At 37.4% G+C, this 57,671-nt stretch carries 47 protein-coding genes (1 of these 47 running past the window's edge); 17 read left to right on the forward strand and 30 right to left on the reverse strand.

Annotated features, from left to right (window positions below; translation table 11 throughout):
- Nucleotides 1–543: 543 nt before the first annotated feature.
- The 9 genes from J4Q03_RS17585 to J4Q03_RS17625 all read right to left on the reverse strand — a co-directional run bounded on the left by J4Q03_RS17585 (nucleotide 544) and on the right by J4Q03_RS17625 (nucleotide 11,425).
- Nucleotides 544–1,527, reverse strand: coding sequence for a hypothetical protein (locus tag J4Q03_RS17585; protein ID WP_426049426.1), 984 nt, complete (start codon nucleotides 1,525–1,527; stop codon nucleotides 544–546).
- The gene (locus J4Q03_RS17590) at nucleotides 1,520–3,109 is read right to left on the reverse strand and encodes a hypothetical protein (RefSeq protein ID WP_426049427.1); all 1,590 of its coding nucleotides are present in this window, start codon (nucleotides 3,107–3,109) and stop codon (nucleotides 1,520–1,522) included. Before J4Q03_RS17590 ends, J4Q03_RS17585 begins: the two co-directional genes overlap by 8 nt.
- A 144-nt stretch (nucleotides 3,110–3,253) precedes the next feature.
- The gene (locus tag J4Q03_RS17595) at nucleotides 3,254–4,123 is read right to left on the reverse strand and encodes a hypothetical protein (protein ID WP_426049428.1); all 870 of its coding nucleotides are present in this window, start codon (nucleotides 4,121–4,123) and stop codon (nucleotides 3,254–3,256) included.
- 17 nt (nucleotides 4,124–4,140) lie between these two features.
- Entirely contained in the window at nucleotides 4,141–4,623 is a 483-nt protein-coding gene (locus J4Q03_RS17600; RefSeq protein WP_426049429.1) for a hypothetical protein, read from the reverse strand.
- The gene (locus J4Q03_RS17605) at nucleotides 4,620–6,284 is read right to left on the reverse strand and encodes a hypothetical protein (RefSeq protein WP_426049430.1); all 1,665 of its coding nucleotides are present in this window, start codon (nucleotides 6,282–6,284) and stop codon (nucleotides 4,620–4,622) included. Before J4Q03_RS17605 ends, J4Q03_RS17600 begins: the two co-directional genes overlap by 4 nt.
- Before the next feature lie 73 nt (nucleotides 6,285–6,357).
- Nucleotides 6,358–7,176: a hypothetical protein gene (locus J4Q03_RS17610; protein ID WP_426049431.1), complete on the reverse strand. Its 819-nt coding sequence runs from the start codon at nucleotides 7,174–7,176 to the stop codon at nucleotides 6,358–6,360.
- 355 nt (nucleotides 7,177–7,531) lie between these two features.
- On the reverse strand, nucleotides 7,532–8,242 hold the full coding sequence (locus J4Q03_RS17615; protein ID WP_426049432.1) for a hypothetical protein: 711 nt from the start codon (nucleotides 8,240–8,242) through the stop codon (nucleotides 7,532–7,534).
- Nucleotides 8,239–9,450, reverse strand: a complete 1,212-nt coding sequence (locus J4Q03_RS17620) for a PAAR-like protein (RefSeq protein ID WP_426049433.1) — start codon at nucleotides 9,448–9,450, stop codon at nucleotides 8,239–8,241. The genes J4Q03_RS17615 and J4Q03_RS17620 overlap by 4 nt, the downstream gene beginning before the upstream one ends.
- 91 nt (nucleotides 9,451–9,541) lie before the next feature.
- Nucleotides 9,542–11,425 carry a type VI secretion system Vgr family protein gene (locus tag J4Q03_RS17625; RefSeq protein ID WP_426049434.1) on the reverse strand — a complete coding sequence of 628 codons (1,884 nt, stop codon included), beginning with the start codon at nucleotides 11,423–11,425 and terminating at the stop codon, nucleotides 9,542–9,544.
- A 391-nt stretch (nucleotides 11,426–11,816) separates the two neighbouring features.
- Between J4Q03_RS17625 and J4Q03_RS17630 the strand changes: the two genes are divergently transcribed.
- Nucleotides 11,817–12,245, forward strand: a complete 429-nt coding sequence (locus tag J4Q03_RS17630) for a DUF3592 domain-containing protein (protein WP_426049435.1) — start codon at nucleotides 11,817–11,819, stop codon at nucleotides 12,243–12,245.
- A gap of 91 nt (nucleotides 12,246–12,336) precedes the next feature.
- On the opposite strand, the gene J4Q03_RS17635 is transcribed toward J4Q03_RS17630, so the two are convergent.
- Both J4Q03_RS17635 and J4Q03_RS17640 read right to left on the reverse strand, forming a co-directional pair.
- A complete protein-coding gene (locus J4Q03_RS17635; protein ID WP_426049436.1) occupies nucleotides 12,337–13,455 on the reverse strand; it encodes an L-dopachrome tautomerase-related protein in 1,119 nt (372 codons plus the stop codon).
- A gap of 208 nt (nucleotides 13,456–13,663) precedes the next feature.
- Nucleotides 13,664–14,227 (reverse strand): Crp/Fnr family transcriptional regulator, encoded by a 564-nt coding sequence (locus tag J4Q03_RS17640; protein WP_426049437.1) that lies wholly within the window; start codon nucleotides 14,225–14,227, stop codon nucleotides 13,664–13,666.
- 377 nt (nucleotides 14,228–14,604) lie between these two features.
- Between J4Q03_RS17640 and J4Q03_RS17645 the strand changes: the two genes are divergently transcribed.
- Nucleotides 14,605–15,693 carry a hypothetical protein gene (locus J4Q03_RS17645; protein WP_426049438.1) on the forward strand — a complete coding sequence of 363 codons (1,089 nt, stop codon included), beginning with the start codon at nucleotides 14,605–14,607 and terminating at the stop codon, nucleotides 15,691–15,693.
- A 183-nt stretch (nucleotides 15,694–15,876) separates the two neighbouring features.
- Here the strand turns inward: J4Q03_RS17645 and J4Q03_RS17650 are convergent, their stop codons facing one another.
- The 6 genes from J4Q03_RS17650 to J4Q03_RS17675 form a co-directional block, all read right to left on the reverse strand.
- Nucleotides 15,877–16,545 carry a phosphonatase-like hydrolase gene (locus tag J4Q03_RS17650; RefSeq protein WP_426049439.1) on the reverse strand — a complete coding sequence of 223 codons (669 nt, stop codon included), beginning with the start codon at nucleotides 16,543–16,545 and terminating at the stop codon, nucleotides 15,877–15,879.
- A gap of 2 nt (nucleotides 16,546–16,547) precedes the next feature.
- Nucleotides 16,548–17,702: a TIGR03364 family FAD-dependent oxidoreductase gene (locus J4Q03_RS17655; RefSeq protein WP_426049440.1), complete on the reverse strand. Its 1,155-nt coding sequence runs from the start codon at nucleotides 17,700–17,702 to the stop codon at nucleotides 16,548–16,550.
- A gap of 10 nt (nucleotides 17,703–17,712) precedes the next feature.
- Entirely contained in the window at nucleotides 17,713–19,029 is a 1,317-nt protein-coding gene (locus J4Q03_RS17660) for a DUF5690 family protein (RefSeq protein WP_426049441.1), read from the reverse strand.
- 4 nt (nucleotides 19,030–19,033) lie between these two features.
- On the reverse strand, nucleotides 19,034–21,859 hold the full coding sequence (locus J4Q03_RS17665) for a TonB-dependent receptor (protein ID WP_426049442.1): 2,826 nt from the start codon (nucleotides 21,857–21,859) through the stop codon (nucleotides 19,034–19,036).
- A 319-nt stretch (nucleotides 21,860–22,178) separates the two neighbouring features.
- Nucleotides 22,179–22,754, reverse strand: a complete 576-nt coding sequence (locus tag J4Q03_RS17670; RefSeq protein ID WP_426049443.1) for a helix-turn-helix domain-containing protein — start codon at nucleotides 22,752–22,754, stop codon at nucleotides 22,179–22,181.
- A gap of 133 nt (nucleotides 22,755–22,887) precedes the next feature.
- The gene (locus J4Q03_RS17675; protein WP_426049444.1) at nucleotides 22,888–23,550 is read right to left on the reverse strand and encodes an NAD(P)H-dependent oxidoreductase; all 663 of its coding nucleotides are present in this window, start codon (nucleotides 23,548–23,550) and stop codon (nucleotides 22,888–22,890) included.
- Nucleotides 23,551–23,669: 119 nt separating this feature from the next.
- Here J4Q03_RS17675 and J4Q03_RS17680 point away from each other — a divergent pair, with 119 nt between their 5' ends.
- Nucleotides 23,670–24,050, forward strand: coding sequence for a winged helix-turn-helix transcriptional regulator (locus J4Q03_RS17680; RefSeq protein ID WP_426049445.1), 381 nt, complete (start codon nucleotides 23,670–23,672; stop codon nucleotides 24,048–24,050).
- A 3-nt stretch (nucleotides 24,051–24,053) separates the two neighbouring features.
- Here J4Q03_RS17680 and J4Q03_RS17685 read toward each other — a convergent pair whose 3' ends face one another.
- Both J4Q03_RS17685 and J4Q03_RS17690 read right to left on the reverse strand, forming a co-directional pair.
- Nucleotides 24,054–24,491 (reverse strand): RidA family protein, encoded by a 438-nt coding sequence (locus J4Q03_RS17685; RefSeq protein WP_426049446.1) that lies wholly within the window; start codon nucleotides 24,489–24,491, stop codon nucleotides 24,054–24,056.
- 257 nt (nucleotides 24,492–24,748) lie between these two features.
- Nucleotides 24,749–25,069, reverse strand: coding sequence for a hypothetical protein (locus J4Q03_RS17690; protein WP_426049447.1), 321 nt, complete (start codon nucleotides 25,067–25,069; stop codon nucleotides 24,749–24,751).
- A 158-nt stretch (nucleotides 25,070–25,227) separates the two neighbouring features.
- Between J4Q03_RS17690 and J4Q03_RS17695 the strand changes: the two genes are divergently transcribed.
- From J4Q03_RS17695 to J4Q03_RS17705, 3 genes are all read left to right on the forward strand, one after another.
- Nucleotides 25,228–25,992, forward strand: coding sequence for a hypothetical protein (locus tag J4Q03_RS17695; RefSeq protein ID WP_426049448.1), 765 nt, complete (start codon nucleotides 25,228–25,230; stop codon nucleotides 25,990–25,992).
- 203 nt (nucleotides 25,993–26,195) lie between these two features.
- Nucleotides 26,196–26,825 (forward strand): hypothetical protein, encoded by a 630-nt coding sequence (locus J4Q03_RS17700; RefSeq protein ID WP_426049449.1) that lies wholly within the window; start codon nucleotides 26,196–26,198, stop codon nucleotides 26,823–26,825.
- Between the two features lie 219 nt (nucleotides 26,826–27,044).
- Nucleotides 27,045–28,034, forward strand: coding sequence for a hypothetical protein (locus tag J4Q03_RS17705; RefSeq protein ID WP_426049450.1), 990 nt, complete (start codon nucleotides 27,045–27,047; stop codon nucleotides 28,032–28,034).
- 206 nt (nucleotides 28,035–28,240) lie between these two features.
- On the opposite strand, the gene J4Q03_RS17710 is transcribed toward J4Q03_RS17705, so the two are convergent.
- From J4Q03_RS17710 to J4Q03_RS17750, 9 genes are all read right to left on the reverse strand, one after another.
- Entirely contained in the window at nucleotides 28,241–29,191 is a 951-nt protein-coding gene (locus tag J4Q03_RS17710; protein ID WP_426049451.1) for a heavy metal-binding domain-containing protein, read from the reverse strand.
- A 5-nt stretch (nucleotides 29,192–29,196) separates the two neighbouring features.
- Nucleotides 29,197–29,415: a heavy-metal-associated domain-containing protein gene (locus tag J4Q03_RS17715; RefSeq protein ID WP_230036613.1), complete on the reverse strand. Its 219-nt coding sequence runs from the start codon at nucleotides 29,413–29,415 to the stop codon at nucleotides 29,197–29,199.
- Nucleotides 29,416–29,556: 141 nt separating this feature from the next.
- On the reverse strand, nucleotides 29,557–30,123 hold the full coding sequence (locus tag J4Q03_RS17720) for a DUF2652 domain-containing protein (RefSeq protein ID WP_426049452.1): 567 nt from the start codon (nucleotides 30,121–30,123) through the stop codon (nucleotides 29,557–29,559).
- A gap of 24 nt (nucleotides 30,124–30,147) precedes the next feature.
- Nucleotides 30,148–31,563, reverse strand: coding sequence for an MFS transporter (locus J4Q03_RS17725; RefSeq protein WP_426049453.1), 1,416 nt, complete (start codon nucleotides 31,561–31,563; stop codon nucleotides 30,148–30,150).
- A gap of 32 nt (nucleotides 31,564–31,595) precedes the next feature.
- The gene (locus J4Q03_RS17730) at nucleotides 31,596–32,945 is read right to left on the reverse strand and encodes a TolC family protein (RefSeq protein ID WP_426049454.1); all 1,350 of its coding nucleotides are present in this window, start codon (nucleotides 32,943–32,945) and stop codon (nucleotides 31,596–31,598) included.
- 23 nt (nucleotides 32,946–32,968) lie between these two features.
- Nucleotides 32,969–36,073: an efflux RND transporter permease subunit gene (locus J4Q03_RS17735; protein WP_426049455.1), complete on the reverse strand. Its 3,105-nt coding sequence runs from the start codon at nucleotides 36,071–36,073 to the stop codon at nucleotides 32,969–32,971.
- A 21-nt stretch (nucleotides 36,074–36,094) separates the two neighbouring features.
- Nucleotides 36,095–37,165, reverse strand: coding sequence for an efflux RND transporter periplasmic adaptor subunit (locus tag J4Q03_RS17740; RefSeq protein WP_426049456.1), 1,071 nt, complete (start codon nucleotides 37,163–37,165; stop codon nucleotides 36,095–36,097).
- A 283-nt stretch (nucleotides 37,166–37,448) separates the two neighbouring features.
- Entirely contained in the window at nucleotides 37,449–38,018 is a 570-nt protein-coding gene (locus J4Q03_RS17745; protein ID WP_426049457.1) for a helix-turn-helix domain-containing protein, read from the reverse strand.
- A gap of 178 nt (nucleotides 38,019–38,196) precedes the next feature.
- Nucleotides 38,197–38,445: a heavy-metal-associated domain-containing protein gene (locus J4Q03_RS17750; protein WP_426049458.1), complete on the reverse strand. Its 249-nt coding sequence runs from the start codon at nucleotides 38,443–38,445 to the stop codon at nucleotides 38,197–38,199.
- A gap of 315 nt (nucleotides 38,446–38,760) precedes the next feature.
- Between J4Q03_RS17750 and J4Q03_RS17755 the strand changes: the two genes are divergently transcribed.
- Nucleotides 38,761–39,345: a zeta toxin family protein gene (locus tag J4Q03_RS17755; RefSeq protein ID WP_426049459.1), complete on the forward strand. Its 585-nt coding sequence runs from the start codon at nucleotides 38,761–38,763 to the stop codon at nucleotides 39,343–39,345.
- On the forward strand, nucleotides 39,332–39,484 hold the full coding sequence (locus J4Q03_RS17760) for a hypothetical protein (RefSeq protein WP_426049460.1): 153 nt from the start codon (nucleotides 39,332–39,334) through the stop codon (nucleotides 39,482–39,484). The genes J4Q03_RS17755 and J4Q03_RS17760 overlap by 14 nt, the downstream gene beginning before the upstream one ends.
- Before the next feature lie 139 nt (nucleotides 39,485–39,623).
- Here the strand turns inward: J4Q03_RS17760 and J4Q03_RS17765 are convergent, their stop codons facing one another.
- Together J4Q03_RS17765 and J4Q03_RS17770 are read right to left on the reverse strand one after the other, a co-directional pair.
- Entirely contained in the window at nucleotides 39,624–42,041 is a 2,418-nt protein-coding gene (locus J4Q03_RS17765; RefSeq protein ID WP_426049461.1) for a heavy metal translocating P-type ATPase, read from the reverse strand.
- An 88-nt stretch (nucleotides 42,042–42,129) separates the two neighbouring features.
- Nucleotides 42,130–42,693 (reverse strand): helix-turn-helix domain-containing protein, encoded by a 564-nt coding sequence (locus J4Q03_RS17770; protein ID WP_426049462.1) that lies wholly within the window; start codon nucleotides 42,691–42,693, stop codon nucleotides 42,130–42,132.
- 676 nt (nucleotides 42,694–43,369) lie between these two features.
- Here J4Q03_RS17770 and J4Q03_RS17775 point away from each other — a divergent pair.
- The 9 genes from J4Q03_RS17775 to J4Q03_RS17815 all read left to right on the forward strand — a co-directional run.
- Complete coding sequence (locus tag J4Q03_RS17775; protein ID WP_426049463.1) at nucleotides 43,370–43,804, forward strand: transposase; 435 nt, start codon at nucleotides 43,370–43,372, stop codon at nucleotides 43,802–43,804.
- The gene (locus J4Q03_RS17780) at nucleotides 43,777–44,121 is read left to right on the forward strand and encodes a helix-turn-helix domain-containing protein (RefSeq protein ID WP_426049464.1); all 345 of its coding nucleotides are present in this window, start codon (nucleotides 43,777–43,779) and stop codon (nucleotides 44,119–44,121) included. The genes J4Q03_RS17775 and J4Q03_RS17780 overlap by 28 nt, the downstream gene beginning before the upstream one ends.
- 271 nt (nucleotides 44,122–44,392) lie before the next feature.
- Nucleotides 44,393–47,044, forward strand: coding sequence for a substrate-binding domain-containing protein (locus tag J4Q03_RS17785; protein ID WP_426049465.1), 2,652 nt, complete (start codon nucleotides 44,393–44,395; stop codon nucleotides 47,042–47,044).
- A gap of 233 nt (nucleotides 47,045–47,277) precedes the next feature.
- Nucleotides 47,278–48,588, forward strand: a complete 1,311-nt coding sequence (locus J4Q03_RS17790; protein ID WP_426049466.1) for a sugar porter family MFS transporter — start codon at nucleotides 47,278–47,280, stop codon at nucleotides 48,586–48,588.
- 4 nt (nucleotides 48,589–48,592) lie between these two features.
- Nucleotides 48,593–50,152 carry a glycoside hydrolase family 32 protein gene (locus tag J4Q03_RS17795; RefSeq protein WP_426049467.1) on the forward strand — a complete coding sequence of 520 codons (1,560 nt, stop codon included), beginning with the start codon at nucleotides 48,593–48,595 and terminating at the stop codon, nucleotides 50,150–50,152.
- A 10-nt stretch (nucleotides 50,153–50,162) separates the two neighbouring features.
- Complete coding sequence (locus J4Q03_RS17800) at nucleotides 50,163–53,264, forward strand: SusC/RagA family TonB-linked outer membrane protein (protein WP_426049468.1); 3,102 nt, start codon at nucleotides 50,163–50,165, stop codon at nucleotides 53,262–53,264.
- Between the two features lie 17 nt (nucleotides 53,265–53,281).
- Entirely contained in the window at nucleotides 53,282–54,982 is a 1,701-nt protein-coding gene (locus J4Q03_RS17805; RefSeq protein WP_426049469.1) for a RagB/SusD family nutrient uptake outer membrane protein, read from the forward strand.
- Nucleotides 54,983–55,044: 62 nt separating this feature from the next.
- Complete coding sequence (locus J4Q03_RS17810; RefSeq protein WP_426049470.1) at nucleotides 55,045–55,962, forward strand: carbohydrate kinase family protein; 918 nt, start codon at nucleotides 55,045–55,047, stop codon at nucleotides 55,960–55,962.
- Between the two features lie 210 nt (nucleotides 55,963–56,172).
- Nucleotides 56,173–57,671, forward strand: the 5' portion of a protein-coding gene (locus J4Q03_RS17815) for a PIG-L family deacetylase (protein WP_426049471.1). Its footprint extends 1,006 nt past the window's final position; 1,499 of the gene's 2,505 nt are visible here — the first part of the coding sequence; it begins with the start codon at nucleotides 56,173–56,175; its stop codon lies off the right edge, out of view.

Below are 57,671 nucleotides of genomic sequence, written 5' to 3' on the forward strand. Positions count from 1 at the left end.
TCCTGCTTTTTACTAAAATATCAAAAAAATTCCTGAAAAAACAAATAACGGAAATCTAAACCTGAAAAATTGTAGATCGCAAACTTTGAGACACAAAAAAAGACTGCCCCTTTTGAGACAGCCTCTTGGTGAAGCGGGCGTTTTATCCTTGCGCTTAATCAGCGTGAAACGGTCATCCTTTGCTTTCCTTAAAATCATAGGGATCTTATAAAGCCTTCGTTAAAAAATATGAACTGCTCTTATTTTTCAAGAATTCCAAAGCAGAATAGAAATTACATTAACGCAAAGGTTTAATGTAATGATGCATAGACTAGAAGGGCAAAGAGAGAATCAATCTTTGATTGATTGATGAAGCAGGCGTTTATCCGTGCGCTTAATCAGCGTGAAACGGCGATCCTTTGCTTCCCTTAAAATCATAAGGATCTATAAAGCCTTTGCGTTAAAAAATATGATCTGCTCTTATTTTCAATAATTCCAGAACAGAATAGAAATTTCATTAACGCAAAGGTTTAATGTAATCGTGCATAGAGTAGCCGGCCTGCATTAATGAAATTCCTGTTTTTCTAATACGCCTTCTCTATAGATTTCAGTAGAGATCAGTGGTCCCTTTTTTCTTGTATTGAGTAAGGGTTCTCCGGTTTCTTCATTATATTTTTGCAGTAATTTATAAAACTTCCATGTTCCGGTGGGTAACCCGTTTTTATATTCTGCTTCCAGGTAAGTATAAGGATCCGTAAACTCCGGATATTTTTGTAAATCGATGAATCCGTTTGGTTTGTATTCTGTCCATTTTCCTTCTTTATGGTGATTTTTCACCATGCCCTGTTCTTCATTATCTTTATAAGGACCGTCATGATCGTAGTATCTTGTAAATTTTCCGGAGGGCAGAATCTGGTATTTCTGTAAAGGTTTTAGTTTAAAAGGACCTTCAGTCAACTCATAGTCCTGCAGAGAAATGATATAATTTTTATCGATATTAAACAGGGTATAGTTGGCAAATCCCATTTCTCCCTGATGATTAAGATAAATTCTCTTCATATCGGTCAGCTTACCGTTCTTCGTTGAAATCAGATACATTTTTTCAATAAAAGGGTCGGCATAGCGAGTGGTATTATAGACCGCCATAAAGTACAGGGAATAGTCTCCGTAACACAGAAAATCTGAGGCTATTTTAATCCGGTCATATTTTTCATTGACATTTTTGCTGAATGGCAGGAAAACATGGTATTCTTCGGGAAGCAGTATAAGATCTTTTTTTATGGGTTTTTCAAATTGTAAGGCATTGATTTCTTTCAATTTATTTTCATCCTGTATGGCAGACAGAATAGAGTCAAGGGTTATCCGCTTTGAAATATCTGAATATCCAAATGGCAGATTGATACAATCAGCTTTATTGGTGTTTAAGAAAACCGATCCTTTATCTGTTGAATGTGCCTCTGTGTTTATGCTATTTTCTGTTTGAGCCTTAGTGGAGCAGGAAAAAAGAAAAAACAGAACAGTAAAACAGGCGATATTAATTTTAGGCATATATATCTAATATTGGGGTGAAACCGTGAACATGCAAATGGTTATTGTGTCTTGGAGTAGCGGTATGCGTGGTATGAGGTAACCGCGTACTGGCATTGTCTGCAGCACTGGCATTTGAGGTATTGGAAAAATTCTCTGACCGGCCTGAGCTGAATCCAAAATCAAAGAGAATATTCCGAAGGATAACCTGGCTGTCATAATCAAAATTCGCTGCCGAAAGGACTGTATTGGCTCCGTTTTGCAGAGTCGTTAATAAATTCAGATCTCCCGCTTCTCCGTTCACATGTTCTGCACTGGGATAGCAGGACGCATCAGAATAAGAAAAGCCTTGAGACACAATATAATGAGTGTGCCCTTCCTGCCTGAATTGTGCCAGTGCCCCTAAGAAACCGGCAAATAAATCCGGCTGAACGCTCCTTCTTCTGGTGTGCTGAAATCCATACCGGATGATGACGCCGTCCCGATTATAATTGAATGCTTCAAAAATCTGTGGTCCTACACCATTATTCGCTAAAATATCCATATCGACCAACTCGACGGTTCCCTGCTGATTGGCGTACCATTTGTCGGTGGCTCCATCACCCAAAGTTCCGTTGGCATATACCAATAGCTGGTGAGCATCTATATTTTCTCCGGCCGCTCTGTTCGCAGTGAAATCTATTGTTTCCGAAAGAACTCCTCTTTGGGCCAGCGGCGGAACTGTATTGACTCTTCTTTTTCTGGTTACCGTTTCTTTAGTTCTGGCACATATCCTGTGTTCATTATCGTTTTGGTCGTAATAAAAAAAGATAACTTCATCAGAATGCCTGTTCAGAACTTTCTGAACCCTTCTTCTTCTGGATGGGTTTATACTAATCTCCTCCAATGTATTGTACGTATTACTGCTATGGTAAATGGTATATATATTTTTATTGACCACTCTGAATCTTCCTCGGTCATCATTTAAGAAAATACCGGCTCCGTTTATTTCTTCCTGACCATCTCCATAGGCACAGGGATTATTGTCTGTTCTTTCTACCGCCACTTCCAAATTAATGCTGTTTTCTGCCAGTCTTCTGGTCCAGTCATCAAAAACAGCCCTTCCGTCAGGTCTTAGTTGCAGCTTAATAATGGCTTTATTGCTATGATCACTTAAGTTGACATAATGGCCATGGCTGCCTTGTCTATTGTTAAGGGCATCAAAATTTCCAACCTGTACCGTAAACAGCCTCTGTGCTTCATATCTGTCAGGAAATACAAAACGCATCAACTGTAATGGATCTGTATTTTCTGTCATGGTACCTGCTGAAGGTCTTATGACCACATCTACACTCAAAGTCTGCATATTGCTGGTCTCTATAACCAGATATACCGTTTTTCCCAGTATGGAATCGTATGGAATATTTTGATTCAGATGATCCTGCTGTACATGAGCAGAATCAATTTTCGTGAAATTTACTCTTGTTCCATTGTCTGTTGTCGTTTTCTTGGCAAAATAAACTTCAGTAACGCGCTGCAATGAGTTATCGGGAGTATCCGGAGCCAATGGACCGTTTAAAGTCTGGGTTTGTCCGGAATCTGTTATTGTAATACGTGTTGCCATTTTAAGATTTTCTTTTTTAATGCAGGGTTTTCAATATTTCCTTAGGAGAATTATCCATGATTTTATCTTCCTTCAATAAGGTAAAGCTCAGACCTCCAAATTTTCATCCAGCTGATCCTTCGGCTCTTCAATCCATCTTATTTTTTATAGTTCTTCATGGCTTATTTCTTTTATATGATAGATGATTTTCTTTTGGTAGTTCTCTCCCAGGGAAAATTCTACGGTTAGTTTATGCTCCAAGACTTCTTTGGTTTTAAAATCTAATAAAATCTGCCCTTTATATTTGTTCAGTTCTGGAAAATCTATTTTACTGTTATATGCTATTTCTTTTCTTTTCATTTCCCCGTAAAACATTTCCCAATTTTTATCGGAAGGAATATTGCCGGTGTACTGTATCAGTAATAATTCATCATCACAACGCATATCTTCGGGTTGTACATGCTCATCTATATCTATTACGGTATTGGCCATAAAATTACTATAGCGCACGGTATGCTTTACCTGGTCTTCCTTCCCGTACCTGCCATAAAACTTATGGAGGATCATTCCAAAATGAATGTTTTTTAAAAAGTCTTTACCCACCAAATTCTCCTGTTGATAGAATGTTTTTAAGAACTGATAAGAATCTTCTGCCTGTCTGCCAACATAGGATCGGGAGAGCTTTTCTACTGTTTTTTCCACTCTATCCTGAAGAACTGACAATCCCTGGATGTTTTTTAAGTTTCCATATTCGTCTGTTATGAGCACTACATCATCATTGATCTCTGCAATTCTGGCTAAAAAATCTTTTTCGGACAGGGATAGTTCCTTATCGCGATGAACTCTGTCAAAAATTTCGATATGGTATTCAAACCTTTCTTTTTCTAAACGCTTCAGCGTCACATGAAAATTTTTGTTGAGCTCACTTCTATGCGTTTTTCCAGTGATAGTGGTATATTCATTACAGGAATAGCGGTAAAATTTCTTTCCTTCTGAAAGGTTCAATTTAATATCTATGGGAAATACGGGCTCCATAACTTTTCGCTCATTATTTACTCAAAAACTACTTTTCCTGCAGAGGAAACCCACTGACTTTTTTTGTTCCATGACCCATCACAATCCTGTTGCATCTGTTTAATTATTTTTGCTTTTTTTATGTCGATAATAGCACAGGTGTAGTTTTCATGCAGGGTACTGTCTTTATCGCTTTCATGCACATATTCTTTGATGATGCCGTCCACTACCACATACTTTGCATTAGGGGATAATGAAGAGTAGAGTTCACTTCCGGTACCTTTAAATTTAGTTCCTTTGCCTACTTTTATCTTCTTCTTGTTATTAATAATATGGAGATTATACCATAGTTTCATAGGACTGTTATAGGAAGCATAATACAATGATAAATTATGATTTAAAGTAATTGTGGTGTCTTTCCTTACTGTTTGATTCTGCACATCAAGATTTCGATGGGAAACCGTGTTTCCACATGTAATAAAAATGACTAAAATCATTAGGATGGATGTCAATTTTTTCATGATAAGTTTGAGTTTTTTTCCATTTTTTCATAACGTTTATCCATATCTGTACCTCTTCTTTTATTACCGTAATCATCAAGAATTTCCTGCTCATATGTGCCGTGCATATCTCCCCATTCGCCAGGATTTCTTGATACTTTTTCTAGTTTTTCACCTTCTTTTCTGGTTTTATTTTCTTTGGCTGTGTTGGCATCTTTTTTTGCAAAAAACCGGTCTAGTGCAGCACCAAAATCATCTTTTACAAATCCTGGTCTGTTAATGTGATGATCCAGTACGGTTGCTTTACCTAATTTTGATTTTAAATAATCCGACAATTTATAGGAATAGCCTGTAGGAGTTAAAGGAAGTACCACCTCTTTCAATCTTTTAATAAAATCCAGCACTTGTTTTTCCTGAAATACTTTATCAATAACGGCATTTACAATCGGTTGCAAAGGCTTACATTCCACTGTTTTTCCAAATAAAGACTCTTTACAGTTTTCTCTGATTTTATTTGATAATGTATTTCCCGTAATTTTCTCTGCTTTAGGATCTGATGGATCCTTATAGTATAAAATCCCGGAGTCCACCGTCCAACCACATGATACAAATAACTCGTCATATTTTTCAGGATGTTGAGCTTTAAATTCTTCAACCTGTGTAGTAAATTCACCTTTTCCGGTATGATCCACTGTTTTCTGCATGGCCCCTGCCGTTAATATCATCTGTTCACCCGAAAGGTCCCAGTCGTAGGATTGAACAGAATCTAACTTGCCTTCATTTTCAGACATTCCCACCAAAATAGCCTTTTCTTCAGCCGTAATTTTCTTTTCTTCAATCAATGTATCCCAATCGGAATAATTTTCAAGTTTTTTCGATCCCCAGTAGGCTGGTCCATATTTTTTACTATATCGGGTACAGGTAATGTCATAATTGTTTCCACAATTACAATATCTGATCTCAAACCTTTCATTGTCTTTATTTAAAAACTCATGCGAGTCATCCGGAAATTTAATCTCATCTTCTGTTCCTGTTACTTCAGCTTTGAAATATAAAAAGGCGTTTACATCCTCTCTTTTAGCAAATTTCTCTATCAGTTTCTTTAGATTTTCATCACTTTTAGGACGCATCGTTATTTCTTTTGCATAAACGAGGGTTCCGTTGATCGTGAATTCTATTTTGCTTTTCTCTTCTTCGCCATCTAAAAACTTTACAGGATTTTCATAAATGTTTTCTGCATTTTTCAATTTATTTTCATGGATCTCCACAGATAGCTTGCCGCTTGCTCCTTCACAATTGGCTACCACCCATACTTTCTTTTTAATGGTGATGCTGTTTATTCTTTCAAAATCAAAATCCGGGCTGCCATCAGCTTTTTTTGCCTGCACTTCTTCTTCCCAGGTAACTTTTACCGATTCTTTTGCTTTTAATTTTACAGAATCTTCCTGATCTGCCTTGAGGTTTCTTCTTCCTTTTTTTTCATACTTCTTTTTTACATCAGATACCAGACCTCCACTTTTAACGGTATAAGTTTCTTCTTTAGTTTCCCAAGTCATTTTAGGAACCTGTTTCGCAAAATATATTTTCACCACATTCACTTCATGATCTACCTGGTGTGGCAGATCATAAACCTTTTGATTGGGATTTACAGAATAGTCGTCTTTTTGTTGTTCGTCACTCATACCATTTTATTTTGAGCTGATTAGTAAAAATCATTTACGCTATTATATTTTGATCACTTTTAAAGATATTCATCTACCAACAAAGTTTATCTGATACTGCATATTCTGTACATTGATCAATGGTTTTCAATTTATCCCCAACAATTTTATTTTTATAAAGTGTTCTTTCTTTGGTATCACTCACTCCTGTTATCAGATATTTTCCTGTTTTGTCCCATCCATAGAAAGGGGCTTTATCGAAAAAATCTGGCATAAATATAAATCTGTTTTCTTTTTCAGACCATTTGTAAAATTGATACATATCATTGTCTCTCATAGAGCTTGCAAGATCGAGGATAAGAAGGTCTTCATATCCATCATTATCAACATCTGTTACTGATATAAAATTGTAGTCTTCATTACGAAAAATCATTTTTTTCTTACTTACAAAATCATTTTCTTTAAAATCTTTATTCTTATAATAATAATAAGTATCATAATATGAACTCTTATTGATCACTTGCCAATGCTGAAGTTCAACTGTTCCTTCTATACATTCGTAGGCAGACCTAGGTAAAAGGCCCTTGGTGTCTTCCTGTATTTCAGGAATGGTATAATTTTTTCGTCCTGCCAAATCTTCAGACTTCGAAAGTCGCAACCGAATGTCCATCTTTTTTTTATTGACTTCCAACGGAATGGTTACCACATATTGCAAAGGAATACTCAATGTATCTACATATTTTTGCATACTTTGCTTCTTGGAAGACGCCGATATTTTACCAACAATTTCCGTAGAATCAATTTTTGCTATATTGATATCCTCTTTGTCTGAGGTTCTTTTAGATTGATTTCTCGCACAGGAAATCACCATTATTGATATAAAACATATTTTCAGCTTATTATTGAAAGTCATTTGCACTATTATATTTTGTTTCCAAATCTTTAATGATTTTTAATTTTAATTTTGTGGGTAAATCTTTTAATGTAATGTTCACATTATCATTGATTTTGCATTTGTCATCCTCTCCACAATAATATTTTATATGATACAGATGTTTTTTATGGTTATAAAATATGATGTATGAGACTTTTGTATCGTTATCCCAATTCAAGGAATCCTGATAATGCCTTTCAAAGTATCACTAACTGCCATTTGTAGTATGCTAATCTTGTATTTCTATTTTTATCTGTTGAATCTTCTACATCCGATAATCCATAAAATTATCTGTGTGTCCTTTATAAGACTTATAGCCTATCCTAATAGTAATTTACAAATCTTTAAAGGATGTTTTTAGTCTGTAATTTATTAATTCATTCAAATAAACTCCTTTAATTGGGATTGCAAAATTGTTTTTGATTTCATAAAATTCTCCTGGATAATATACTTTTCTTACTTCAGGGCTCAAATTGTTTAAATTAAATTTTTCATCTTTGAAATTTGCTTTGAAGCCTTTTATATTCTCTTTCGCATATTTCAAATCTTCTATATCCTTGCTGAATTTGGGATAGCTATAGTAATTGCCATTCTTATCTTTGAACACTTTATCATATTGATATTTTTGATGAAAATAATAATTATCTTTTTTATTTTTTGAGATGTAAAGAATTACTGAATCTTTTTCTGAAAATGAAGGTTTTCCATAATGATCATATGCTAAAAATTCAATTGTATCATTAGATAAATTATTCAAAATATTTTTTACCACTTTATATTTACAACGAAATGCATTATCCGTCACAAAGTGCGTTCTAATAACACTTACTGAATCTCCGGTTTCTTCATCAATTTCTTTTTCTATAACCTTGTTATTTATATTGGGATTAAATTCTTCAACTGAAATTTTCTCTCCTATAAATGCATAAAGGTTAATTGAATCATTTCTATTGCCAACCGAAATATTTTTAGACGCTTTTATAGATGAATTACAACTAATGAAAGTTGACAATAGTGCTAAAATTACAATACGAATAGTTTTCATCTTCCAACTCTTAAATTTAAACATTCTAAGCCGATATTAACTGTTTTCTTGCCATCTCCCTTGCCATGAGTTTTTCCAATGCTGGATTTTTGTTTTCCTGATGGTGTAACTCTGCCAATCGTAACTTCTGCGTTTTTACTTGAAAAATTCCAAGAATCTAATGCATAAATATTAATATCAAGAGACTTGGAGGTATTTTTGTCCTTTTCAGAAGTACCAAAACCATTTACTGTTTTTTCTCCCCCCATAGTAGAACTTGCTGATGTTTTATTGTTATTATTTTCATGCATAAGGTTATGAGTATGTGCCTGTCCCAAAAGGGCTCCTCTTATATCTCCTGAACGAATTATTGGTTTACTATAAATTGCATTTCCACTTCCATCTTTACCTAATATAAGCTCTTCTGAACTTATAGTGGCTTCTCCATCAGTGCCCTGCTCACCTAAAACGGCCTTAATACTTGCAGAATCTCTATCCAAATAGATATAAATCTGTTGTTCAGTTTTATTGGTCAATCTATGAATTTCCTGTAACTTTTCTTGTATCTGAGCATCATCAACTGTAACAACATGGCTGTTCTCAATAAGATATTTATTTTTTTCTCCATCAGGCTCTTCATTTCCAGAATTCCATTCTCCTTTAGTTATCATTCTTATATCTCCATCTTTTTTTCCGAAATTGATAAAAACAGAAGCATCTATTTTATTAATATAAATATCTTTGATCACCTCATCTATAATATTTTCTTTTGCTTTTTCACTTATACTCTCAATCTCCGGAATTGGTTTTGCAACAGCACTATTAAATTCAGGATCACAATTGATAAAAGATTCTTTCACTAAAGCTGTTTGTTCCTGTATAAGAGAGGTTCCCAGATTTTGCCACGGACTTAATTTGATAACGCTCATGCAGGGTGGGGGAGACATGTTTCTTGCAGGCCATTTCGGGTGCCCGCAAGTTCCTTTAAACTGAAGGTTAACCATATTGTTTCCATCGCCATGTGTCGCAAATAGCTTATCCTGAAGGATTATTTCGTTTGAGGTCACTTTCAGTTCTCCGGGCGCCTGAGCATAGGGACATTTCAACTTGGCTCCATGCATTACCATTTCTCTTTTTTCTAAAGGAGAATCTTCGCTGACTCTTTTTTGTTTTTCTGCTCTTTTTTCAGAAAGCTTACGATCATGCGCTGAAGTATTCTGATTTTCCATGTCTTACTATTTTGGATTGGATTCAATTGCAGAGGCCGGAAGAATATTCGTAGGCAGCCACTGAAATTTACTTTTATCCATCGTTATAAATTTATCCCTTACTTACTTTAACGTCTTTTCCTCCCTGGAATACGGCCAATGATGTTCCTCTCAATTTTAAATCGCCTTTCGAGGTCTGTATATCGGCTTCTCCGGAAGTGCTTTTAAATGTATTACCGGTGCTTTCTGTCTGATCCTGCTTAACGGTAACGCTTTTATTTTCAGAGGTCTGTGTATATTTTTTTGTAATGGATTCGGTATGGTCATTTCCAATATGCATGGTGCTGTCCTTCCCAATCTTGGTGGTCATATTCCTTCCCACAGAAATATGCATATCTTCACCTGCTGTGAAAGTCATATTCTTCGGTGCAGTAACATGAATGTTACCCTGCCCATCCATAAAATAGGTATTTCCGCTTGGATCTTTAATGGTTACACTTTTTTCTGCATCATTCATTAAAACCTGAATACCGCTTCTCGTCTGTATAGACTTCAGATGATTGTTCACACCTCCGCCCAGGCCTACCTGCCCATGAAACATTCCGCCCATGGCAAAAGGAAAATCGGGATTGTGGTATTCAAATCCTACCATGACCTGATCGCCAATCTCAGGAACAGCTACAAAACCCCTGTTTTGTGTTATGGCATCTGTTCCACCCGCATCAGGGCTCATCATTCTGATAAAATGAGTAGTATCATTTACCTGCCAGTCAAAACGGACCTGTATTCTGCCCTGATTCAATGGATCTACATTGGATATAACAGTGGCCACCTGTGGTTCCGCTTTGGGCATTTCAAAATCAGGCTTTGGCATAAAACCCGTGCCCTCAGCGATGGCTTCAAAACTTCCTGTATAGTATCCTCTTGCGTCAACTTCGTGGCTCACCTCTGTAATCATAAGCGTTGTAAAATGTGAGGTTTCATTACTGCCGGTCTTTCTCATAGCTAGATCTGCAACACAGCCAATATAGAGGAACGGGACTGTAGTTTGTCCTGTAACGGTAAAAACCTCTACTGCTTTACTTCCCCTTGCACTCTTTTGGGAATCGTCTACATCACGGAACATATTGGCATTGATAGGGGTAGGGGTCAGTGATCGGGTGGTAAAAATAGTGTCATTCAGTTCATAAGCTTTGGAGGATAATTCTCCCAGATGCTGTATACGATCATCAGCACCTACCATTTTAGTATGACTGCTGCTGTTATAGCCAAAGTATTCCGGTTTGGTGTGAACGGCTTTCAGCTCAACATTCACATCATTTACATTGCTTCCATACACCAGCATGATAGGTTTTTCAGAAGAGGGGAGCTTCCCGAAATGAAGGACTTCACCGTCATAATAGAACTGTTCTCCGTAGGCTTCTGCAATCCTTGTAAGGTAATTGTAATGGGTTTCGTTGTATTGTGAACTGTAATTAATATAACTTTTGTTTTGGGTATCTACCCTGAAATCAAATTTGTTTGAGGCTAGTGTCTCCTTGATAATCCGGTTGGCAATAATATGAGTATTCACCTCCTGATTTCCTCCGAAACTTTGGGTATGCGGAGCAGAATCCATCAGAATAGTAGGGCTTTTTCCTTTCAAGATAATATTTCCCAGACTCATTTTTTCCTGACTGAATGCTACTTTGGTGATGAGCCCCACAAACGTTCTTTCGGGACTTTCACTTTCAGTATCTTTATATTTAAAAACAACAGTGATTCTTTTTCCTAAAAACTTTTGAGCCTGTTCAAGGTTGTGGTTCTGTGCATCGCCTAAAGAGTCATGAGCCAATACCAGTTCAAAATCATGGTGCCTTCTTGCACTTTGTTGTAGACGGAAGTGCTTGAAGTGATTGACAGCCTTGCCCTCAACCACAATGTCCAGTTTTACCACACGGTTAATCCCTGAAATGTGGTTTTCTGAAACTTTATCAGAATTTGAGGTGTTTTTCATAATATTTTGTGTGGTTTTTTGATATTATGTCACCTAAGTTAGATAAAAATATGTTGCTAAATATAAAATTTCATTAAATCTTAAAAATTGTAGTAAAACTACGATTGACTGAAAATCCCGCTTAGAATAGCTTTAAATTGATGATCTGAAGATAAACCATTATTGATTTGATTAACGTTCTGAATTGGCAGTTTTCAAATTCATCTCCGGTTCTACACCTTTCTTGAAACGCTTCTGAGTACAAATGAAATTCACATCAAATAGAGAAAGGAATAAACGGAATCTCTAATATATCGGAACGTTTTAACAATACAGATGATAAGCAAGCAATATTTACACTATATTCGCAGTATCCTGTTGTTTATCAGTTTAATATATCATAGCGGGTGAAATGGAAATAATTAAAAATAAAACGATGTGGCAATATTATATAATCCTTGCATTGGGACTGTTGTTCCTTATAGCGGCAATAATCAGCTTCCGTCATACAGTGAAATTTTTAAATCATGGAAATAAAGCTACTGCTACAGTAATTGAATTGAGGGCGTATGAATCGGATGGTGAAGTGTACGTGCCGGTCTTCAGTTTTCTCACAAGCGAAAATCAACTGGTTACATACGAATTGCCCGAGGGAAGCGATCCACCGGCGTGGAAAGTAGGAGAAACAGAGACTATAATCTATGATCCTTCCAATCCTTCCAATGCATCTTTGTATAGTTACTTCAGGTTGTTTATATGGACATTGGTGCTTCTATCCATAGCACTTCCCCTCATTGTTGTTGGTGCTGGATATTTTATTGCACAACGTTTTCTCTTATAGTTATTTTAAATTAGAGCAACGTTGGCTTAACATCTCTCTGAAAGTCACCGGCAGTACTGGTGAACATTACAAAAGACTTATGCAATAGTGACTATAGCTTTATTCTTAAAACATAATATGGAGGTTGGCTGTCGTCTTTACCGTTGTTCCACCAGGGTTTGTTCTGTAGTTGATTTGAAGTGATATATAAATATCCGTTCGCACTTAATGCAAGGCCATCTGGCCATGAAAGTAAGGCTCTATCCTGTACTAAAATAGAATATCCTATTGGTGTGGCAATTCCAATAGCATTGTTTTCTACATCGGTTATGAAAACTTCGCCCTTACCATTTATTTTAATGCCGTCAGATTTTGGCTTCGCTGTGTAATATTCTATTTTTTGAGATAATTGGCTGTCGGTAAAATTTTCATCTGCTAAATATTGGGTAGGGATTCTGAAAATTGTATGACCGCCTAAGGCCCCGAAGTATATCCATTCCATCGTTGCATCTATCGCGATCGGATTAAGCGGATAGCGTGGATTGATGATTTTTCCATCTGGGTAGGTATGACTTAATGGACGTCCATTAATTACCAAATCTTCATTTGAAGACTGAAGGGATACATCATTTTCCAGCACCCTTCGGCTATAGCCTGTCTTTAAATCAATGACTATAAAAGCAGGAACAGAAGGATATATCATTCCGCCCAAACTCATATCTGCAAGGATGGCAGTCTGATGTTTTTCATCGATAACAAAATCCTGCAAGAAAGAAGAAGAATGCAACACAGACTCAGGCAAAGTGAAAATTTTGTAGAGTTTTTTGGTTTCTATATCCCAGCCAATAAGCTTTGGAGGCTGTTTAGGAAAAGTACTATTGTCGCCAATATCCAATACCCATAAAATTTCATCCGAAACCTGTATGCCAATGGTTCTGCTTATCCCTTTTATGGAATTTCCTTGTGGTTTTCCAGTCCAGGATATGTCCGGAAAATCCTCCAATTTCCCATTGGATAAAATTTCTTTTACTACAAATTTTGAAACAGAGGCATCGCTCATCGTAATGAAAACTCTTCCTTTTTTTGATACTGCAATATTTCCGGGTCTTTCCGTTTGAAAAGACGCCACTATTTCTAAACGGTTATCTGATTGTGCGCTGGCAGAAATATTGGTCAGGAGCAAAGCAATAGCTGTTAAAAGCAGCTTTGTTATATTCTTATGTATTGTCATCGTTAAACTTTTACCTGTTTTTCAAATGCTGAACTGTTTGCTATGGATACACAAGTAAATAAGGTGAATTATTCTACTCCTGCAGTTGTGGCAAACGGACTTCAGTTATGAATGTTCGTCGAACTGTTTAAATTACAGTACAAAAGTGATGATAAAGGAAAAGCCGGTACAGGAAGTATATCACAAAAAATTTGTGATGTAGATCACGTCAGGAAGAAAGACGGCTTAATGTTTCTCTGGAAACCCCAAGATAAGAGGCTATAAATGTTTTGGGAACCCGCTGAAATAAAACAGGGGAGCTTTTTAACAATTCTTCATAACGTTCTTTCGCGTTGCTGTTGAGCAGCGATAATATCCGGCTTTGCAGGGCAATATATCCGAAGTTGGATTTACGGCGAAAGAAATGTTCAATTTTATGCATTTCTGAACACAGCTTCTCCCGGTTGGTAAGTGAAAGACATAATACTTCAACGGCTTCAATACAATCGATATTTAATGTTGCTTCTGTCTGGTTAAAATAAGCCTGAAAATCTGAAACCCACCAGTCTTCCATGGCGAATTGCAGAATATGTTCTTTTCCATCATTATTGGTGAAAGAAGCTTTAAGTAAACCTTTAACAACAAAGTAATCGTTTATTACTCTATCTCCGGCCTGTATTAAGAATTGATGTTTTTTGAGTTTCTTCGGGGTGAAATGAGTGAGGATATAGTCAAATTCCTGATCAGTTAAGGATGTGATTTTCTCAAAATGTTCACGTAATAGTTTGCTCATTATGGTAAGTATGATCTCTCGTAATAAAGTATCTTAGCTCAGGAAAATGCGGTCTGCTTCGGAGTAAAATTACAAAAAAATATAAAATAACACTTAACTCACTTCAATAAATGATGCATCATTAAAAGGTAAAACAGAGATTTATTTTAGAGAACTGGGGATTCTGTCGAAAGATATCCAATAGATCCTGGTGATCGGTTTTCAGTTAATATGCCTTCTTTTGTAATTGGAATTCCAGGGAGCATTTAGATGTCTCGTTTATTGTTTACATTTACAGTATCCGCTTCTGAAGTGGGTGTAAAAGGTTCGGAAAGAAAGGAATATCAAATATCAATTTTATGTGAGATTAAAAATCACTATTAAATACACGTAATATAATGAACAATATACAACCATTCAATGGCTTACAGACAATAAGCAGCAAAACTGACTTGGGTATCGTTACGACCTTAACAGCGAAAATTGGAATTTCAGAACGCGGAAGTATTGCGTTCGGAGATAAAACACTTTTGGCCAATTATGTATATGATCGTGGTGAAGATTATAAATTAGTTTATACTGTTATTGATGTGGATGGCAATGCGGAAAGTTTTGCAGATGATGAGGGTATTTTGCCTACTTTGTTTCTTAGCCCCGGCGGAGAAAATTATGTTTCAGTTATCCCTTATCATCCTACTAAAGAATTAGAGATAAGCATCCCTGTTTTTAACAGGGGAACTATCGAGTTACCAAAAGCCAATAAGCCTTTCCTGGGTGATTATATAGGAATATCCAATCAATATTCTATTTTTTTCTATGCCGATATATGGTCCGAAAAGCAGCCTGATAAAATGGAAGCCATAGAGTTTAAAGATGGCATGATAATTAAGAAGCATACGGTCAAAATTCCTTTACCACGAAACAATAAGATTTTTATAGCCGACAATGAAATTCATCTGCTGACTACTGTTGAAAATGGTTGGCTGCACCGTCAAATTGATGAATTGGGAAATATAAAGAATGAAAGGCAGATAACCAGCAGTTCTGAGTTTTTCTGGCAGATATTAAGCTTATCTTTTGAGGAAGAATCTTATATTCTTTGTGAAGAAAATGGTAAAATATCGGTTGAAATCATTACCGTAACTGGTGATTGCCGAAATAAAGAATTGATAGACATCGGGGATGAATTTTTCAATACCTGGCAGCCGGAAAAAATAGGAGATAACACTTCCGTAACCAGATTTAATGGAGAATTCGGGAACGGTTGGCTGACCACCAAAAATGATGAGCTACTGGAAATTTTCTACAATAAGGATACAAAAGGGTATCGTAATTTGATTACTGACGAAGTTCTGGAATTGCAGAGTGATTTAATTATTTCAGGTCTTAATAAAACTGCTGACAACGCTTATGCTGTTGTTTTTTATCCGATGACAGATGATAGAAAGAAAAAGAAAAATTTGTTTGTCCTCAATAAAGCTATATAATAACGGTGAATGAATATTTGGAAATTCAGATTATAAAAACCTTTTTCTTGCGCTAATGTACTTGACGAATATCACTTACAAAAAATCCCATCTCAGATCTTCACTGTCCTTGTTATTTTAAATTTATTGTAAGATTGAATTAAAACTGATTACAGAAAATATCTGCAATCAGTTTTTGAAGTATTAAAAAAGAATATTTTCAGCTTCTGGAAGAGTATTTAAAATATGATCAGGCAATGCCAGTTCGAGTTGTGCTCTGGTTTGCGCACCGCTCAGTACGGCAATGGTTATTCCGCATCCTGCATTTTTTCCTTCCTGAATGTCGATAGAGGAATCTCCCGCTTTCAAAACTTCTCCGGGATCAGTGATTCCGAATTTTGACATGGCAAGAATAATCATTTCAGGACTTGGTCTGCTTTCAGACACATCGTCGGCAGTAATCAGTGCATCATAATGTTTATCAGCCTTCCAATTTAGTTTTTGGAGCAGCTGCTGTGCAATTTTTTGAGTGTAGCCGGTATTTAAAACGACTTTTTTGCCCTCAGCTTTTACTTTTAATAAAAATTCTTCCACACCAGCGATGGGTTTTACGTTGAGATCATTGTAGGCAAGTACCAATTCATCGGAGAAATTTTCGAATATGGCTTCAGTGTCTTCTGTATTTCCGCCAATGTTTTCCAGCAGATTTTTAATGGCTTCCGCTTTTTCCATGCCGGCGCAGAGTTCAAGCACTTTATCCAAAGTTACCTTGTAGCCATAGTCATTTACCGCCTTTGTAAGTGTTTTATACACTACATTATCTTCATCTATCGTTGTTCCGGCCATATCCAGAACCAATAATTGTATATTCATTTCTAAGAAAAAATTGTATTGATATTAAATTTTGCGAAGCCGCCGCTTCCGGTCATTCCTTTTCCGCCGATGCCTGTTACGATATGAATATTGGGCGAAATATGGTGCTCGAAAATATCTTTGGTTTTACATTGGGAATACATTCCAAACCATCTTCTCTGTATTTCGTAAGTAGGAAGGTCGATTATCTTTTTTGCTTCCCCGATCATAAACTCGTCGATATCCATATTTAAGTCATAGCCGAGATCGTCTGCATTTTTTGCGTCAGCGTATTCGTGAGAATCACCGATAATAACGGATCCATCCAAAGCCTGTTTAAACAGAATGTGAATCCCGAATTTCTTTTCAAAAGAGTTTTTATCCTCTTTTTCTTTAATGGTTTTAAATGATGTACATTCGCTGAAAGACTCATATCTTCGGATGGAAAGTCCGGTAAGAATATTGCCGGGAAGAGAGTAAATTCCCTGTGGTTTGGTTTGCAGCATCTGCAGTTTACTGACTTCAAGATCGCTTTCATTAAAAACTTCAGGATACAAAGTTTTAAACTCGTGTCCGCCACAGATAATGATTTTTGAGGCATTCAATTTCTTTCCTTCTGCGGTTACAACGGTACATTGATAATTATTTTCAGTTGTTTCAACGACTGTGGTATTATAAAAAATATCAAGACCCTCCTGGTTTTTCAGGTATTGATGAAGCTTTATAATCATCTCACCTGAATCTACTGAGATCTCCTGCGGAAAGAACAGCCCGCCTTTGCAGTAATCGGATCTTAGACCATCAAACTTCTGAATACATTCACTTTTGGAAAGAATGACTGATTCATAATCGTTATTTTTATTGATCTGGGCAAGCTCTTCGATGAGCTGCAGCTCTTCATCATTGGACGCAATATATACCGAACCATTCTGTCTTACGGTAAGATCGGCTTTAGACTGCAAATCTTTATAAATTTTTAAGCTTTCTTTTCCGAAATTCTGCCATTTGATATCCATTCCGGAGGGAACGACTTGTCCGAAATTTCTTACGGTTGCTCCCTGAAGAACAGAATTTCTTTCCAGAATTGCTACTTTAAGGTTTTTCTGCAATGCATGGTAAGCGTGAAATGTTCCTAAAATTCCGCCCCCTACAACTATTAGATCATATTGAGTATTCATATTCATTATTTTAAATTTTAAAAGCGTCGAAACGAACCGCCTCCGATGTTTTTTCGTTTTCTGCATTAGATTTTGACCCTGATTTTTTTTGAAATGCTAAAAAAGCAATGACTGAAAAAATGAAAACAGTAACAGCGATAATGTAATTAAGATGGATGTAAAAATGAAGCCAGGAACGGTCCTGCGAACCTAGATTTTTCAGAAACAGTACCGAAACACTTCCCAAATATCCAAAAGCATCCACGAAGTAGATGAAAAATCCTACATTTCCTTTAATTTTAAATGCGGCAATCATCCGGTCGAAATAAATTCCGTTAAAAGGAATATAGCAGAGATACATCCCGAAGCCTGATACCGTCATCCATAAGAATGGAGAGATGATTTTGTTCTGAAATAAAATGGTGGAGCAAACGACTAAAATAATTCCGCCAAAAAGAATATAATGATAGTAATCAAAGGCTTTTCTGTTGTTTTTTACTTTTACCATAAAACCCAGAATCAGCAGTACCATCACTGAGATCGGAATTTCGGTTAAAGTGAAGACCGAGCTGTCTGCAGCACCGCTCATCTCATCCCAGATTTCACGGCTGAAATTGTCCCGGAAATCCCTTAAAACAGTAAGACAAATGTAAAGTATTGTGATGCTGAACAAAGGAAGAAAAAACTTTTTGACCAAAAACATTCTTTCGTCTTTACTCAATGGTTTTCTTTCTTTTTTCAAAGCGATGTCTTCTCCATCCGGAGGAGGGATTTTATTCAAAAAAACAGCAAAAATGATTAATGGGATAATGAAAATTAAGCCGGTAGCAAACGGCATCCAGAATTCTGAAACTCCGAAACTGTCCATTAAAAACTTTCCGGCAGATTTTACCACTCCTGAAGAAACCACAAAGCTTGAACAGAGAAATAAACCGATAATTTCGGTGGTTTTTCTTCCTTCAATATAGGAGAAAACAATCCCCCAAATCATTCCCAAAGGAATTCCGTTGATGAACATCAACAAAATGTTGTATGGCGCCGGAACAATTGCAAAACCTAACAAAGCGATTTCAGCTGCTCCGATAAAAATCAAAAGAAAAAGAATTCTTTTCTGAGGTTTTAATTCTGAAATGAATTTAATTCCGATAAATTTTGAGATAAAATAACCGACCGCCTGTGCTAGAATAATCAAGATTTTGTAATCGAAACCAAAAAATTCCAGATTGCTGAATGAGGCTACTGCAAAAGGTTTCCTGAACGCGTACATGCAGAAGTAGACCCCGAAAGCAGCAATGGCCGCTTTCAGAGTTACATTCCATGTGTTGTTTTTTAATAGAGAAGTAATCATTGCGTTAGAAATTAAGTTTTACCCCAACGTTTCCTCTTACTCCGTAATATTCTACCTGTTCCGGTCTGTCCTGGCTTTCCCCGAAATGATAGATCAGAGGTTTGTTCAGGATATTGTTGACATCTGCAAAAACAGTGAAGTGTTTGTTGATCTGATAAGACGCCCCGAAGTCTAAGTTGCTGTATTTTCCGTAATAAGAATCATAAAGATCTTCTTCTGCATATTCTACCGCAAACTTTCCTTTATGGTTATATGCCAGCCTTGCATTGAATCCGCTTTTCTCAAAGAATAGCTGAATATTGTACAATTCTTTCGCCTGGTACGGAAGCTTTACTTTTCTGCCGCTTGGTTTTTCCATTTCTGAAGTCATGAATGTGGCATTCAATTGTGTTCCGAAATACTGAAGAAACCCTGGTAGAAAATCAAATCTTCTGTTGATTCCCAGTTCAATTCCGCCTAGCCATGCTGCTTTTCCGTTGTTTGGAGCACTGAACTGGACTCCGGTGATTCCGTTGTAATTTCCTATGAAAGAATCCTGAAAGATAGGATCTGTGATGGATTTATAGAAAATCCCGCCGCTTAGAATCCCGACATTGGAGAAATAATATTCGCCCATGAGATCCAGGTTGATAGAGTAGGTGGGGTTCAGATTCGGGTTTCCGCCTTTAAATTCATTATCTGCTTCGATATAGGTTCCGCCCGGTGTAAGATCTCCGAAATTAGGTCTTGAAAATGTACGGGTTGCCGCAAATCTTAAGTTGGTTTTTTCGTTGATGGTATATTTAAAATGCAGCATTGGTAAAACCGCAAGATAGTTTTTGGTGTTCTCCACCGGTATCAGAACATCGTCAACAATATGGTAACCTTTTACTTTGGTATGGGTATTCGATAATCTCAGACCTCCTAAAATGATTATTTTATCATTGATCTTATAGGTTCCCATTCCGTAAGCATCTGTATGTTTTTCGAAAACATCAAAATTTCTTCCTAATGCCTTATTATATTCCAGTGCTTCTGAATCGGTTTTGTTGATCGCTAAATTTCCCTGATTCTGGTACCAGAACTGATCCATTCCGCCCGTCGAAAGTACCGGGCCGAAAGTGTTTCCGATATTGGCATTCATCTCGCTCAGATATTTCGCAGCACCAGGCTGGCTTGTGATATACGGATTGAAATCTGATAATAAGGGAGCTGTTCCGTTCGACCAATTGTAGAAAATATCTGAGAAGCGGGCATTACGTTCTTTGTCCCGGTACTTTAATCCGTATTTTAAAGTTAGTTTTTCTGAAACATTGATTTCGTGGTTGAAACCTGCTACAATTTTATCTCTTTCCTGCACATACACTTTATAGAATTCCAGATCGGTAAATTTCATTTGGCCTGCATCCATTTTGAAGTTCGGGTTACTGTAAAAACCAAATAGTGCATCAGGATCTTTGTAATCTAGTTTTCCACCGTCAGCTTTCCAGTAGGCTCTCGGGCCCGATCCTTTGTTTGAAATATAATCCGGATTGATGCCTACACCGCTTTGAGTGTATTTTATAACATAGTAAGAATTGTTCTGCTGATCAGGAATGTTTCCGTATTTGAAAAGGTTGTTGTAGTAAGAAAGATCCCAGTCTATTTTACTTTTGTTTAGCTGATGGACTCCGCCTAAAGAAACCGACGTGAGTTCTGTAATCAGCAAATTGTGAATATTCTGAAGCTCAACTCTTGCCGTATTGTTGGTTGCACTGAACTTGTCAAACCGTACCCTGTGCTTATAGTGAGTTTCATCGTCGGAAAGGGTTCCGTACATTCCTTTCAGATACAATGTGCTTTTGGGAGATAACACATATTCTAAAGCTGCATTGGCACCTGTGGTTTTTCTTACCCCGTTGTAGTCGCGGAGTTCCATTCTGAAAACCCCTTCGTCACCGCTTCTTCTTGCTTCAAAATTATCTGTTGACCAGTTTCTGATAAAGTGGGAAAAATTAACAAGATATCCGAATTTTTTATTTTTCGTTCTGCCGCCGTAGAGCAAACCAAGATTGTAAACTCCTTTATCGGACTTTGCATTGTAACCTGTTCCTAAAGTTCCTCTGAACTCAGTTTTCATTGGTGGAGTTTTGGTGATGAAATTTACGCCTCCGCCAATTCCGTCTGCTTCCATATCCGGAGTAAAAGATTTGTTGACATGCACATAAGAAATTAATTCAGTCGGAAAAAAGTCGAATGCCGTAGCTCGGGAAGTGGTTTCCTCTTCAGCGGTGGGAAGCCTGTTCCCATTGATGGTTGTAGAAGCCCAAAATGGAGGAAGCCCTCTTAGTGAAACAAACCTTCCTTCCCCCTGGTCACGTTCAATTGAAACACCCTGCACTCTCTGAACAGTCTCTGCTGCATTTCTGTCCGGAAGTTTTCCGATACCGTCTGAAGCAATAACATTGGAAATGTTGATGGCGTTTTTCTGCATATTTAATGCTCTTGCTTCGCTGTTTTTCAAAGATCCGGTTACTACAACTTCATCAATATTCCTCTGTTTCTGAACCATTGAAATGATTCCCAGATCAAGCGACTGATCTGAAATAAGGTCAATATTCAGGTTTTTAGGCTCAAAACCGATATAGCTTATTTTCAGAATATGCTGACCGGTTTTAAGGTCATTGATTGTGAATCTTCCTTCCGCATCGGTGATGGTAACCTTTGAAGTTCCCTCAACAGATATCACAGCGCCCGGAAGTGATTGAGTATCATCTGATATAAGCCCGGTCACAATTTGTTTCTGGGCAAAAACTACGATGGTGCAGCATGCAAACAAAGGGGTGAGACTTTTTTTAAGTATGGCATTCATTTTTTTACAAATATTAAAATTGCACTGCAAAAATAGCCTTGATTTTTAATATTTATAAACTTTTTAAATTAATTGTACGTAAACAAATTGGCTCTTAAACCTTACATTGAATGCTGCCAGGTTATCCCCTTTGGTTAGTGTGAATGGTTGTAATGATCTGTAAACTAATTAGTTGTTTTAATGTGATGGTGCGGGGTAGGTTATCGTTATACTGTAAAATAACCATTTTGCTGTTAAGGATACGTTATTTATTTGTTAATTTGAAAAAATAAAAGTTTACAAATAGTAAACTTTTATGATGTTAATACGAAATTTTTTATCAGCCATTATTGGAATAAAGATACAAAACCAGCATAATGCAGGATTCATCGGAAATGCTTTGTGGCACATGGGGATATCTTCCGTTGAAATAGAGCGCATCGCCTTCTGATAATATAATTTCTTCCTGATCTATTAAATATTTTACAGTTCCTTTTAGGATATATTTAAATTCCCAGGCATCGGTAATTACTTTTTCGCGCTTTGAATTGGGTTCCAGTGTTAGCAAAACGGCTTCAAAGCCTAATGTATTTAAGCTTTTGCTGAAAATGTGCATATATTTGAAGCCCTGCGCTTCCACTTCCTTTTCAATAATCTGCTGGCTGGCCTTCGGAATGTAGATGAATTTGGCATTACTTCCTCTTTCTACCCCTTCAAAAAAATAGCTTGCATCAATTTCCAGCGACTGAATAAGATCAAGCAAAACAGGAAGAGAAGGTATTGTTCTGCCATTTTCTATTCTCGAAATCAGACCGTTACTTACACTGGCTCGGTTCGCCAGCTCGTTGATAGTGAGATTATTTGCTTTTCTGATGTCTTTTATTCTCTTTCCTATTCCGATGATAAAGTCGCTCATGCCTAATATTCTTGTTGTTTAAAAGTTTACAAATAGTAATTTTTAGCAAATGTACTGATATAGATTTGTTTTGCGAATTAGTAAGATAGTAAATCTGAAATAGTTTATCACGACAAAGAAACCAATTAAGGTATTATTTATCGGCTGTGACCACAGGTTCTGTAAAAATATCTTTCAGGCGATTACTCCATTTTTCTAAGATTTCTTTCCGTTTTTCATCTTCAATGCGCTCAATGGAACAATGTATTTCCAAAGGCAGTACAGAAAAACCGACAAATTCAAGAATGCCTGTCTGAATTGGATGCAGAACCTGATCGGTGCTTCCATATTTTGCAGTTGTGTAATTCTTTTCCGGACCACCTGTTGTTATTGATAACAGGGCTTTCTTTCCTTTGAGCAGACCGGTATCATACATCCTGCCGTTATCATAAAATTTTCCCATTGCAAAAACCCTATCGACCCAACCTTTCAATATGGCAGGAACAGAAAACCACCAAAGCGGAAATTGCCAGATCATCAGATCGCACCAAAGTACTTTATCCTGCTCTGCAAGTACATCACTTGCAAAACCATTGTTTTCGTAAGCGAAATGTTCTTCGTTTTGCTGACTGAAATAGGCTGTATTTTTTACAGTTGTGAAATTATTCCTGTCAGAAACAGGATTGAAATTCATCCGGTATAGGTCCGATGTTTTTACTTCGTGACCTTCTTCTTCCAGTGTTTTTATGGCTTCCTGATACATGGCAGCATTAAAGCTTTTCGGTTCCGGATGTGCGATTACAATTAAAACTTTCATTGTCTTTATTTGTTTTGAATAGGTTTAATATGAACTATCATAATTATAGTTGCAAAACTAATTTTAGTAATTTATATTTGCAATAACTATCCAAACGGATAGGTCTAAACAGCAGAGGAATGAAAACAGAATGTATCGGCGATTACGTGAAACTGAAAGGCAAAGCTTATCCCTGCACGGTAAGCCTTACAATGGATTTAGTGGGTGGAAAATGGAAAGCCGTTATTCTTTACCACTTAAAAGATGAAGCGAAAAGATTTAGTGAACTGCGCAAGGAAATTCCTTCCGTCACGGAAATGACATTAAGCCTGCAGTTAAAACAATTAGAGAAGGACGGGCTGATTTCAAGAAAAGTTTACGGTAAAAAGCCGCCTGTAAAAGTAGTGTACAGCTTAACCGATTTTGGAAAGAGCTTTGTTCCCGTTTTGGAAGCTATTACCGAGTGGGGCAATCAGGTAGTGAACGAAAAAGGCGAGTTTTTGACCAGCGGTACAGGTTAATATTTATTTTGGAAGATGGGCAATTAATTCAATTTCTAATTTTGCTTTAGGCATATACAGTCTTTGTATCTGAATCCAGGTAGCAGCAGGAAAATCATTATTGTAATATTTTTTTCTGACATAATTGAGCTTTTTCATTGCTTCAATATCCGTTGTATACAGATTTTCTTTTACTACATTTTCAAATGTTGCTCCAAAACTGGCTAAAGAAGCATTTAAGTCATCATAAACGGATTTGATTCCTTCGGGAGTAATATCAGTTGTTACAGCACCTGAAATATAAAGAACATTGTCAACTTTTAAAACCTGACAATAACCGGCAACTGTATCTTGTTTGGCTTTACTGTTGTTCCAATGCCACTTTTCTTTTTTGATATGGTTTTCCTGTGAAAAAGCATTGCTGGAGAATAGCAGAAACGAAAGTATGATAATGTATTTCATTGTAATTAAAAATAATTATTGTAAAATATTCTAACGAACTAAACTAACAAAATTTCTTCAAAGAAATCTTTTTTGAGAGATACAATTAAACAATTATTTAATCGTTTACTGTTTAAAATCTTATTAAGGATATATTCAATAGCTGAAGGCTGCTACAGGAATTTTCTTACCATCATCAAAAATTCTAAATCCGTAAGATTGTTTAAAAAAGTCCAAAATAGGAGAGGGGATAAAATTTATATTCTTTTTAAGCCTTATCAGTTTTTATATTCTAAAGGATAAATATCAGTGACCACACCACTTCCGATTGTACCTGAATTGATAATAAGCTCGAAGTCCATTCCTTTATATATTTTATCCAGCATTTCTTGAGCTTCCAATAAAATGACATCGGCAATCACCGTATCTCCGGGAAATACCAGTTCTGTCTCTAAAAATGTTTGGCGGGCAATAAATTCTTTTTCATCATAGGGAAATTTGATGATGGTTCTGAAACCTGAAGAAACAGGCGTTACAATACCGCCATCTTTTGTGGCAAGATAGGTCAGTGTAGCTTTGAAATGTGGCCTTTTTTCCATTCTATAATTTTAACTTAAGAATCAATCAAACCTTGAACCGTTCTAAGCTGCTGATGATAGAAATTTTATAAAAATGATAGTAAAGAAACCGCTAAATTCAAGTATCATCATTATCATCAATAATATCATAAATTTATATCCTGTAAATCGAATAACTAATGAAAAATAAAATTTATCTGATCTTCGCATTATTCCTTCTTATATCCTGCCATTCTCAGGACAATAAAATTGTTGATCTGGCAAAAATATCGAATGATTTTGATGCCTCAGAATTTTATCTGAACAGGATTAAAAAAACCAATGAAATCATTTCGAAAGATCCTAAGACTATGGACAAGAAAGAAGCTTTACATCTTTTAGATGATGCATTTTTTGTCAAAGATACTTTAGGATACTATAAAACGGATGGGAGATTCCCGACGGATCTGTCTTTGGAGCCAACCAATGACTGGATGGTAAGAAATAAAAAACCAACCGAAATATTTGGCTATGGCTACAAAACGGTCGCCTATGATCCTGAAAAAGACAAGATCGCTATTTTAAACACAGTAGCATTCCCAAAAATGGATATGGTGGTGGACCGTAAAGGCAACTTAGTGTATCTTGAAGTGGGAAAGACGTCAAAAAGTAACGCTGATTTTAATAAGATCAAAGACTACATCAGTAAAAACTGCAAGGAACTTGCTGTTGATGACAACGACCCCAATGCGTCTTATTGGGAAGGTGAAGATTTCTACTATTATCTTGTTAAAGATGATCATAAAGAAGAGGAGATCTCTTTCGATTCACAGGGAAATAAGACATCCGGATCGGTAGAGGTAACAGAAATTAAATTGTCAATGTTTGAAAAATCTTACATTAAAAAAATGGAAGAGCTTGAGATCTATTCGGCAGGATATAGATTCTGGAAAAAATCTCTGTGATGCAAACCCATTCATCCGACGCACATAAGATATTCAGCAGTAACCATAATAAAATTTCTATTTCACTTTTTGAGTCATATTTTTCGTATTTTGACCTGATAATAATGTCTTGAATTGTGCTGTGTTTTCTTTTCTGCTTAAATAAAAGCTTTGAAAAAATCCGGTAACCGTATGATCTGTCATAGATCCTAAATATGTAACAAATGACAAAAAGCAACAAACTATTATTCTTCATATCTCTGTTGGTATTTACTGGTGTTACTGCACAGAAAAGTAAAACGAGTACCCAGAATATATTGCCTGATTGGAGAAAGGATACTTTTAATTATGCAAAGCAGATTGTGCCTTCAAAAATAAAAAATGATAATACCGGAGAGCTGATTCCTGTCACACTTAAAAAAGATTACATCACAAAGGCAGACAATGATCCGGTTGTATTGGCAATCTGCACAGTAGAGAATGGTCATAAAGAGACCTCCTCATTAACCTACTTTTTTATCAATCCGAAAACCAACCAGATAATTTCAAAGTTTAAGTCTGTTTTGACGGTCAAAGGCTGTGATCTGACTATTCCTGCGTTCGTTATTAAGGACATTGATGGAGATAAAAAGGACGATTTTATATTTTTAGAATTATATAATGATCGATGCAAGGGTGATTATCGGATCAGCTCAAATTTTCATCAGATCAAGCCTGAAACGACAAAAAACGAATTGGATTATTATCTGAAACTTAGAAATGATATAAGAATCAACCGAAAAGTAACAACAGCTGAAACAGGTCAGTTACAGAAAAAATTGGAGGAAGTCGTTGCCGAGTTGTTTAATCATTAATTAGTCAGAGAAATTACTCGAATGATGAACAACGTTTATGTGTATTTTGTATTCATTTTAAGATCAATTTCGCAGCCTTAGGAATTATTACATCTAAAAACAATAAAACATAATTTTTGATATTTAATCGTATTTTTGTTCGCCGAAAATACTCGTTTTCATTATTTGCAAACGTCTATAAGCAAGAGAACTTAATCTATTTTTAATCAATCAAAAATTATGACCAGAAAACTATCCTTATTACCATTTTTTATTTTTATTTGTAGCTCTACTTTTTCACAGGAAAAATATGAGGACAGTATTAAAAACATTATTAAAAAGGACTTTGTAAACATTAAGGCAGCAGACTTTAAAAATTTAGTTCCTTATGAAACTGAAAAAGGAATGGGGTATTTAAACGCAAAAAACAATAAAACAGTTGTTTTACCTAACTATTACCAATTAGATTTTGCCAAACCAAACTTAAGAGGGAATTATAATAATACTGCTTATTTTGAAATAAACAATAGCACGAAAGAAATAGAAGTGTCTTTGCAAAACTGGCAGATTTTTGATGTTTCACCTCAGGAAGGTCCTATAAAAAAAGGATATTCAAAAGGATTTTATGTTGTTAATAATTCAATTTTTTCTTATTCAGACAATTATACTTACTGTCCGCAATTATTCAAATATAAGAATGAGGATTTTGCTGTTGCTGTTAAAGAAAACAGATATGCCGTTATAAAACCAAGCGGTGAAACTTTAAAAAACCTGGATTTTGATTATTCACATTTAGACTTAGTCTATAAAGAAAATGATAACATTTGGTTCAAGTACAAAACGATAGAAGGAGAGCAGGGTTTCATAAATATGGATGGTGAAAAAAAACTCATAAATGATATAATCAGCAATAGTAGAAGTCAGACAGAGGGCTATTTCTCTTTTATTGATTCTGAGCATTCTATAAAAAGGAAATATTATGGTTATTCCATCGAATCAAATAAAGAATTGTATGGTGTGTTCGATTTTTTAACAATGACTTGGTTAATCAGACCACAAAAAATCTTTAAAATTGAGGAAATTAACTACAGTACGGATAAGAATTTAGTCGCAGGATATAATTTAGAAGATAGAAAAAATCTGAAATTTTATTTCTTGGTTCGCGAAGGGGAAAACGAAACAGCATATTACATTGACGATACATTGAAAAAGTATAAGCCTAGAAAATAAGCTATATTAACTGAATTAGTCAATACTAATCTGACCGTTACAAACAAATTTGAATAACTTTAAAGACGATTAGTATTGATTAAATTCAGATGATGACCTTGTGCTTACTATTTAATAATTCGTGATTCTTATTCCCAAGGATAACCTTGCCGATATATGTTTATCCGGATTTTAGTAATGGTTTTTATCCTTTACTTTGAGGAGACCTAGTGTTGATGAGTGTGCGACTTTTCTTCGTTTTCGCCTTTTTTTCCTTCGGATACATCAACGGTAAAATCTGCTGTATGCACCTTTCCATCTATTTTAAACTGTGCCCACATTCTGTAAACTCCCGCATTTTCGATATGTGTCTGCGCAAAAATTGGGAAACGGCTGTCTGATACCGGATGAATATGCAGAAATTCTTTGTTTACCTTTCCAATCATTACGATATGGGCAGATGCGCCTAAATATTGTTGCAAATCCTTTTCGGTTAACTTCTTTCCATCTTTTTCGATGGAGATTTCCAGGTGTTGTGTTTTGTTGGTTTTAAAATCACTTCCATTGATAAGCGTGACTGTATATCCATCAACTTTTGAGATATACTTGGTTGAAATATCATTATTAACCGGACTGCTTTTTCCCTGCACTTCAATTTCCTGTTTGTTCAAGGTCTGTTCGCCACCGCTTGGTTTAAAATCAGAAAACAGAAGATACTTTCCACCAGTTGGGAATGTTTCCGTAATCGCATACGCACCGTCAGTCTGCTCTTCCGGATGGATGTGGCGGAACCAGCTTAAATCTTCACTAACTACCATTAAATGTAATTTCATCTCGTGTGAAATATCCAAGGCTACATTTTTTTCGTTTTGCTTTACAGCAAGTGTCAATTGAGTTGGTTTTCCTGCTTCCACATTTGTTGGCGAAGTAGTTAATTGCACCTCATACGCAACTGCATTTTCAGGATTAACTGCTTTCAAATCCATGCCACATTTAGGGCATTTATCCCCGTGTTTTCCGGTTACTTCCGGGTGCATAGGGCAAGCGTAAACGCTTTCTTTGTCTGTGTGCTCGTGAGTTGCCATATCTTTATTTTTTTTATTTTCTACATTGTTACAGGCCGATAAAGTGACTAAGCAAACCGTTACGCCCAACAATGTATTGATGACCTTTTTCATCTTAATTATTTTATAGTTTCAATTTTGAAACCTGCCTTTTGAACTGCTTCTATCACTTTTTGCTCAGTAATTCCTTCAGATTTTAGGGTTAGGATCTTCTCTCTGTTGGCAGTGTCCACTTCCCATTGCCCGATACCTTCGGCATCATTTAGAAAAGGGGTTACTTTTGCTACGCAGCTGCTGCAATTGATATTTGTCTTGAACTGAAAATTCGTATTTTCCATTTTTAATTTATTTTAAATTATTTATTGATACAAAGTTGAGCCAAATAACACGATTTCTATTGCGGTTTTTGGGTTTTGATTTGTAAGATTTACTGATTGCAGATTTTGTACTGCTAACGATATTGAAGGTCTGGTTTCAGATTACAGGTAATGGATGTACCCAATTTTAGCCAGGTAAATACAGTTGTCGCAGTTATCATATTCAATAATAGACTGAGCAGGCTGTTCGAAATTAGCTTTTAAAAAGGCTTCGGAGAACAAAGCATACGGTGGAAACTTTGCCATGTGGTTTTTGAGCATTTGATGAGCTTCTACAACGGTAGCTCCGTAAAGTTTTTTAAACTTGCCAATTGTATATTGGGTAAAAGAGCCATAGTGCACAATAATTTTCAATGATAAAGAAATTTCCATAGTAAGCTCCAATGATAACCTGCCTAGCTCTTTTTTGAAATTCTTGTACATTACCACAATCTGAGCTAACGTATCGTCAAACGAGGGTATTTTGCGGTATTTATAAAACAATACCGCATCTCCCTCGATCTCAGAAACTTTAAATGAAAGATTATTACTGTCAATTATTGATTTCAGAAGATTTTCAGTTATATATTTTCCTGTAAACATATTGGTATTTATAACAAAATCTGTAAAACCGGATATATCCGGAATCATTATTATTCCTGTTTCATTTGGGGAAATAAGTTCTTCCATATCTAAACCGTTCAATGCAGCTGGTTAATTTTTAAGTGTTTTTACAGAAAAGAAAGCAATAATTGCAGCAATTACACATATAACAGCAGCCGAGAAAAATGCGGTTTGAAAACCGGCATTCAGTGCTGCCATATCAGTAGCTCCTGCTGTTTTAACAGCATTGGTTTTTGCAGCAGAAATAGCAACAATAATCGCCAGACCCAAAGCCGAACCTACCTGATAACTCGTATTGACCAATCCTGAAGCCAGCCCTGTTTCCTCGGGTTTAGCACCCGACATCGAAGCAATCGTACCCGGAATATAAGCCAACGACATACCCAGCGCTCCCAACAAAGATGCAGGCAATACATTGACCAGGAACGTTCCATCAGCCGGAATGGTACTAAACAGGAAAAGTGAAATGGCAAGTGCAATTAGCCCGGCTATAAGATTTGTTTTGAAACCAAATTTGGCTACCAGTTTACCCGTAACCCCTACCATCAGAAACATGATAGCAATCGTCATAGGCAGCAATGCCAGTCCACTATTGAAAGCAGAATAGTTCAGCGTTTGCTGCAGGTACAGGTTGAGGAAAAACCATAAAGGTATCCAGGCTGCGGCCAACAAAGCCATGACCAGATTACCTGATGAAAGATTGGGCACTTTGAAAATACTTAGCGGAACCAAGGGCTCCTTTTTCTGCTTTTGGATAACAAAGAATATAATGAACAATACTAAAGACAAGGCTAACAATCCAATGGTCTGAAGCGATTTCCATCCTGCACCTTCAGCTGATACAATACCATATACGGCTAACACCAATGCGGCTGTTGCCAGAATTGCGCCTGCTGCATCCACTTTTCCTTTTTGAGTACTGCCTTTAAACAACAGTCTTCGGCTATAAAACAGCACAGCAAGTCCTATGGGAATATTAATGAGGAATACCCAATGCCAGGAAAGCCATTCGGTAATAGCGCCGCCAAGGAAAACTCCTGCAGAACCACCTGCCGCTGCAGAAGCGCCCCAAAAACCTAATGCTTTATTGAGTTCTTTCGGGTCGGTAAATTTGGACAGCACTAAGGTAAGCGCTGCCGGGGCAATCAACGCAGAACCCAAGCCCTGCAAAGCCCTTCCGGCATTAAGTGCTGCTTCTGACCAAGCGACACCTGCCAGAAGTGATGCAGCAGAAAGGATGACAAAACCCCACATAAAAACCTTACGGGCACCAAACAAGTCCGACAGGCGGCCACCGAGCAGTAAAAAGCCGCCAAATGCGATAACATAGGCATTAAAAATCCATTGTAAGCCGCTTTGTGAATACCCGAGATCTGCTTTTATTGCCGGCAAAGCTACCCCGATAATAGAAGTGTCCATAATTACTATAAACTGCGCAGTACAAAGTAAGAAAAGTGCTGACCAGCGTTTGCTGTATGCGACAGGTTGGTCTATTGGTTGTTTCATGTTTTTTATTTTTTTTAAGTATTGATGAGTAATTACAGGCTTAGCAGCCCAAGCGCATTTTGCAGCTCTACGTGGAGCATTCGCAGGTTATATACAGCATTCAGATAGTTGATCTTGGCTTGGGTTAATGCCAATTCGGCATCCGTCAATTCAAGCCTTGAACCTAAGCCGTTTTTGAAACGGTCTTCCATCATATGATGGTTCAGTTCTGCCGATTGCACGGTGGTTTCCTGAATGTCCATTTGGGTATTGGCTTCTTTCCATTTGCTTATAATGGTGGCCAGTTCTGTTTTAACCTTATCTTTTAAATCGTTTAACCGTATATCTTCTTGCGCTGCTTTAATTTTTGCCTGGCTGATTTGAGATTGGGTACGGTAGCCGTTAAAAATAGGTACAGTCAATTGTAAGCCCAGAAAAGAAGTTCTTGGTAAAGAATATTCCCCAAACTTCATATCATCTGCCTGTGCCTGTATCTGATATTGCCCAATCAGAGAAAGCTGCGGCAACAATAAGGCTTGCGTAGCTTTTAATTTTTTTTGCTGAAGGTCAATGGATAATTTTTGAATATTCAGGTCTTTTCGGTTGGCTTCTGCAATTTTGAATGCCTCATCAACTTGGTGAAATTCGTTTTTGTTGGCTTCAAGACCCAGCTCAAGGTCATCGGTCAGTTGTAATTCAAATCCATCATCCAGTCCGATCAATCTTTTTAATTCAATACCCGAAACCTCAACATTATTTTTTAAATATGAAATAGAAGATTTTAAATTTTCTACTGCGATAAAACTCCTTAACGTATCAGCTTTTAAGCCTTTTCCCTGCGCTAATAATGCCCGAGAATCCTGCAGTGCCTTGATATTGCGTTGCAGGCTTTGGTCAAGTAAACCCAACTGGCTGTTCCTCATCAATATATCCAGATAGCGGGTTGAAACCTGAAGGGCAACCTGACTTTTCAGGTCGGCGGTCTTTTCATACTCTATTTTTTCATTGATCTTTGAAGCCTTTGTTAGCTGACTTGCGGCCGGTGAAAAAATAGGTTGATGGAGCGATACAAACCCGTTATAGATATTTTTTCCTCCAACGGCGATGTCCTGCACCGGCTTATTGGTGCCTGCAAACGAACCGGGCATGAATATAACCTGCCTGTCGAAATAATAGGAATAGCCAAGGTTTGCTGAAATAGTAGGCAGTAAGGCAGCTTTGGTTTCACGGGTTTTTTCTTTGGCGTTAATTTCTTCCAAAACCTGTACCTGCAAAGCCTTGTTTCCCTGTTTCGCCATTTCCAAAGCATCGGTAAGAGACAGCGTTTTTTTCTGTGCGTACACTATATTTACGCTACTTATCAAGAGCAGCATCGTAACTATATATGAGATATTCTTTTTCATTTTTTCTTTTTTGAGATTTAAAATCATACTACTTCGGCCGGTCTGTTTTCTTCCTCTGTATCTTCTTCTACAATTATTTTCTCCGCTTTCTTGCTTGATAAATAGGAATAAACTGCCGGGATGATGAACAAGGTTAATATTCCGGAGAAGGCTAATCCGCCTACAATCACAATCCCTAACGACTGACGGCTGTTAACCGTCAATGCAATCGGTAAGGCTCCGAATATCATCGCCAAAGAGGTCATCAAAATAGGACGGAAACGTTGCTCGGCTGCCTGTATGGCTGCTTCCCGTTTTGAAAGTCCGGTGTTTTTAAGGTGGTTGGCAAACTCGACGATAAGAATTCCGTTTTTAGTAATTAAACCGATTAGGGTAATTATTCCAATTTGACTGAACACATTTAAACTCTGACCAAACCACGAGAGGCTGAGAATAGCTCCCGTTATAGCCATCGGTACGGTAAGCATAATGGTCAAAGGATCACGTAAGTTGCCAAACTGTGCGGCCAAGATCATATAAATAAGTACCAGTGCCAGAATAAGCGTAAAGGTGATATTGCCCTGGCTTTCGGTATAATCTCTTGACTGACCGGCTAAGGATGCTTTGAACGTTTCACCCAAAACTTCTTTCTTTATTTTTTCGATTTCCTGTATTCCTTCGGCAAGGCTCACTCCCGGTGCCATTGCTGCCGATACGGTCGCAGAAGTATATTGATCGTACCGGTAAATAGCGGCAGGACTTACAGCTTCTTCTGTGGTGATCAGATTGCTCAAGGGTATCATTTCGCCTGTTGTTGAACGGACGTAGATTGCGCTCAGGTCACTTTTGTCATTTCTATACGTTTTATCCAGTTGTCCAATGACTTCATATTGACGGTCGTTTCTTAAGAAATATCCGTAACGCTGCCCGGAAAAGGAGAGCTGCAAAGTATGCGCTACTTCTTCCATAGACACCCCCATCAAGGCAGCTTTCTGACGATCGATATTTATTTTTACTTCCGGTTTATTAATCTTTAAATCGGCATCTATAAACATCAGTTTTTTACTTTGGCGTGCCGCTGCCAGGAATTTTGGAAGTGCTGCCGTCAGACTGTCAAGGTTTTGCGACTGTAATACAAACTGTATCGGCATACCTCCACCATATCGGCTCCCGATAGTTGGCGGCAGATAAGGAAACAGAAGAAATCCTCTGAACTGTCCTGATGCAGCGCCATATTGATTGTACAAGTCCTGAACACTGTGCTTTCTTTCTTTAGGATCTTTGAGATAGATACTTTGCACCGCTACATTCACGGGTGCCGGAGCAGGAATAAAGGAAATAGCGACCATCGAATAGGTTTGATATAAGCCATCGGTAGAGTCGTTGACGTATTTCCCAACTTCGGTCATATGCTTTTTCATATAATCGAAAGAAACACCTTCCGGGGCAACAGCGATGAGGTTCATGTTTGAACGGTCTTCAATGGGTGCCAATTCGGAAGGAAGTTCTTTGCCCACGAAATAAATGAGTGCAGTAGTACCCACTAAGAATACCCAGGCTAGCCATCTGGCTTTCATAAATGTGGTAAGCAAACGGGCATATCCATTATTTAAGCGCACGAAAAACGGCTCAGTAGCACGGTAAAACCAGCTCGGTCTTACTTTTTTCTTTAAAAAATAAGCACTCAACATTGGCGTCAATGTCAAAGCTACCAAAGCCGATACCAGCACCGAACCCGATACTACGATTGCGAATTCCTTGAAAAGCTGTCCGCTAATTCCACCCATGAAAACAATGGGAAGAAAAACAGCTGCTAACGTAATGGTAGTGGAAATAACCGCAAAATAAATTTCTTTGGAACCTTTAAATGCAGCCTGTATGGGCGTCATGCCTTCTTCTATCTTTTTATAAATATTTTCCAGCACAACGATGGCATCATCTACCACCAGACCTATGGCAAGCACTAATCCCAAAAGGGTTAATATATTGATGGAAAAACCTGCCACATACATAATAAAAAATGCGGAAATGATGGATACCGGAATAGCCAATACCGGAATGATGGTTGATCGCCAATCCCTCAGAAACAGAAAAATAATCAATACCACCAGCCCGAAAGCGATAAACAGGGTTTCTTCTACCTCTTTGATAGATTCCCGTACAGAGCTGGTATAGTCGAAACCAACAATCAAACGGTATTCAGATGGAACTTCTTTTCGCAGCTGTTCTAACCGTTTATAAAATTCATCTACCACTTCAATGGCGTTCGCACCCCTTTGAATTTGAATGGCAACACCAATTCCGATACGGTTTAACCCACCAGTTTCATTAATAATTGCGGTGCGTTCGTTTTCTTCGCCCAATTCGGCGGAGCCAATGTCTTTGAGGCGAATTACCGTACTGCCCACTTGCTTGATGAGCATTTCTTCAAAATCATTTACCGAAGTAAGGCGGCCCATTGTACGGATACTCAGCTCGCTGTTGTTTCCTTCTATCCGGCCCGCAGGTAAATCAATATTTTCCCTTGCCAAAGCTTTGCGAATGTCTGCAGGTGTCAATTGATAAGCGGCAAGTTTTGCGGGATCAAAGCGAAGGCGCATGGCATATTTGTGTTCGCCAACAATCGCGACATTGCTAATTCCCGGGATAGACTGCATTTTGTCTTTGATAACGGTAGAGGCGAGGTGACTGACTTCTTTAATGTCTTTGGTATCACTTTCCACCTCGAGGAATGCCACCAGATTGTCTGGAGAAGATGCTTTTTGTACAATAGGCGGATCTACATCGGTAGGGAGTTGTTTACGGGATTTGGCCACTTTGTCCCTTACATCATTCAGTGCATCTTCCAGATCCACTTCACGGTTAAATTCTACCGAAATGATACTTACCTGTTCCCTGGATTCAGAAGAAATAGTACGTATTCCGTTAGCTTCGGCAATAGATTCTTCCATTGGCCGGGTAAGTTTAGATGCAATCACATCAGGGCTTGCACCGGGATAGAAGGTAATAACGGAAATAACCGGGGGTTCTGTTAACGGAAATTCGCGAACACCTAGCTGTTTCCATCCTACTATACCCAAAATAATAAGCAGAAGTGAAAATACTCCGGCTAAAACCGGTTTTTTTATACTTAAAGATGATATACTCATAATGCTAAGATTTGAAATGAATTATTTGGACACGACAGCTTTTACAGGCATTCCATCTCCTAAACGCAGCATATTTGAAACAATGATACTATCACCGGCTGTAATGCCGGACGTAATGACTGCATCTGTTTCTGTCCTTTTACTAATGGTTACTTCGGCAGGTTTTGCCACCCCATTCTTAATGATGAAAACAGTGTAACCTTTTTCGCCTGGAGCCAGTGCTTCGGTTGGTACCAATATTCCTTTTGCACCCTTATCGGTAGCACTGAAATAGACTTTTGCAGAAAGTCCTGCTCTAAATTGGCCACCGGTATTATTGGCTAATGCCTGCACCTGCAAACTCCTGCCTTGAGCGTCAAGTCCCGGTTCGGTAGCTTTAATGGTTGCTGCATATTCCTGGCCGGATAACTCAGCAGTAAACCGGACTTTATCTCCCATCTGTATTAAAGGCAGGTATTTTTCCGGAACAGAGAAACTGATTTTGATGCTGCTTTGGTCTTGCAGCACCACCAGCTCAGCACCCGGAGTAACATAAGCACCAAGATGTACTTTTGAAATTCCGATTTTCCCTGAAAATGGAGCTCTGATTACCGTTTTGGCGAGTTCGACACGCAGCAGATCCTGTTGTGCAGCTAAGGAGCGGAAACGGGTAAATGCTTCATCGTATTCCTGCTGTCTTACGGTTTCGGTTTTCAAGAGATTGCTCATCCGCTCTTTGTTGAGTTTTGCCAATTCCAGTTCAGCACCGACCTGTTTCAAACGGGATTTGATATCGGCGTCATTCAGTGTGTACAATACAGCACCTTGGGTAACGTAACCACCGTCTTTAAAGGCTACTTTAGTTATTTTTTGGGGAATTTCACTAACGATAGAAACCTCCCTGTAAGGCATCATCGTACCTACCAGAGCTTCTTCATGATTGAGCAACTTTTCCTGAGCAATGATAATGTCTACCGGCAATTTGCTGGCATCTGCGTTAGTTGTTGCCTTTTCTGTCGAAACCTTTTCTGACTTGTTTTCACAGGCAATCAATAAGATGCCCATTAACGGAATTAAAATCCCTGCCTTTTGTATTTTAGATTTATATAACATGGTCCTGTGTTTTAATGATGTAACAAACAATTAAAATTTAAGAGCAAAGGTACAGGCCGTGGCTGCCGCAGTTTTCAGACTATTACAGGTAAGAGTTGTAAAATTTACGCTTTAAGTGGTTTAGGGTTCAGGAATGATAAACAGCACCCTACATTTGTGCCTGGCAATTATCATGTTTTGGATTATGTCATTAAAAACAGAAAACCCAGCTCGTATAGCGAACGGGTTTGCAAGATGATTTTATTTAAATAGCTTTATAAAATTTGTCAAATGAATAAAGGTATTATGAATGATTAATGATGTTGGTCATCTTCTCATGTCTTATTTTTTTATAATGGCTGGAAGTAAAGCCTGTGTATTTTTTTAACTGATTGGACAGGTAGGCCGGACTGCCGTAGCCTAAAGCGTAAGCAATATCTGACAGCGACTGATCTGTATAAACTAAAAGCTCTTTTACTTTTTCTATCTTCTTTGAAATGATAAATTTTTCGAGTGTATACCCTTCCAAAGACGAAAATAAGGCACTCAGTGAATCATACTCTTTATGCAATTCGTTACTGATAAAAGCCGAAAATTTAACAGCAGCACCGGTGTCCAGTTGTTTCTGTATGCCATTTTCAACGGCAGTTTTAATCAACTCGATCATCTTTTGATCTTTACTGTATAACAGATCAAATCCGTTATTTTGAAGCATAGCTCTGATCACTTCTTCTTCCATGGTAATTTCATCCGTTTCTTTTAGAATTACCTCACCTAACCGAATGTCGGAAATTTCCAAACCAAGCTTAGGGAATTCTTCAGACAGAAAATAGATGCACCTGTCGCATACCATTCCTTTAATTAATAGTTTCATAGATTAAAAAAGATTTTTACTGTACGCTTTATTTCCGACCAGCCAGTTCCTGATTTTATTGTATCACAGCTTTTATTATAAAGTTCGAGATTAAATTCTTGAGTAATATCAGTCTGTATTTAAAACTTCAGGAATGCAGCGTATTGCTGATACGGCATCCCTGAAATCAAACTAACTTTTAGTTGGTGCAGCATCCGCCTGTAGTCATTGAATCTTTTTCGCTATCATCACCGTCTACTTTGTAACCGGCTTTTTCAATGGTTTCTACCAGCTCTTTTCTTAGTTCGTCACTTTCAACAGCAACAGATAATTTTCCAGCTTCTACCTTTTCGACTTTTATACCTTCAAGAGCTGCGATTGCGCCATTTACTCTTGCCTGGCAATGTGTACTTTGCATATCCGGTATGCTCAATTCTATATTTTTCATTTTGAATAAATTTTTGTACTACAAATTTCTGTATTGTTCTGCGCTTATTTTTTACGCTATTCCCTGTTTGATTTGTGATATTTACTGTTTGGTGTGATGGTATTTGGCGGGACAGGAATTTAGAAGTGATTTATTTTTTGATACCATCCTTTTTTTGACCTACATCAATCTTTATGTTTTTTTGTTTGGACAATTTGTACTTCTAGTGTTCCGCTATCGGATAACACCTAAACATTAGCCAATATTCAAAAAACGACAGACTTAAAAAAAATAGGAGTCCAAAAACTAACGAAAATAATTTGTAAATTTGCGAATATGGATGACAAAAAACTTTACATAATCGCAGGGTGCAACGGAGCTGGTAAAACTACTGCCTCGTTCACGATTTTACCTGAGATTTTAGATTGTAAGGAATTTGTGAATGCCGACGAAATTGCAAAAGGATTATCTCCTTTCCAACCCGAAAAAGTATCGTTTGAAGCGGGACGTATAATGTTAAACAGAATAAATGAACTGCTTTCCGAAAATGAAAACTTTGCATTTGAAACCACATTATCAACTAAAAGTTATAAAAATAAAATCATCGAGGCAAAAGAAAAAGGATATAGAGTGACATTATTATTCTTTTGGCTTCAAAGTATTGAATTGGCTAAAGAACGTGTGAAAACAAGAGTTTTGGAAGGCGGACACAATATTGAACCGGAAGTTATTGAACGAAGATACATCAGAGGAATTAAGAACTTATTTGATATTTATTTTCCAATTGTGGACGGAACTTTAATTTTTGATAATTCAGAAGGACAGCACGAACTTTTAGCGGACAGAAATATTGATGGTTTACTTAATATTGTAAATCAAGAGAAGTATAATCTTTTAAAAACTTACTATGACAACAATTGAAATCCAAATAGAGGAAAAGGCTAAAATCTTAAAAGGACTTGAAAAAGTATATGAAAAGCTTTTAGACTTTAAGAAAACAAAAAACAGCGAATTGGTTGTTTTACGTGACAATAAAATTGTGAAAATCAAGCCTGAATAAAAACACATCGGCTAACAAAAATGTTTTGCAAAAGCAGGACGAAACCGCAAAGGTTCAATCCCGAAGCTTCGGGATTGAACCTTTGTACAAACAAAAACATTTATACTTCTATTTCCGCCACGTCAAAACCCCTAAACTGTTATTTCTTCCATTTCAATCTTAAACTATTAGTCACTACACTTACGCTGCTCAAAGCCATTGCCGCTCCGGCTATCATTGGGTTTAACAAGAAACCGTTGATTGGATATAATATTCCGGCAGCTAGTGGAATGCCTATCAGATTGTAAATAAATGCCCAAAAGAGATTTTGCTTAATGGTGGCCACGGTTTGTTTAGATAAACGTATTGCCTGTGGTATCTTGGTAAGGTCTGAGGAGATAATGGTCATTTTGGCTACATCCATGGCAATATCACTTCCTTTACCCATGGCAATACTTACATCAGCTGTTGCCAGGGCAGTACTGTCATTAATGCCGTCGCCTACCATGGCTACTACTTTGCCTTGCTGCTGCAGTTCTTTTACAAAATCTGCTTTATGCTGTGGCAGTACTTCAGCTTTGTAATGCAGGATACCTGTTTGCCCGGCAATCGCTTTAGCTGTAGCTTCATTGTCGCCTGTAAGCATATATAATTCGATACCCATTTCCTGCATTTCTTTAATTGCCTGAACCGATGTTTCTTTGATTTTATCGGATATAGCGATAACAGATAGTGCCTCTTTGCTGTTGGCAAACCAAATGACCGTTTTGGACTGTTTGCCCCATTCATCGGATTTGTTTTGTAACTGTTCTGCAATCGCAATGTTGTTTTCTGTCAGGAGTTTTTTGTTTCCTACAAAATAGGTTTCGTTATTGTGTTCCGCCTTAGCACCTTTACCTGTAATACTGTCGAAGTTGGATAAAGCTATGGCAGCAACTTCTCCCAAATGTTTCACTACAGCTTCTGCCAATGGATGCTCTGATTGTTTTTCAATGCTCAGTAAAATAGCCCTGGTTGCATCATTGTTGTTCAACCATTGAATACTTGTTACCTCGGGTTTTCCTTGTGTTATTGTTCCGGTTTTATCCAATACAATTGCATTTACTTTTTTAGCTAATTCAAGGCTTTCGGCATCCTTAATTAAAATACCATTTTCGGCACCTTTGCCAACACCCACCATAATGGCAGTTGGTGTAGCCAGTCCCAATGCACAAGGGCAAGCAATAACCAATACCGTAACGGCTGCCAACAATCCCTGTACTACACCGTTATCACCACCCAAAATAAGCCACAAAACAAATGTGAAGAGAGCAATGCTGATCACCACCGGAACGAAAATACCTGCAATTTTATCCACCAATTTTTGAACGGGAGCTTTACTGCCTTGTGCATCCTGCACCATTTTAATAATTTGGGCAAGCATGGTTTCTTTACCCACTTTCACGGCTTTAAATTGGAAACTTCCTTTTTGGTTAATGGTCCCTGCAAAAACTTTTTCATTTTCTTGTTTTAATACCGGAACAGGTTCGCCACTCAGCATACTTTCATCTACATAGGAATTACCTGAGGTAACCATTCCGTCGACCGCAATTTTTTCGCCGGGCTTTACCAGGATTATATCATCAACATTTACCTCTTCAATAGCAGTTTGTTTTTCAGTTCCATCCGGTGCTATTACCATAACAGTTTTAGGTTGCAGTCCCATCAGCTTTTTAATGGCAGTAGAGGTGTTTCCTTTGGCTTTTTCTTCCAATAATTTACCCAAAAGAATAAATGCGATGACCACTGCCGCAGCTTCAAAATAGACGTGTGCATGCAGCCCTCTCTGGTGCCAGAAATCCATAAAAAGCATATTAAATACGCTGAATATGTATGCAATACCTGTACTCAGTGCAACCAGGGTGTCCATATTGGCAGAACGGTGTTTGGCCTGTTTCCATGCATTGATAAAAAAGTCTTTACCGAGCCAAAGTACCACAGGAGTGGAAAAGAACCACATGATTTCGTTACCGTAAGGCATATCCATAAAAAACATACCGATGGTTACAACGGGCAATGATAATATAACCGCCCAAATAGTTTTGTTTTTTAACTTTTTGAATTTCTCTGCATGGATGGTCTCCAGGGATTCCTGTTGCTTTGTTTCTTCAACAATAAGCAAATCATAACCAACATCCTGAACCGCTTTTTGCAGTTGGGTGGCGTCCGTCATATTGGGAAGGTACTCAACGGTTAGATTTCCTGTTGCATAATTGACAGAAGCTTCAATTACACCGGGCTCGTACTTTACGGTACTTTCCGCACTGCCTGCACAGGATGCACAAGTCATACCCAAAACAGGAAAAGAACTTTTAACGGTTGGAACACTGTAACCCAAGTCTTTAATAGCCGCAACGGCTTTGCCAACTGTTTCTGTTTCTTTAACGGTAATGGCTGCTCTGTGGTTGTTGATTTCTACTTTTTGAGATTCAACACCATCCACCTTTGCCAATCCTTTTTCAACGATTAACGCACAATGTTCGCTTTCTACATCTTCTAAGGGAATGTAAACTGTTTCTCTATTGTTATTTGTAGCCATAATTTCGATTGCTTTATTTGCAATACAAAATTGGCTACAATATCGAGAATCGTTATTGTGGAATTATGGAATTGATTTGTAAGATTTACTAAACCTTATCCAAAGGTTTTCTTTTTTCTTCTTTGATTTGTTTGAAGTGACTTGGTGTCAATCCGGTCGTTTTTTTGAATTGATTGCTGAGGTAGGCAACACTGGAATAATTGAGCTGAAGAGCAATTTCACTCAATGACAATTCATCATAAACCAATAACTCCTTTACTTTCTCAATTTTCTGGGCGATAAAATATTTTTCAATCGTTGTGCCTTCTACTTCTGAAAAAAGGTTGGATAAATAATTGTAATCATTGTGAAGTGCAGTACTCAAAATATCCGATAGGTTGGTTTTAGCTTCATTATCCTGATGATGCACCAACTCAATAATGGTGTTTTTTATCTTTTCGATAATCCTGCTTTTCTTATCATCTATTACTTGAAATCCCAATGCTGATAAAGCTTCCTCTAATTTATTCTTTTCCCCGGTAATTGGTTCTTTTTCAAAAACTATTTCACCAAGTTTTATACTTATTGTAGACAGATCAAGCTTATCCAATTCATTCTGAACCATCATAATGCAGCGGTTGCAAACCATATTTTTTATAAAAAGTGTCGTCATATTTCTTTGGATAATAGATTGGTAAAAATACAATTATTAAGTTTATCAGGACTGAGCCTATGAAATATCAAATGAATTTTCTGATTTTCTCACAATAGAGTCTTAAATTCATTATCATAGTTTCAGATAAACTATCAAAATTCGGAATTTAATCATCTTATTAATTTCTGATTATCAATACTATACGTGAAATCACTGCTCCTTTGTCATATTTTGTGAAAGATAAAAAATACCTTTGCTGCTTAAATATTATAACAATTTTAAAAACCCAAATGATGAAAAAACAATTAGTAATACCCTGTCTTCTTTTTTCAAGGTAAGGTAGGGATTGCATCGGCTTTTTTAAATCAAGGCGACAAGGCATGGGCTGATTACGGGTTTAATTATCCTAGTCATATCACTCTTACCTTAAACAGATGTTAAAATCAATCACAAACAGCCTGTAGACTTTCCATTTATCATTTCGAATAATCGATAAGCAGACTTTTCTTTTAGTCTATTCTTTAAGCGGAGCGTATATCCCGGTATTGCCTCGCCATACCAGAAAACGTTATAACGGTTTTATAAAAAGGCAAGATGCAGTTCAGGATCACGTAAGACAAATCAGAATTAAATAACACAAATTATAAATACAATGCTGCAATAGTCAAGTCTATTGTGGCATTAAAAAGAAGCAATGAATTTCAAGGAAATACATATAGGAACGCTCATCAATCAGCGTATAAAAGAATGTAAGATAGAAATGTCTCGTATCTGTAATTTTTTTAAATGTACTGAAGCTGATATAGAAGAAATGTTAGTACAGGATAACCTTTCAACAGGTCTGCTTTTAAAATGGTGCAAATTATTAGAATATGATTTCTTTAGAATCTACTCCCATCATTTAATTTTATACTCTCCGCAGTCCTCAACAATGAAATATAGTGATAATCCCAGTAAAGAGAATTCAGAACTGCCCAGATTTCAGAAAAACATTTACACTAAAGAAATTATTGACTTCATTCTGGAACTCATTACAACCGGGAAAAAAAGTAAATCTCAAATAGTAAATGAGTACAGAATTCCTAAAACAACATTATATAAATGGATAAAAAAGCACGGGAAAGAATAGAACCGGATTATAAGCGAATATACTCAGATATTATAGAATTAAAGCACCCTGAAAAGAGGGAAAAATGTAAAGCAATATTATCTAAAGAACAGTTATCCAGTATTGACATTATTAAAATTAATGTTATTATTTTCGGAAATATTACGGAAAATATTTCCTTCAATCAAAGGCATCGTTCATATGATAAGGAAACCATACGACAGATTCTTGATTATCAAAAAAACAACAATTTAAGTAACAGTCAGTTAGCTGACCATTTTGTACTCAGCAGAAATACTGTTGCTAAGTGGAAAAAACTGAAGAAGGGTATTATATGATTTAAATTTTATACAGCTTATTATTCCATTGCTATTAATTTATAAACTCTTAATTGTTCTATTGATATTAGATTTCATGGTATTATATTATTTTCATTAAATTTGGCGATTCCGATAGTTTTAACTGATTTTTTAGTCAACTTTGACGGAAAAAGGCTAATAAAATACTGACCAGAATCTAATGAAACTAAAAACTACTTTTCTCTATTTATTGCTCATATTCTTCTTAGGTTTCTTTTCCAGTTGCAGCAATAATAAAAATCCTGAAAAAATGAGAATCGGTTTTTCTCAGGGATTGGGCAACCATCCATGGAGGGATGCGATGAATCATGCAATGCAAATACAGGCTTCTTTACATAATGACGTTGATCTTACCGTTATGAAGGCAGATAAGTCGGTAAAGAAGCAGATTTCTGATATCCAGACGATGATTGATCAAAAAAAGGACATCATTATGATCTCCCCAATTGATTCCCAATCACTTGTTCCGATTATAGAAAAAGCTTTTGACAAAGGGATTCCTGTTATTTTACTGGATAGAAAAATAGCCTCCGAAAAATATACGACTTATATTGGTGGGGATAATATTGAAATTGGGAGGTCAGCAGCGAAGTTTATCATTTCTGATTCCAAGGCAAACACAGAAATTCTGGAAATCCAGGGTGATGATAATTCTTCTCCCTCGGTGGAAAGGAGCAAAGGGTTTCATGAAGTCATAAAAAAGCATTCTAGTGCCCATCTTCTGGAGAGCTATAAAGGATTTCCTGCCGAAAAATTTAAGAATACATTACAGTCCCTGGGTCAAAAAAAACTATATGTTTTTGCTTTTAATGACGAACTGGCTTTGCAGGCGTGGTCAGTAGCCCGTAATATGGGTTTGGAAAACAATATAAAGTTCATTGGTGTAGACGGTTTAAATACCAAAGATGGAGGAATACAAATGGTTATGGATGGAAAGCTAAGTGCTACACTGCTATACCCGACAGGTGGCGCTGAAGCAATAGAAACAGCCATTAAAATACATCAAGGAACTGCGGTTCCTAAGAGAATAACACTTGGAACAACGGTTATTGATCAGTTCAATGCCGAAATTATGAAGAACCAGCTCGACCGAATTATGGCACAGCAAGGCACTATTGAGCATCAGGTGCAGGCTATAGAAAAGACAACAACGCTGTATTCATCCCAAAACATACTGTTGCAATGGTCTATTGTTTTGCTAACGACATTGCTGTGCTCTGTAGCATATTGTATTTATCTCATTTATGCAGTGAAATATAAAAATAAACAACTTACACTGACAAATGAGAAAATTACCATTCAGAGGAATCAGATAGAGCATATTGCCGATGAGCTGAAGGAGAGTAATGACGCACGGGTCAATTTTTTCACAGGTATTTCTCATGAATTTAAAACACCAATTACGTTAATTCTGAGTTCTTTAGAGTCTCTTAAAGAAAATGATAAAGCACAGGTGAAAAAATCATCGTATGAACTGGAAATGATCCATAAAAATTCAAATCGGCTTCTAAGGTTGATTGATAATCTTTTGGATTTTAGAAAAGTGGAAAGTAAAACATTTAATCTCCGCGTTTCGCAGACCAATATTTATGATTTTTCATATTCCATATTTAGAGATTTTGAAAATGAGGCTAAAAAGAGAAATATCAAATTTGATATTACATCCAACAACAAAAATCAGGATGTTTTTATTGACCGAAATCTGATGGACAAAGTCTACTTCAATCTGCTTTCCAATGCATTTAAATTTACGCCTGATAATGGTAAAATTACAATCAGTATTTTTGAAAAAGGCAACCAGGTTTCGATTCACTTCAAAGATAATGGTATAGGCATCCCCAAAGATGAATTACAGAATGTCTTCCAACCTTATTTTAAGGGTTCCAACAACCGTAAGAACAGCTCTGGTATTGGACTGCATCTTTCAAAGGAATTGGTAGGGCTGCATTTAGGGAAAATTGAAGTTACTTCCTTACAAGGTACCGAATTTATTGTTACCTTATTTAAGGGCAATAAGCATTTTAACGAGGATCAGCTTATCCGCGAACCGGACATGATAGATGCATCGTTGCTGGCACAGGAACCAGAATATGTTTCTTTTGAACCTGAGCTTATTGAAAATAAAAATCCCGACGAACCACGTTTCACACTTTTATTAATTGAAGATAATAAAGACCTGTTACTTTTTCTGAAAAGTAGATTCCAAAATGAGTTTGATGTTTTATTATCAGACGGAACAGATGCGATTGAAAGTGCATTGACCTCTATTCCTGATATTATCATCTGTGATGTAAACCTTCCCGATAAAAATGGCTTTGAAATCTGCGAAATTCTTAAAAAAGATCTTAGAACTTCACACATTCCTACGATCATCCTTACCGCAATGGATAACAAGGAGTCTTACCTGCAAGGATTAAAGTCTGGCGTTGATTTGTATCTGACAAAGCCCTTCAACTATCCGATCCTCATGCAGTCCATAAAATCTTTATTGTTCAATAGGGAAAAGCTTAGGTATTACTACACCAATAATATCAGCCGGGTATCCAGCGGAGCAAAACCTTTTGGCGATCTCGAACAGCAATTTGTAAGTAATCTCAACAGATATATTCACGAAAATCTAGACAATGCTGATTTTTCAGTTGAAAATCTTGCTGAATCTATGCATGTTTCCAGAGTGCAGCTATACCGTAAAGTCAAGGCAATATTTAACGAAAGTGTAAGTGATTACATCAATAATTTCCGTTTGGAGCAATCCAAGACCATGCTGCTGGGCACTCAATTAACGATATCAGAGGTCGCCTATAAAAGCGGATTCTCTTCTCCCAATTATTTTTCTACAGCATTCAAAAATAAATATGGGACTTCCCCTAATGTTTTTAGGAAATCATCTACAGATCATTAATAGGGCAAAGTATTAAGCAGGTGAATATCTATGTAACATTTTTGAAAAAGGATGTTACATTTTTATAATTATGATCATCACTAAAATATTATTCATGTTTATAAATTGTTGATTATTTGGGTGTTAATATATAATTAATATTTGGTTAACATTTTTAAAGTAGTTTGAATCAATACTAAATCATCAGACCGCATTCTCAAAATATTTTAGGGCAAAACAAATATTGTCTTAAAATGAATAAAATTACAATTTGGTCTATTACGGCAGCTTTAGCTGGATTTCTTTTTGGATTTGATGTCGTCGTTATTTCCGGAGCAGATAAAAAGCTTCAGCTATTATGGCAGAGCTCGGACGCTTTTCATGGAGCGGTGGTCATGGGAATGGCCCTATGGGGTACGGTAGTTGGGGCTATTTTCGGAGGAATTCCTACGAATAAATTCGGAAGAAAAAACACCCTTTTTGTCATTGGAATTCTTTACGCAATTTCAGCTCTTGGCACTGCGTTATCAAATGACCCCTATACTTTTGCATTTTTCAGGTTCATGGGAGGTTTGGGAGTTGGAGCTTCTACTGTTGCAGCACCTACCTATATTTCAGAAATAGCCCCTGCAAAAGACCGTGGAAGATTAGTTTCTTTATATCAGTTCAATATTGTACTCGGAATCTTAGTCGCATTCTTGTCAAATTACCTGATCAGTGGAATTGGGGATAATGACTGGAGATGGATGCTGGGTGTACAGACCATACCGGCTGTTATATATACACTTTTTGTCTTAACCATACCCAGAAGCCCAAGATGGCTTATTTCAAAATTCAGAATTGATGAAGCCAAAAGTGTTCTCAAGACGATCAGTCCGGATGAAGATCCTGAGATTCTTATATCTCAGATCCAAAACAACAATGCAGAGACTCCTAAGGAAAATATTTTCATGAAAAAATACCGTTTCCCTCTTATTCTGGCCTTTCTGGTTGCCTTCTTCAATCAGATGTCCGGTATCAACGCATTTTTATACTATGCACCTCGAATTTTCGGTGAAGCGGGTCTGGGTGAAAAAACAGCATTATTGAGCAGTATAGGGATAGGAATAACAAATATGATCTTCACTCTTTTAGGAGTTTCACTAATTGATAAGGTCGGCCGCCGAACATTAATGTACATCGGTTCGATAGGGTATATCATCTCCTTGGGATTGGTCACACTGGCGTTTTATCTGCATTGGTCAGGGATCAGTATTCCTATATTTCTGTTTCTTTTCATTGCTGCCCATGCCATTGGTCAGGGAACTGTAATATGGGTTTTTATTTCAGAAGTATTTCCCAATCATCTCCGGGCATCAGGGCAGGCATTTGGAAGCTCCACACACTGGGTTCTTGCTGCTATTATCCCTTCCCTTATTCCAATGCTGTTTTCTACAATCGGAGCAGGAAGTGTATTCCTGATCTTTACCATATCGATGGTTTTCCAACTTCTGTTCGTCATCTTCATGATGCCGGAGACTAAAGGAATTTCTCTTGAAAAATTAAGTCAAAAATTAACAAAATAAATATATGAAAAATTTAAGCTACGCTATTTTAGCACTATCTGCATTCTTTTATACTTGTAAAGCGCAAGGAACATCTGTCCTTTCAAAAGAAGAGCAGCTATACAGACCCAACTATCATTTCACACCAGAAAAAGGATGGATGAATGATCCTAACGGAATGTTTTATCTTGATGGAACATATCACTTATTATTTCAACATAATCCTGCGAACAGTAAATGGGGAACTTTACATTGGGGGCATGCGACCAGCGAAGATTTGGTAAAATGGGAAAATCAGCCCATCGCGATATACCCTGATCAAATGGGATACATATTCTCCGGTAGCGCTGTAGTTGATAAAAATAATACTTCAGGACTGGGAGACGGAAAGAATGTACCGATTGTAGCAATTTTTACTTATCATGATATGGATAAAGAAAAAGCCAATCGAATTGACGTCGAAAGTCAGGGAATGGCCTATTCTTTAGACAAAGGAAAAACATGGACGAAATATAGCAATAACCCAGTGCTTAAAAATCCAGGAATAAGGGATTTTCGCGACCCTAAAATATTTTGGGAAAAGGACAGTAAGCAATGGATAATGGTAGTAGCAGCTCAGGACAGGCAGCATTTTTATGGCTCAAAAAACCTGAAAAACTGGACCTTCCTCTCAGAATTTGGTAAAGATTTCGGCGGACACGGCGGCGTTTGGGAATGTCCGGATCTTTTTCCGATAAAGGTAGAAGGAACCAACGAAGAAAAATGGGTGCTTATCGTTAACATCAATCCGGGTGGTCCGAACGGTGGTTCTGCCGCGCAGTATTTTGTAGGAGATTTTGACGGAAAAACCTTCAAAATGGATGATGTTTTTACAAAGCAGCTCGAAAAAGAAAAAGTGGTCTGGCTGGATTGGGGGCGTGATAATTATGCAAGTGTCTCTTTTGATAACGTTCCGGAGAATAAAAGAGTGATTATCGGATGGATGTCAAACTGGGACTATTCACCGGATGTGCCTACGGAAAAATGGAGAGGAAGTTCTACTATTCCTCGTGAAGTGACTTTGAAAAGGTCAAAAGATGGCTACATTTTGAAAAATATTCCTGTTTCCCAGCTTAAAAATTACGAAGGAAAGACAGTTAAAAAAGAAATTAACCTTGGTTCTGATAAAAAGCTTATAGGCAAAGGAGAAATAGATCTTTCCAAAGCAGTTATCGATGTTGATTTCAAGAAAATGACGAAAGGCGTTTACACTTTTACTTTGAAAAATTCATTGGGAGAACAGCTAATTTTCGGAATTGATAATAATAAGCGTGAACTTTTTGTTGACCGTACAAAATCCGGGAAAATCGATTTTAAGAACAGTTTTGCAGACAGGATTTCAAAAGCACCATTAGCAAAAAGCTATCAAAACGCAAAGTTCAAAATTGTATTGGATAAAACTTCCATTGAAATTTTCTTCAATAACGGCGAAAAGGTAATGACCGAGATCTTCTTTCCAAATGAAGGCTTTTCGGAATTAAGCTTATCCACAGATACCACAGCAAGTACAGTGAACTTCAATGCTCATCAGCTTAATATCAAGTAAAAACTATAGTATGAAGAAATACAAAATAGCCATCGCCTTTTGTCTTCTTCCTTTTTCGTATGTATTTGCGCAGGAAGTGATAAAAGGAAAGGTGGTTTCCTCAAACCAGAAACCGTTGAGCGGGGTTATCGTGACCGTTTCGGAAACAGGAGTCAATACCACAACAGACAGTAGCGGTGCATTTCAGATCAATGACCTGCAAAAAGGAAACACTTTAATTTTCACTTATCCGGATTATTCTACTCGGAAAGTAGTAGTGGATGAAAAAACGGTACTGAACATCGTTTTAGCTGCAGAGAAAATAAAAAGCATAGATGAGGTCATCGTAACGGGATATACCAAGCAGAAAAAAGCTGATATCACAGGCGCGGTTTCCGTAGTTGATATGAAAGACCTGAACAAACAGACTGAACCTAATCCCATCAAATCCATGCAGGGAAGAATTGCTGGGGTTAATATTACTTCGGACGGTTCACCTTCGGGAGGAAATACCAAAGTATTAATTCGTGGGGTAGGGACCCTCAACAATACGGATCCATTGTATGTGATCGACGGAGTTCCTACAAAAGCAGGAATGCAGGAACTGAACCCTAATGATATTGAGTCCATGCAGGTCCTTAAGGATGCCTCATCTGCTAGTATTTATGGCTCACGTTCTGCAAACGGTGTGATTATCATAACTACAAAAAAAGGTAAAAAAGGTAAAATGAGGATTGACTTAAATTACTATACTGCCTTTTCACAATATGCAAAGAAAACAGAAGTACTTGATGCCAAGCAGTTCGGCCAGGTACTCTGGCAGGCCAATATAAATGATGGAATTGATCCTAACTCCAATAACCTAAGCTATAACTTTGATTGGCAAATGCAGAATGGATCTGCGGTCTTAAATCAGATCAATATTCCTGAGTATCTGGATGCTGCAAAAACAATCAAATCCGCCAATACGAATTGGTACGATGAAATTTCCAGAACAGGGCAGGCCACTTCTTTGGATCTGGCAGTATCCAGCAGTTCTGATAAGGGGTCCTATTTCTTTTCCATGGCATATTATAACAATGACGGAATTGTAAAGCTGACAGATTTTAAAAGAATATCCGCCCGTATCAACACTTCTTACAACTTCTTTGATGGAAAGTTAAAGATCGGTGAAAACTTTACGATCAATAAAACGAACGAAACAATTGATCCGGGAGTGTTGGATCCTGCACTGCGGGCATTACCTATAATTCCAGTGCATACGGTTGATGGAATCGGGTGGGGCGGGCCCGTCGGCGGAATGAATGATCGTCAAAATCCGGTGAGATTGCTGGAATATAATAAAGACAATGGCTATAAAAACCTGCGTCTTTTTGGAAATATCTATGCAGAACTTCAGCCCATTAAAAATCTCAGTCTTAAATCCAGTTTTGGAATAGATTATTCGGACTATTATAAACGTAATTTACAGCGCAGTTACGTTTCGGGATATCTCCAGAATGACAAAAATGCGGTAAATATTGACCAGTCTACGAATGAAAAATGGACTTGGTCCAATACTGCACAATATATAGCGAAGGCAGGTAATCATAGCTTCGATGTTCTGGCCGGCACGGAAATGTATCAGGAAACCTATGACAATACATGGCTGAGAAAAGAAGGGTTTCTTATTGAAGATCCGGATTATATGTATCCTGGCGCAGGAACAGGACAGGCCTATAATGGCGGAACCTCTACACGGTATAGCCTGCTTTCCTATTTTGGTAAATTTACTTATGATTATGATCAGAAATATTTATTTTCTGCAACAATAAGATACGACGGGTCTTCCAGATTTGGTAAAAATAATCGTTTCGGAACCTTTCCTGCATTTTCAGCAGGATGGAAAATCAGTAAAGAAGAATTCTTTAAAAACACTTTACCTTTTTTCTCTGATTTAAAGTTTAGAGCTGGCTGGGGACAAACGGGTAACCAGGAGATCAGTAATGAAGCTATCTATGCTTTATACCTCGCAAGCTATGCGGGAGACAGTCCTACCTGGAATACTTCTTTTGGAACGGCCTATGATATTTCCGGCGCCGGAAGTGGTCTGCTCAATTCAGGCTTTATTGCCATTCAAAGCAAAAATGATGATTTGAAATGGGAAACCACGACACAAACCAATTTAGGCGTAGACTTTGGCTTTTTCGGGCAAAAACTTACCGGAAGTGTCGATATTTATAAAAAAAATACGGATGATATTTTGGTATTACCGCCCTATCTGGCCATTATTGGAGAAGGAGGAAATCGCTGGGTTAATGGGGCCTCAATGGAAAATAAAGGGATCGAATTTTCTTTAGCCTATCAAAATTCCACAGATTTTGGGCTGAAGTATGAAGTTTCGGGAAATATTTCGATGAACAGGAATAAGATTACGCAGCTTCCTGATGAAGTTAAAAATAATTATGGTGGAAATGGAACTACAGATAACATTTTAGGGAGACCGATCAATTCAATGTATGGTTATGTTGCGGATGGACTTTTCCGCGAACAGAGCGAACTGGATAACTCAGCAGAACAGCCAGGAAAAGGATTAGGTAGAATACGCTACGCCGATCTTAACGGTGACGGTATCATTAACGACCAGGACCGCACATGGATAGGCAACCCAAACCCAGGATTTACTTATGGCTTAAACATCAATGTAAGCTTCAAAAATTTTGATGTTTCAACATTTTGGCAGGGGGTTGGAGATGTAGATGTAATCAATACGAAAAAATACCAGACCGACTTTTGGAGTGTAGATGATGTGGGATCCAATAAAGGAACAAGATTACTCAATGCCTGGTCTCCTCAAAATCCTGATTCAACCATTCCTGCATTAACGACAGTAGACAAAAATGCAGAATCGAGATTTTCAAGCTATTATGTGGAGAATGGCAGTTACCTGAAGCTTAGAGTGCTGCAGATAGGATATTCATTACCTAAATCTATAACGGATAGCTACAATATTACCAATTTCAGGCTGTATGCAAGTGTACAGAACCTCTGGACCATAAAATCCAAAAGTTTTACCGGAGTGGATCCCGAAACACCGGCTTTTGGGTACCCGCTTCCCATCACCTTTAATTTTGGTGTAAACATCTCATTATAACCTTTAACATCATTCAAATGAAAAATAATATAATTGTAATCATCTCCTGTGCGCTGTTACTTGGATCAACATTTTCCTGTAATGATTTTTTGGACTATGAACCCAGGGGCGTCTTATCAGAATCTGATGTGGTCACACCAAAAAATGTAGATGGCTTTGTCAATGCAGCCTATGCTTCTTTGGGCAATGATCATTATGATACCCCGTTTAGTTTATGGCCCTATGGGAATGTGCGTTCGGACGATGCCTATAAGGGAGGAAGCGGAACCAATGATCTTCAGACATTCCATTTTTTTGAGATATCAAATAATATCCGTTCAGATTTTGGGGAATTAGATAAACTGTGGTATCTCAACTACGTAGGAATTTCAAGAGCCAATAAAGCAATTGTAGCTCTCAATAAATTATCCGACGCGGAGTATCCCAACAAGCAGAAAAGGATTGCAGAAATGAAATTTATAAAAGGACATTTTTACTTCATGCTTAAAATTCTATACAAATATGTTCCGTATGTAGATGAAACCACACCCATAGAAGAATATAAGAACGTCTCAAACAGAGCAATGACGGATCAGGAGCTTTGGAATGCTGTCGCCTCTAATTTTGAGTATGCTGCCCAGTATCTGCCTGCTGCACAACAAGAGGTGGGGAGACCAAAGAAAAGTGCAGCGTATGCTTATCTCGCAAAAGTCAGATTATATCAGGCATATGAACAGGATGATAATTATGGGATCACTACGATCAACAAAGCTACCCTTCAAAAGGCAGTTGATGCAGCAAATCAGGTTATCGGAAATTATTCGCTGGAATCAGATTTTGGAAATAATTTTATGCCTGGTGGTTATGAGAATGGACCTGAATCCGTTTTCTCCATCCAATATTCTGATGACGACGGAACACTTTTCGGAAGATTAAACTACGGTGATGTTCTTTCACTGCCGCAAGGGCTGGGATGCTGTGACTTCCACAAGCCAAGTCAGAATCTTGTCAATGCGTTTAAGACCAATGCACAAGGTTTACCCATGTTTGATAACTATAATGAAACGGATGTTGATTATCATCATTTGGAGAATTTCACAGTCGATCCAAGACTCTACCATACCGTGGCCATGCCCGGTCTTCCATGGAAATATGACCAAAACAAGATCTATCAGGAAAGCTGGGTCAGAAGCCCGGGTACATATGGATATTATGCTTCCTTAAAGGAAAATGTCCCACCAGGCTGCAGCTGTTCAGTCAATATAGATCCATTCTATGGAAACTCAAAAAACAGGATTATCATCCGGTATTCTGACGTATTGCTCATCAAAGCAGAGGCACTAATAGAAATGGGGCAGCATCAGGCAGCATTACCGCTGATTAATCAGGTAAGGAAAAGAGCTGCTGCAAGTAATCATTTTACAGGCGGCTATACCGACAATAACCTGATCCATGAATATGAGCCCGGGGTAAACTGTGTATGGAGTCAGGATTTTGCAAGAAAAGCTTTACGTTGGGAAAGGAGAATGGAATTTGCGATGGAAGGAAGCCGTTTCTTTGATCTTGTAAGATGGGGTATTGCAACAGAAACGATGAATAGTTATTTTGCAGTAGAAAAAACCAAAAGAAGCTATTATAGTGAAGCAGCTTTCGACCATGGAAAGGAAGAGTACTGTCCAATTCCTTTAGCACAGGTTAATTTCAGTCAGGGCCTGTATAAACAAAATAATGGGTACTAAAAAACAAATAACTGCCTGTATTAAATTGAATATTTTAAATTTAAAAAATAAAAACCTTAAAAATGTTTAAGAAAACAAATCTGAAAATAGTAAGCTTCGGAGAAATACTGTATGATGTTTTTGGAGAAGAAAAGAAAGTAGGTGGAGCTCCTCTTAATTTAGCATTAAGAACCCGCTCTTTTGGATTTACCACAACGATTATCAGTGCCGTTGGTGACGATAAAAATGGACAGGATCTTAAGAAATATATCGAAGATAACGGTGTAGAGATCAATAATGTAATGACTGATCCGGAGCATGAGACTGGATTGGTACAGGTTTATCTTAATGAACGCGGTTCTGCTACTTATGATATCAAATTTCCAAGTGCATGGGATTTTATAAAAGGCAATGAAAGTATCAGAAGTTCTGTTTTAGAAACGGATATCTTTTTTTTCGGAAGTTTGGTATGCAGGAATGAAGTTTCTAAGAATACGCTTTTGGAGCTTCTCCATAGTAACCCGGGAATGTATAAAATTTTTGATGTTAACCTCAGACCTCCATACTATTCGATTGAATTATTGAAAGAACTCATGGACGAAGCTGATTTTATAAAATTCAATGATGATGAAATTCTGGAAATTGCTTCTGGTTTAGGGTTTCAGTCCGATACTTTAGAAGATAACATTCAGTTTATTGCCAAAACAACCAATTCAAAAGGCATCTGTGTGACCAGAGGTAAACATGGCTCTATTTTACTATGGGAGAATTCTTTCCATTATCATAATGGCTTTACTGTTAAAGTTGTTGACACGGTAGGGGCAGGAGATTCTTATTTGGCAGCCCTGATTACCAAACTGATAAGTGATGGTGATCCGCAGAAAGCTTTAGATTTTGCAAGCGCAGTGGGTGCAATTGTTGCCTGTCACCCCGGGGCTAATCCTCAGATAGAAAATTCTGCAATCGAAGATTTTCTAAAGAGAGATGCTTTACAGCACTGAAATTTATAATTGTTAAGAGAAGACTGCCTTGGGTGGTCTTCTTATTTTTTCATAACAAAGATCTGTTATCTTTACATCCTGGTTGTCTTTTATCTTCACATAAAGATTTTAAGCAGAATATAATAGAATGTTTGGAATTACTAAGTGCTTTTTCTTTTGAGGTTGAAAGAAAGATGATTTACTTATATTTGCCCTGCAAAGTAAAATTAAATGTTCAAAAAAGTAAGCACTGTATTTATTCTTGGCTTTTATACAATTTTTTGTTCGGCCCAACAGGTTCGGCCCTCAAAATCATCTGAAATTTACCGCGAACTCAAAACCCTTAAACACTTACCTAAAGTTTTATACCTTGCCGCTCATCCCGATGATGAAAATACAGGATTGCTCTCCTGGTTAATCAACGACCAAAATGTTGAAACGGGCTATCTGTCTTTAACCAGAGGTGATGGCGGTCAGAATTTATTAGGCACAGAGCAGGGGGCTGCATTGGGTTTAATCAGAACGCATGAGCTTTTAGAGGCAAGAAAGTTAGACGGCGCCCAACAGTCTTTTACCCGTGCGATTGATTTCGGGTTCTCTAAAAATACAACCGATACCTTTAAACAATGGGATGCAGACAACATTACAGCGGATGTGGTTTGGGTAATCCGTAAATTCCGTCCGGATGTTATCATTTGTCGTTTTCCTCCTACTGCTGCGGCAGGCCACGGACAACATGCGGCTTCGGCCGTGGTTGCGGAAAAAGCTTTTAAGCTGGCAGGAGATAAAACGGCTTTCCCGGAACAGCTGAAATATGTTAATGCATGGCAGCCAAAACGTGTATTGTGGAATACTTTCCGATTTGGCGGGGTTAATACGACAGCTGAAAATCAACTGAAAGTTACCGTTGGGCAATATGATGCGCAACTGGGAATGGGCTATGGTGAACTGGCAGGATTAAGCAGAAGTTTACATAAAAGCCAGGGTGCGGGAACACAGTCTGTGGCCGGGATCAGAACAGAATATTTTGCCCACGTTATTGGCGAGCCTGCCAAAGCAACACTTTTTGATGGAGTCATTAAAACGTGGACCGGAAAAGGAAACGCTGATATTGACCAATCATTAGATAAAATTATTTCTGCTTTCAACTTCAACGAGCCAGACCTTAGCTTGCCTGCTTTGCTTGCTTTGCGAAAGAAGGTCATTGCGCTGCAAGATTCAGACCTGAAAAGGGATAAAATTAAATCTCTTGACAATATCATTTTAAGCTGTGCCGGATTTATGGGCGAGGTCGTGACCAATCAGGCTGAAGCTGTTGCCGGGGATCATTACAATTTCAGGTTAAATTTGATTTCAAGAGCTGTAAATCCTGTCGTTTTAGACAATGTAAAATGGTTAAGTCAGTCAGAAAGCTTCAACAGAAAATTATCAAAAGATTCTTTAATTACCATTCAGCATGACATTCAGATTCCTGCTGATGCAGCACTCACAGAACCTTACTGGTTGTCAAACCCAGCCACGAACGCGGCAACTTTCTCTGTCCCAAATGATACTTTAATCGGTTTGCCTGAGGCAGAATCACCACTGAATGTTTTACTTCATTTAAGAATCGGTTCTGAAAATTTTCAGGTTAAACTTCCTTTATCTTTCAAGAAATTAGACCCGGTGCGGGGTGATGTGGTCGAAGCCTTGCGCATTGTTCCTGCATTGGAACTTAAATTTACACAACC

It is taken from the genome of Chryseobacterium sp. NFX27, assembly GCF_049887855.1.
Lineage (GTDB): Bacteria > Bacteroidota > Bacteroidia > Flavobacteriales > Weeksellaceae > Chryseobacterium.

Excerpts from the sequence above, each read along its gene's own strand:
- J4Q03_RS17740 (WP_426049456.1), bottom strand. The coding sequence starts at position 37,165 with ATGTTATATAAATCTAAAATACAAAAGGCAGGGATTTTAATTCCGTTA.
- J4Q03_RS17710 (WP_426049451.1), bottom strand. The coding sequence starts at position 29,191 with ATGAAAAAGGTCATCAATACATTGTTGGGCGTAACGGTTTGCTTAGTC.
- J4Q03_RS17660 (WP_426049441.1), bottom strand. The coding sequence starts at position 19,029 with ATGATTACTTCTCTATTAAAAAACAACACATGGAATGTAACTCTGAAA.
- J4Q03_RS17800 (WP_426049468.1), top strand. The coding sequence starts at position 50,163 with ATGAAGAAATACAAAATAGCCATCGCCTTTTGTCTTCTTCCTTTTTCG.
- J4Q03_RS17600 (WP_426049429.1), bottom strand. The coding sequence starts at position 4,623 with ATGAAAAAATTGACATCCATCCTAATGATTTTAGTCATTTTTATTACA.
- J4Q03_RS17685 (WP_426049446.1), bottom strand. The coding sequence starts at position 24,491 with ATGAAATACATTATCATACTTTCGTTTCTGCTATTCTCCAGCAATGCT.
- J4Q03_RS17670 (WP_426049443.1), bottom strand. The coding sequence starts at position 22,754 with ATGAGCGACTTTATCATCGGAATAGGAAAGAGAATAAAAGACATCAGA.
- J4Q03_RS17605 (WP_426049430.1), bottom strand. The coding sequence starts at position 6,284 with ATGAGTGACGAACAACAAAAAGACGACTATTCTGTAAATCCCAATCAA.
- J4Q03_RS17765 (WP_426049461.1), bottom strand. The coding sequence starts at position 42,041 with ATGGCTACAAATAACAATAGAGAAACAGTTTACATTCCCTTAGAAGAT.
- J4Q03_RS17595 (WP_426049428.1), bottom strand. The coding sequence starts at position 4,123 with ATGGAGCCCGTATTTCCCATAGATATTAAATTGAACCTTTCAGAAGGA.
- J4Q03_RS17730 (WP_426049454.1), bottom strand. The coding sequence starts at position 32,945 with ATGAAAAAGAATATCTCATATATAGTTACGATGCTGCTCTTGATAAGT.
- J4Q03_RS17775 (WP_426049463.1), top strand. The coding sequence starts at position 43,370 with ATGAATTTCAAGGAAATACATATAGGAACGCTCATCAATCAGCGTATA.
- J4Q03_RS17725 (WP_426049453.1), bottom strand. The coding sequence starts at position 31,563 with ATGAAACAACCAATAGACCAACCTGTCGCATACAGCAAACGCTGGTCA.
- J4Q03_RS17760 (WP_426049460.1), top strand. The coding sequence starts at position 39,332 with ATGACAACAATTGAAATCCAAATAGAGGAAAAGGCTAAAATCTTAAAA.
- J4Q03_RS17680 (WP_426049445.1), top strand. The coding sequence starts at position 23,670 with ATGAAAACAGAATGTATCGGCGATTACGTGAAACTGAAAGGCAAAGCT.
- J4Q03_RS17770 (WP_426049462.1), bottom strand. The coding sequence starts at position 42,693 with ATGACGACACTTTTTATAAAAAATATGGTTTGCAACCGCTGCATTATG.
- J4Q03_RS17650 (WP_426049439.1), bottom strand. The coding sequence starts at position 16,545 with ATGAATATACAATTATTGGTTCTGGATATGGCCGGAACAACGATAGAT.
- J4Q03_RS17780 (WP_426049464.1), top strand. The coding sequence starts at position 43,777 with ATGGATAAAAAAGCACGGGAAAGAATAGAACCGGATTATAAGCGAATA.
- J4Q03_RS17645 (WP_426049438.1), top strand. The coding sequence starts at position 14,605 with ATGAACAATATACAACCATTCAATGGCTTACAGACAATAAGCAGCAAA.
- J4Q03_RS17585 (WP_426049426.1), bottom strand. The coding sequence starts at position 1,527 with ATGCCTAAAATTAATATCGCCTGTTTTACTGTTCTGTTTTTTCTTTTT.
- J4Q03_RS17635 (WP_426049436.1), bottom strand. The coding sequence starts at position 13,455 with ATGACAATACATAAGAATATAACAAAGCTGCTTTTAACAGCTATTGCT.
- J4Q03_RS17705 (WP_426049450.1), top strand. The coding sequence starts at position 27,045 with ATGACCAGAAAACTATCCTTATTACCATTTTTTATTTTTATTTGTAGC.
- J4Q03_RS17640 (WP_426049437.1), bottom strand. The coding sequence starts at position 14,227 with ATGAGCAAACTATTACGTGAACATTTTGAGAAAATCACATCCTTAACT.
- J4Q03_RS17790 (WP_426049466.1), top strand. The coding sequence starts at position 47,278 with ATGAATAAAATTACAATTTGGTCTATTACGGCAGCTTTAGCTGGATTT.
- J4Q03_RS17620 (WP_426049433.1), bottom strand. The coding sequence starts at position 9,450 with ATGGAAAATCAGAATACTTCAGCGCATGATCGTAAGCTTTCTGAAAAA.
- J4Q03_RS17720 (WP_426049452.1), bottom strand. The coding sequence starts at position 30,123 with ATGGAAGAACTTATTTCCCCAAATGAAACAGGAATAATAATGATTCCG.
- J4Q03_RS17630 (WP_426049435.1), top strand. The coding sequence starts at position 11,817 with ATGGAAATAATTAAAAATAAAACGATGTGGCAATATTATATAATCCTT.
- J4Q03_RS17610 (WP_426049431.1), bottom strand. The coding sequence starts at position 7,176 with ATGACTTTCAATAATAAGCTGAAAATATGTTTTATATCAATAATGGTG.
- J4Q03_RS17745 (WP_426049457.1), bottom strand. The coding sequence starts at position 38,018 with ATGAAACTATTAATTAAAGGAATGGTATGCGACAGGTGCATCTATTTT.
- J4Q03_RS17625 (WP_426049434.1), bottom strand. The coding sequence starts at position 11,425 with ATGAAAAACACCTCAAATTCTGATAAAGTTTCAGAAAACCACATTTCA.
- J4Q03_RS17750 (WP_426049458.1), bottom strand. The coding sequence starts at position 38,445 with ATGAAAAATATAGAATTGAGCATACCGGATATGCAAAGTACACATTGC.
- J4Q03_RS17735 (WP_426049455.1), bottom strand. The coding sequence starts at position 36,073 with ATGAGTATATCATCTTTAAGTATAAAAAAACCGGTTTTAGCCGGAGTA.
- J4Q03_RS17795 (WP_426049467.1), top strand. The coding sequence starts at position 48,593 with ATGAAAAATTTAAGCTACGCTATTTTAGCACTATCTGCATTCTTTTAT.
- J4Q03_RS17590 (WP_426049427.1), bottom strand. The coding sequence starts at position 3,109 with ATGGCAACACGTATTACAATAACAGATTCCGGACAAACCCAGACTTTA.
- J4Q03_RS17675 (WP_426049444.1), bottom strand. The coding sequence starts at position 23,550 with ATGAAAGTTTTAATTGTAATCGCACATCCGGAACCGAAAAGCTTTAAT.
- J4Q03_RS17755 (WP_426049459.1), top strand. The coding sequence starts at position 38,761 with ATGGATGACAAAAAACTTTACATAATCGCAGGGTGCAACGGAGCTGGT.
- J4Q03_RS17785 (WP_426049465.1), top strand. The coding sequence starts at position 44,393 with ATGAGAATCGGTTTTTCTCAGGGATTGGGCAACCATCCATGGAGGGAT.
- J4Q03_RS17715 (WP_230036613.1), bottom strand. The coding sequence starts at position 29,415 with ATGGAAAATACGAATTTTCAGTTCAAGACAAATATCAATTGCAGCAGC.
- J4Q03_RS17665 (WP_426049442.1), bottom strand. The coding sequence starts at position 21,859 with ATGAATGCCATACTTAAAAAAAGTCTCACCCCTTTGTTTGCATGCTGC.
- J4Q03_RS17690 (WP_426049447.1), bottom strand. The coding sequence starts at position 25,069 with ATGGAAAAAAGGCCACATTTCAAAGCTACACTGACCTATCTTGCCACA.
- J4Q03_RS17615 (WP_426049432.1), bottom strand. The coding sequence starts at position 8,242 with ATGAAAACTATTCGTATTGTAATTTTAGCACTATTGTCAACTTTCATT.
- J4Q03_RS17695 (WP_426049448.1), top strand. The coding sequence starts at position 25,228 with ATGAAAAATAAAATTTATCTGATCTTCGCATTATTCCTTCTTATATCC.
- J4Q03_RS17805 (WP_426049469.1), top strand. The coding sequence starts at position 53,282 with ATGAAAAATAATATAATTGTAATCATCTCCTGTGCGCTGTTACTTGGA.
- J4Q03_RS17810 (WP_426049470.1), top strand. The coding sequence starts at position 55,045 with ATGTTTAAGAAAACAAATCTGAAAATAGTAAGCTTCGGAGAAATACTG.
- J4Q03_RS17655 (WP_426049440.1), bottom strand. The coding sequence starts at position 17,702 with ATGAATACTCAATATGATCTAATAGTTGTAGGGGGCGGAATTTTAGGA.
- J4Q03_RS17700 (WP_426049449.1), top strand. The coding sequence starts at position 26,196 with ATGACAAAAAGCAACAAACTATTATTCTTCATATCTCTGTTGGTATTT.